43 protein-coding genes (1 of these 43 running past the window's edge) are annotated in these 57,671 nt (G+C 73.9%); 27 read left to right on the top strand and 16 right to left on the bottom strand.

Annotated features, from left to right (window positions below):
* Window positions 1-3,529, top strand: the 3' portion of a protein-coding gene (locus ACWD4P_RS21410) for a SpoIIE family protein phosphatase (RefSeq protein ID WP_449780626.1). The gene continues 179 nt to the left of window position 1, outside the view; only the last 3,529 of its 3,708 coding nucleotides appear in the window; its start codon lies off the left edge, out of view; the stop codon is at window positions 3,527-3,529.
* A gap of 181 nt (window positions 3,530-3,710) precedes the next feature.
* Here the strand turns inward: ACWD4P_RS21410 and ACWD4P_RS21405 are convergent, their stop codons facing one another.
* Together ACWD4P_RS21405 and ACWD4P_RS21400 are read right to left on the bottom strand one after the other, a co-directional pair.
* Entirely contained in the window at window positions 3,711-4,559 is an 849-nt protein-coding gene (locus ACWD4P_RS21405) for an SDR family NAD(P)-dependent oxidoreductase (protein ID WP_449780625.1), read from the bottom strand.
* 73 nt (window positions 4,560-4,632) lie between these two features.
* A complete protein-coding gene (locus ACWD4P_RS21400) occupies window positions 4,633-5,604 on the bottom strand; it encodes a pseudouridine synthase (protein WP_449780624.1) in 972 nt (323 codons plus the stop codon).
* A 275-nt stretch (window positions 5,605-5,879) separates the two neighbouring features.
* On the opposite strand from ACWD4P_RS21400, the gene ACWD4P_RS21395 reads away from it, so the two are divergent.
* The 3 genes from ACWD4P_RS21395 to ACWD4P_RS21385 all read left to right on the top strand — a co-directional run bounded on the left by ACWD4P_RS21395 (window position 5,880) and on the right by ACWD4P_RS21385 (window position 8,828).
* Window positions 5,880-6,971, top strand: a complete 1,092-nt coding sequence (locus ACWD4P_RS21395) for a PP2C family protein-serine/threonine phosphatase (RefSeq protein ID WP_449780623.1) — start codon at window positions 5,880-5,882, stop codon at window positions 6,969-6,971.
* A gap of 204 nt (window positions 6,972-7,175) precedes the next feature.
* Window positions 7,176-7,565 (top strand): DUF3224 domain-containing protein, encoded by a 390-nt coding sequence (locus ACWD4P_RS21390; RefSeq protein WP_359824698.1) that lies wholly within the window; start codon window positions 7,176-7,178, stop codon window positions 7,563-7,565.
* 159 nt (window positions 7,566-7,724) lie between these two features.
* Window positions 7,725-8,828 (top strand): DUF5995 family protein, encoded by a 1,104-nt coding sequence (locus tag ACWD4P_RS21385; RefSeq protein ID WP_449780622.1) that lies wholly within the window; start codon window positions 7,725-7,727, stop codon window positions 8,826-8,828.
* Here the strand turns inward: ACWD4P_RS21385 and ACWD4P_RS21380 are convergent.
* On the bottom strand, window positions 8,789-10,228 hold the full coding sequence (locus tag ACWD4P_RS21380) for a GuaB1 family IMP dehydrogenase-related protein (protein ID WP_359817350.1): 1,440 nt from the start codon (window positions 10,226-10,228) through the stop codon (window positions 8,789-8,791). The two genes, ACWD4P_RS21385 and ACWD4P_RS21380, sit on opposite strands and share 40 nt — an antisense overlap.
* A 359-nt stretch (window positions 10,229-10,587) precedes the next feature.
* On the opposite strand from ACWD4P_RS21380, the gene ACWD4P_RS21375 reads away from it, so the two are divergent.
* Both ACWD4P_RS21375 and ACWD4P_RS21370 read left to right on the top strand, forming a co-directional pair.
* Complete coding sequence (locus ACWD4P_RS21375) at window positions 10,588-12,063, top strand: SDR family NAD(P)-dependent oxidoreductase (protein ID WP_449780627.1); 1,476 nt, start codon at window positions 10,588-10,590, stop codon at window positions 12,061-12,063.
* A gap of 21 nt (window positions 12,064-12,084) precedes the next feature.
* On the top strand, window positions 12,085-12,564 hold the full coding sequence (locus ACWD4P_RS21370) for a nucleotide triphosphate diphosphatase NUDT15 (protein ID WP_449780621.1): 480 nt from the start codon (window positions 12,085-12,087) through the stop codon (window positions 12,562-12,564).
* An 88-nt stretch (window positions 12,565-12,652) separates the two neighbouring features.
* On the opposite strand, the gene ACWD4P_RS21365 is transcribed toward ACWD4P_RS21370, so the two are convergent.
* On the bottom strand, window positions 12,653-12,853 hold the full coding sequence (locus ACWD4P_RS21365) for a hypothetical protein (RefSeq protein WP_449780620.1): 201 nt from the start codon (window positions 12,851-12,853) through the stop codon (window positions 12,653-12,655).
* Between the two features lie 363 nt (window positions 12,854-13,216).
* Between ACWD4P_RS21365 and ACWD4P_RS21360 the strand changes: the two genes are divergently transcribed.
* Window positions 13,217-13,876: an Rv1733c family protein gene (locus ACWD4P_RS21360; protein ID WP_449780619.1), complete on the top strand. Its 660-nt coding sequence runs from the start codon at window positions 13,217-13,219 to the stop codon at window positions 13,874-13,876.
* A gap of 151 nt (window positions 13,877-14,027) precedes the next feature.
* Here ACWD4P_RS21360 and ACWD4P_RS21355 read toward each other — a convergent pair whose 3' ends face one another.
* Window positions 14,028-14,705 (bottom strand): YoaK family protein, encoded by a 678-nt coding sequence (locus ACWD4P_RS21355; RefSeq protein ID WP_449780618.1) that lies wholly within the window; start codon window positions 14,703-14,705, stop codon window positions 14,028-14,030.
* 113 nt (window positions 14,706-14,818) lie between these two features.
* Complete coding sequence (locus tag ACWD4P_RS21350) at window positions 14,819-15,553, bottom strand: MgtC/SapB family protein (RefSeq protein ID WP_359817363.1); 735 nt, start codon at window positions 15,551-15,553, stop codon at window positions 14,819-14,821.
* 518 nt (window positions 15,554-16,071) lie between these two features.
* On the opposite strand from ACWD4P_RS21350, the gene ACWD4P_RS21345 reads away from it, so the two are divergent.
* From ACWD4P_RS21345 to ACWD4P_RS21330, 4 genes are all read left to right on the top strand, one after another.
* Complete coding sequence (locus ACWD4P_RS21345) at window positions 16,072-16,890, top strand: ABC transporter ATP-binding protein (RefSeq protein WP_449780617.1); 819 nt, start codon at window positions 16,072-16,074, stop codon at window positions 16,888-16,890.
* The gene (locus ACWD4P_RS21340; protein WP_449780616.1) at window positions 16,887-19,628 is read left to right on the top strand and encodes an FtsX-like permease family protein; all 2,742 of its coding nucleotides are present in this window, start codon (window positions 16,887-16,889) and stop codon (window positions 19,626-19,628) included. The genes ACWD4P_RS21345 and ACWD4P_RS21340 overlap by 4 nt, the downstream gene beginning before the upstream one ends.
* Window positions 19,629-19,891: 263 nt before the next feature.
* Window positions 19,892-20,263, top strand: coding sequence for a BlaI/MecI/CopY family transcriptional regulator (locus ACWD4P_RS21335; RefSeq protein ID WP_449780615.1), 372 nt, complete (start codon window positions 19,892-19,894; stop codon window positions 20,261-20,263).
* On the top strand, window positions 20,260-21,177 hold the full coding sequence (locus tag ACWD4P_RS21330; protein WP_449780614.1) for a M56 family metallopeptidase: 918 nt from the start codon (window positions 20,260-20,262) through the stop codon (window positions 21,175-21,177). Before ACWD4P_RS21335 ends, ACWD4P_RS21330 begins: the two co-directional genes overlap by 4 nt.
* A 193-nt stretch (window positions 21,178-21,370) precedes the next feature.
* On the opposite strand, the gene ACWD4P_RS21325 is transcribed toward ACWD4P_RS21330, so the two are convergent.
* The 3 genes from ACWD4P_RS21325 to ACWD4P_RS21315 all read right to left on the bottom strand — a co-directional run bounded on the left by ACWD4P_RS21325 (window position 21,371) and on the right by ACWD4P_RS21315 (window position 25,169).
* Window positions 21,371-22,390 carry an acetamidase/formamidase family protein gene (locus tag ACWD4P_RS21325; protein WP_359817372.1) on the bottom strand — a complete coding sequence of 340 codons (1,020 nt, stop codon included), beginning with the start codon at window positions 22,388-22,390 and terminating at the stop codon, window positions 21,371-21,373.
* Window positions 22,387-23,931, bottom strand: a complete 1,545-nt coding sequence (locus ACWD4P_RS21320) for an APC family permease (protein ID WP_449780613.1) — start codon at window positions 23,929-23,931, stop codon at window positions 22,387-22,389. Before ACWD4P_RS21320 ends, ACWD4P_RS21325 begins: the two co-directional genes overlap by 4 nt.
* 161 nt (window positions 23,932-24,092) lie before the next feature.
* Window positions 24,093-25,169 (bottom strand): substrate-binding domain-containing protein, encoded by a 1,077-nt coding sequence (locus ACWD4P_RS21315; RefSeq protein WP_449780612.1) that lies wholly within the window; start codon window positions 25,167-25,169, stop codon window positions 24,093-24,095.
* Window positions 25,170-25,224: 55 nt separating this feature from the next.
* On the opposite strand from ACWD4P_RS21315, the gene ACWD4P_RS21310 reads away from it, so the two are divergent.
* Window positions 25,225-25,707, top strand: coding sequence for a MarR family winged helix-turn-helix transcriptional regulator (locus tag ACWD4P_RS21310; protein WP_449780611.1), 483 nt, complete (start codon window positions 25,225-25,227; stop codon window positions 25,705-25,707).
* Window positions 25,708-25,833: 126 nt separating this feature from the next.
* Here the strand turns inward: ACWD4P_RS21310 and ACWD4P_RS21305 are convergent, their stop codons facing one another.
* Complete coding sequence (locus tag ACWD4P_RS21305; RefSeq protein WP_449780610.1) at window positions 25,834-26,886, bottom strand: NlpC/P60 family protein; 1,053 nt, start codon at window positions 26,884-26,886, stop codon at window positions 25,834-25,836.
* A 405-nt stretch (window positions 26,887-27,291) separates the two neighbouring features.
* On the opposite strand from ACWD4P_RS21305, the gene mutA reads away from it, so the two are divergent.
* The 3 genes from mutA to meaB are packed head-to-tail and all read left to right on the top strand — an operon-like array spanning window position 27,292 to window position 32,402.
* Window positions 27,292-29,160 (top strand): methylmalonyl-CoA mutase small subunit, encoded by a 1,869-nt coding sequence (gene mutA / locus ACWD4P_RS21300; RefSeq protein WP_449780609.1) that lies wholly within the window; start codon window positions 27,292-27,294, stop codon window positions 29,158-29,160.
* The gene (gene scpA / locus ACWD4P_RS21295) at window positions 29,157-31,403 is read left to right on the top strand and encodes a methylmalonyl-CoA mutase (RefSeq protein WP_449780608.1); all 2,247 of its coding nucleotides are present in this window, start codon (window positions 29,157-29,159) and stop codon (window positions 31,401-31,403) included. Before mutA ends, scpA begins: the two co-directional genes overlap by 4 nt.
* A gap of 12 nt (window positions 31,404-31,415) precedes the next feature.
* On the top strand, window positions 31,416-32,402 hold the full coding sequence (gene meaB / locus ACWD4P_RS21290) for a methylmalonyl Co-A mutase-associated GTPase MeaB (protein ID WP_449780607.1): 987 nt from the start codon (window positions 31,416-31,418) through the stop codon (window positions 32,400-32,402).
* On the opposite strand, the gene ACWD4P_RS21285 is transcribed toward meaB, so the two are convergent.
* Window positions 32,333-32,794 (bottom strand): ATP-binding protein, encoded by a 462-nt coding sequence (locus tag ACWD4P_RS21285; protein ID WP_449780606.1) that lies wholly within the window; start codon window positions 32,792-32,794, stop codon window positions 32,333-32,335. The genes meaB and ACWD4P_RS21285 overlap by 70 nt on opposite strands.
* A gap of 110 nt (window positions 32,795-32,904) precedes the next feature.
* Here ACWD4P_RS21285 and ACWD4P_RS21280 point away from each other — a divergent pair, with 110 nt between their 5' ends.
* Both ACWD4P_RS21280 and ACWD4P_RS21275 read left to right on the top strand, forming a co-directional pair.
* A complete protein-coding gene (locus ACWD4P_RS21280) occupies window positions 32,905-33,231 on the top strand; it encodes a putative quinol monooxygenase (protein ID WP_449780605.1) in 327 nt (108 codons plus the stop codon).
* Window positions 33,228-34,466 carry a helix-turn-helix domain-containing protein gene (locus tag ACWD4P_RS21275; RefSeq protein ID WP_449780604.1) on the top strand — a complete coding sequence of 413 codons (1,239 nt, stop codon included), beginning with the start codon at window positions 33,228-33,230 and terminating at the stop codon, window positions 34,464-34,466. Before ACWD4P_RS21280 ends, ACWD4P_RS21275 begins: the two co-directional genes overlap by 4 nt.
* Window positions 34,467-34,714: 248 nt before the next feature.
* Here ACWD4P_RS21275 and ACWD4P_RS21270 read toward each other — a convergent pair whose 3' ends face one another.
* Together ACWD4P_RS21270 and ACWD4P_RS21265 are read right to left on the bottom strand one after the other, a co-directional pair.
* Window positions 34,715-35,746, bottom strand: a complete 1,032-nt coding sequence (locus tag ACWD4P_RS21270) for a glycosyltransferase family 2 protein (RefSeq protein ID WP_449780603.1) — start codon at window positions 35,744-35,746, stop codon at window positions 34,715-34,717.
* 249 nt (window positions 35,747-35,995) lie between these two features.
* On the bottom strand, window positions 35,996-36,598 hold the full coding sequence (locus ACWD4P_RS21265; protein WP_449780602.1) for a superoxide dismutase: 603 nt from the start codon (window positions 36,596-36,598) through the stop codon (window positions 35,996-35,998).
* 163 nt (window positions 36,599-36,761) lie between these two features.
* On the opposite strand from ACWD4P_RS21265, the gene tsaD reads away from it, so the two are divergent.
* From tsaD to ACWD4P_RS21245, 4 genes are all read left to right on the top strand, one after another.
* Complete coding sequence (gene tsaD / locus ACWD4P_RS21260) at window positions 36,762-37,814, top strand: tRNA (adenosine(37)-N6)-threonylcarbamoyltransferase complex transferase subunit TsaD (RefSeq protein WP_449780601.1); 1,053 nt, start codon at window positions 36,762-36,764, stop codon at window positions 37,812-37,814.
* A 388-nt stretch (window positions 37,815-38,202) separates the two neighbouring features.
* Window positions 38,203-40,452 carry a collagenase gene (locus ACWD4P_RS21255; protein WP_449780600.1) on the top strand — a complete coding sequence of 750 codons (2,250 nt, stop codon included), beginning with the start codon at window positions 38,203-38,205 and terminating at the stop codon, window positions 40,450-40,452.
* Between the two features lie 557 nt (window positions 40,453-41,009).
* Window positions 41,010-42,056 carry a cytochrome P450 gene (locus tag ACWD4P_RS21250; protein WP_449780599.1) on the top strand — a complete coding sequence of 349 codons (1,047 nt, stop codon included), beginning with the start codon at window positions 41,010-41,012 and terminating at the stop codon, window positions 42,054-42,056.
* A 69-nt stretch (window positions 42,057-42,125) separates the two neighbouring features.
* Window positions 42,126-43,196: a JmjC domain-containing protein gene (locus ACWD4P_RS21245; protein ID WP_449780598.1), complete on the top strand. Its 1,071-nt coding sequence runs from the start codon at window positions 42,126-42,128 to the stop codon at window positions 43,194-43,196.
* Window positions 43,197-43,208: 12 nt separating this feature from the next.
* Here the strand turns inward: ACWD4P_RS21245 and ACWD4P_RS21240 are convergent, their stop codons facing one another.
* The gene (locus tag ACWD4P_RS21240; RefSeq protein ID WP_449780597.1) at window positions 43,209-45,311 is read right to left on the bottom strand and encodes an ATP-binding cassette domain-containing protein; all 2,103 of its coding nucleotides are present in this window, start codon (window positions 45,309-45,311) and stop codon (window positions 43,209-43,211) included.
* Between the two features lie 484 nt (window positions 45,312-45,795).
* Here ACWD4P_RS21240 and ACWD4P_RS21235 point away from each other — a divergent pair, with 484 nt between their 5' ends.
* The gene (locus ACWD4P_RS21235; protein WP_449780596.1) at window positions 45,796-46,317 is read left to right on the top strand and encodes a histidine kinase; all 522 of its coding nucleotides are present in this window, start codon (window positions 45,796-45,798) and stop codon (window positions 46,315-46,317) included.
* A 179-nt stretch (window positions 46,318-46,496) separates the two neighbouring features.
* Here the strand turns inward: ACWD4P_RS21235 and katG are convergent, their stop codons facing one another.
* Complete coding sequence (gene katG / locus ACWD4P_RS21230) at window positions 46,497-48,713, bottom strand: catalase/peroxidase HPI (RefSeq protein ID WP_449780595.1); 2,217 nt, start codon at window positions 48,711-48,713, stop codon at window positions 46,497-46,499.
* A 289-nt stretch (window positions 48,714-49,002) separates the two neighbouring features.
* On the opposite strand from katG, the gene ACWD4P_RS21225 reads away from it, so the two are divergent.
* From ACWD4P_RS21225 to ACWD4P_RS21210, 4 genes are all read left to right on the top strand, one after another.
* Complete coding sequence (locus tag ACWD4P_RS21225; RefSeq protein ID WP_359817427.1) at window positions 49,003-49,419, top strand: Fur family transcriptional regulator; 417 nt, start codon at window positions 49,003-49,005, stop codon at window positions 49,417-49,419.
* A 130-nt stretch (window positions 49,420-49,549) separates the two neighbouring features.
* Window positions 49,550-50,029, top strand: coding sequence for an RrF2 family transcriptional regulator (locus ACWD4P_RS21220; RefSeq protein WP_449780594.1), 480 nt, complete (start codon window positions 49,550-49,552; stop codon window positions 50,027-50,029).
* A 91-nt stretch (window positions 50,030-50,120) separates the two neighbouring features.
* A complete protein-coding gene (locus ACWD4P_RS21215; RefSeq protein ID WP_449780593.1) occupies window positions 50,121-51,350 on the top strand; it encodes an MFS transporter in 1,230 nt (409 codons plus the stop codon).
* An 83-nt stretch (window positions 51,351-51,433) separates the two neighbouring features.
* Window positions 51,434-52,054 carry an L-threonylcarbamoyladenylate synthase gene (locus ACWD4P_RS21210; RefSeq protein WP_359817433.1) on the top strand — a complete coding sequence of 207 codons (621 nt, stop codon included), beginning with the start codon at window positions 51,434-51,436 and terminating at the stop codon, window positions 52,052-52,054.
* Between the two features lie 25 nt (window positions 52,055-52,079).
* On the opposite strand, the gene ACWD4P_RS21205 is transcribed toward ACWD4P_RS21210, so the two are convergent.
* Complete coding sequence (locus tag ACWD4P_RS21205) at window positions 52,080-53,381, bottom strand: cytochrome P450 (RefSeq protein WP_449780592.1); 1,302 nt, start codon at window positions 53,379-53,381, stop codon at window positions 52,080-52,082.
* A 332-nt stretch (window positions 53,382-53,713) separates the two neighbouring features.
* On the opposite strand from ACWD4P_RS21205, the gene ACWD4P_RS21200 reads away from it, so the two are divergent.
* On the top strand, window positions 53,714-57,601 hold the full coding sequence (locus ACWD4P_RS21200; protein WP_449780591.1) for a hypothetical protein: 3,888 nt from the start codon (window positions 53,714-53,716) through the stop codon (window positions 57,599-57,601).
* Window positions 57,602-57,671: the final 70 nt, after the last annotated feature.

The following is a 57,671-nucleotide window of genomic DNA, read 5'->3' as shown; positions in this document are numbered from 1 at the left end:
GGCCTCGGACGAGCAGCGGCCGGAGGTGCTCCGGCTGTTCCGGCAGATCCTGGCGGGCCGGTCGTGGTCGGGGGTGTATCCGGTCCGGCACCGGGACGGCCACCTGGTGAGCCTCCAGTTCCGCACCCATCCGATCCGTGGCCCGGGCGGCGCCCCCATGGTGCTGGCGGTGGCCTCCGAGGTGACCACGCTGCACCGGCTCCAGGCCGACCTGGCCCTCCTCGACGGGTTCTTCACACAGTCCCCGGTCGGCATGGCGGTGTTCGACACCGACCTGCGCTTCGTCCGGCTGAACGAGGCACTGGCGGACTCGAACGGCCTGGGCATCGCCGAGCCGCTGGGCCGGCGGCTCACCGAGGTGCTGCCCGGGATCAACGGCCCCGAGTCCGAGGAGGTGATGCGCCGGGTGCTGGAGAGCGGCGAGCCGGTGGTGGACGACCTCGCGCACGGCCGCACCCCGGGCGACCCGAACCACGACCACGCCTGGTCGGCGTCCTACTTCCGGTTGAAGGACCGCGCTGGCCGGGTGCTCGGGGTGTGCGCGACGGTCATCGACATCACCCAGCGGTTCCACGCCGACGCCCGGGCGGCCCGCGCCCAGGAGCGGCTGTCCCTGCTGGTCGACGCGACCGCCTCGATCGGCACCACGCTGGACCTGCGGCAGACCGCCCGGGAGCTGGTCGACGCGATGGTGCCCAGGGTCGCCGACATCAGCGCGGTGTTCGGCCTGGAGGAGCTGGTGGCCGGAGGGCGCGTCGAACCGCCCGCGCCGGACGCCCCGCTGCTGGTGCGCCGCCTGGCGATCTCCTCCGCCGACGCGCTCTACCCGGCCGAGGCGCTGCCGGTGGACGCCGTGTACGAGCTGCCGCCGGACTCCCCGTACGCCCGGGCGCTGACCAGTGGGCGGACGGTGGTGGTGCCGTCCTGGCAGCTGCCGATGCTGGGCGAGCGCCTCGACGAGAGCCACCGCCAGGCCTACCTCGGCGACCGGCCGCGCTCGGTGCGGATCACCCCGCTGGTGGCGCGCGGCACGACGCTCGGCATGGTGGTGTACTCGCGGCGCGGTACGCGGGAGTCCTTCGCGGCGGCCGACATCACGCTCGGCGACGAGCTGTCCTCGCGCGCGGCCGTCGCGCTCGACAACGCCCGGCTGTACCTGCGCCAGCACCGGACCGTGCTGGCGCGGCAGCAGGCGCTGCGCGAGGCCAGGGCGGCGCAGGAGCGTCTGGCGCTGGTCAACGCGGCCTCCACCCGGATCGGCACCACGCTCGATCTCGCCCAGACCGCCCAGGAGTTGGCCGAGGTGGCGACACCGAGGCTGGCCGACGCGGTGGTGGTGGAGGTGCTGGAGGAGCTGGTCCGGGGCGAGCGGGAGGCGACCGCCGCCGCGGACGAACCCGCGGACGGGTCGGCGGACGGATCGGCGCTGCTGCGGCGGATGGCCTTCCACGCGGTGCCCGGCTCGACGCTGTCGCCGATCGCCCGCACCGGCAACCTGCACCGCTTCCAGCCCGGTTCGCCGTACGCCTGGTGCCTGGCGCACCGCAAGCCGGTGCTGGTGCCGCGGATGGACGAGGAGGGCATGGCCTGGTTCGCCGAGGATCCGGTGCGCACGGCCGCCGTACGGGAGCAGAACGTGCTGTCGTTCATGGTGGTCCCGCTGATCGCGCGCGGCGCCGCGGTCGGCGTGGCCGGCTTCTACCGCACCCTGGCCGACCGCCCGTACGAGGAGGACGACCTGGCGCTGGCCGGGGAGTTGGCGGTGCGGGCGGCCGTCTCGATCGACAACGCGCTGCTGTTCACCCGCGAGCGCGACGCGGCCGCCGCCCGGCAGCGGGCGCTGGACGAGGCGTGGGCCGCCCAGCAGCGGCTGTCGCTGCTGAACGAGGCCAGCAACCGGATCGGCACCACGCTCGACCTGCACCGCACCGCGCGGGAGTTGGTGGAGGTGGTGATCCCGCGCTTCGCCGACTTCGTGACCGTGGACCTGCGCGAGGCGGTGCTCAGCGGCGAGGAACCCGGGGCGGTCCCGGCGGAGGGGCCGGTGCTGATGCGGGCGGTCGCGGTCGGCGACGCCGGCCCGGACGGCGGCATGAACGGGGCGGCCGACCAGGTGGGCGAGACCTCGCAGTCGGCCGAACTGTACGCGCAGAGCCTGCGCACCGGGCGCTCGATCCTGGTCGCCGAGGTGACCGAGGAGAAGCTGCGCCTGATCGTCGCCTCGCCGGACCGGGTGCAGCCGAGCCTGGACTCCGGGGTGCACTCGTACCTGATGGTGCCGCTGGTGGCGCGCGGGCACGTGCTGGGCGGCGCGGAGTTCGTCCGCGCCCGCAACCCGGTGCCGTTCGGCCCGGCGGACCGCTCGCTGGCCGAGGAACTGGCCGCCCGCACCGCGCTCGCGATCGACAACGGCCGGCTCTACCGCCGCGAGCGGGACACCGCGCTCACCCTCCAGCGCAGCCTGCTGCCGCAGGAGGTGCACCGCACGCTCGGGCTGGACCTCGCCTACCGCTACCTGCCGAGCAGCGTGGTCAGCGAGGTCGGCGGCGACTGGTTCGACGTGGTGCCGCTGTCCTCCGGGCGGGTCGCCCTGATCGTCGGCGACGTGATGGGCCACGGCATCCGGGCCGCCGCGACCATGGGCCAACTACGGACCGTAGCAAGGACGTTGATCACCCTGGACCTGGACCCGGCGCGGGTGCTGTACCGGCTGGACGAGGCGACCGCGACGGTCGGCGAGGGCCAGTTCGCCACCTGCGTCTGCGTGGTGTACGACCCGGTGGACCGCCGCTGCACCGCGGCCAGCGCCGGGCACCTGCCGCCCGTTGTCGCCGACGCCGAAGGGCGGACCCGCCTGATCGAACTGCCCTCCGGCGCCCCGCTGGGAGTGGGCGGAGTCGCCTTCGAGAGCGCCGAGTTCACCCTCCCCGAGGAGGGCATCCTGACCCTCTACACGGACGGGCTGATCGAGCGCCGGGGCCAGGACCTGGACGAGGGGCTGCAGTTGCTGCGCCGCACCGTCGCCGACCGGCGCGGCTCGCTGGAGCAGACCTGCGACGCCGTCCTGAACCGGCTCACCGAGACCACCGGCGAGGACGACATCGCCGTCATCATGGCGCAGGTCCGCCCCGAGGGAGCGGACCGGATCGCCACCCTGCCGCTCACCGGCGACCACGCGATGGTCGCCCACTCGCGCCGCTTCACCCGCGAGACGCTGGCCGCCTGGGGGCTCGAAGCACTCGCCGACTGGGCCGAGTTGCTCACCAGCGAACTGATCACCAACGCCCTGGTGCACGCCGGATCGCCCACCCAGCTGCGGCTGTACTGCAACCGGGTGCTCACGGTCGAGGTCGCCGACCGTGAGCCCGAGGTGCCGCGGATCCGCCGCGCCCGCAGCGAGGACGAGGGCGGCCGGGGCATTCACCTGGTCAACGAGCTCGCACACCGTTGGGGCAGCCGCCGGACCCAGGACGGCAAGGTGGTCTGGTTCGAGCTGGAACTGCCCCCGGGCGCCACGCCGTCCGCATGAGCGAACGGACGGTCGCCGGGACGGTGCCTCCTTCGCGGTTGCGGGCCGCCGCCTCCCCGGGCACCACCCGGCGCGACTCGACCAGGTAAGAACCCGATTCGTCCGGCCGGGTGGAGGAGGGGTGCGGTACGACCGGGGTGCCGTCGGACAGCCGGCCGGGCAGCGGGGACGGCGGATGCCGTCATCGCCCGCCCCGGTCCGCGGCCGGGGTGGCCAGGTCCTCGGCGCGGTAGCGGCCGGAGGGCCGGCGGTCGCGGAGCAGGCCGAGCAGGACCGGCGCCACCTGCTCGGGCAGCGGCTCGCCGGACATGTCCTCACCGGGGCCGGCCTCCTGGAGCATCCGGGTGAGCATGGTGCCCGGGTCCACCGCCCAAACCCGCAACTCCGGCTCCTCCCGGGCGAGTACGGCGCCGGCGAGGTCCAGGGCGGCCTTGCTGGCACCGTAGCCGCCCCAGCCTCGGTAGGGCTCGACGGCGGCCTCGGAGCTGATGTTGAGGACGGCGCCGCCGCGGGCGCGCAGTTGGGGCAGGACGAGCTGGGTGAGGGCGATCGGGGCGAGCGCGTTGACCTCGAAGGTCTCCAGGAGGTCCGGCAGCGGGAAGTCGGCCAGCCGGGGCAGCGGCTCACTGCCGGGGCCCGGGGCGCCGTTGAGCGTTCCGGCGTTGTTGACCAGCAGGCTCGCGCCGCCGAGGTCCTCCGCGGCCTCGGCCAGATGGGCGCGGTGGTCGTCGTCGACCACGGTGCCGGGCAGCGCGACGACCTCGGTGACGGCGGCCAGGTCGGCTGCGGCGGCGGCGAGTTCGGCCGCGCCGCGGGCCGTGATCACCAGCCGCCAGCCGTCGGCGGCGAGGGCGTGCGCGAGGGCCAGGCCGAGGCCTCGGGAGGCTCCGGTGACGACGGCGACGGGGGCGCCGTGCGGTGCGGTGGCGTGCCCGTCCACGGTGGCGCGCCGGGCCGGGGTGGCGCGCCGGGCCGGGGTGGTGTCCGCGGTGTTGCCCGCGTTGAAACCTGCGTCGATGCCTGCGTTCATGCCGCAAACGATCCCGCCACCGGGCCGGTCCGCGGATCGGCCGCCGGAACCGGGTCCGGTTCGGACCTTGGCCCTAGATCATCCGGTCGTCCCAGGGCCCTGCGTCGTCGGCCCAGCCCCGCGGGTCGGTCCAGGCGGCCAGCGTGCGGCGGGTCTCGAAGCGGCGCTCGCGGCCGGTCAGCGGGTCGGTGAACTCGACCGTCGAGGCGAGCAGCTGCAGCGGACGGCGGAAGTCGTCCGGGGCCGGTTCGGGCAGCACCTCCGGGTAGACCGGGTCGCCGAGGATCGGCAGCCCGAGGCCGCACATGTGCAGCCGCAGCTGGTGGGTGCGCCCGCTCAGCGGCCGCAGCCGGTAGCGGGCGAGGCCGTCGCGCCGCTCCAGCAGGTCGATCCGGCTCTCGCTGTTCGGCGGCGCGTCGACCTCCCGCGCGGCGATCACCCCGCGCTCCTTGACGATGTGGCTGCGCACGGTGCGCGGCAGGCCCAGCTCCGGGTCGTACCCGGCGACGGCCTGGTACTCCTTGCGCACCAGGCGGTCGCGGAACAGGGTCTGGTAGGCGCCGCGCTCCTCCGGGCGGACGACGAACATGGCCAGGCCGGCGGTGAGGCGGTCCAGGCGGTGCGCGGGGCTGAGCTCGGGCAGGTCGAGGGTGTGTCGCAGCCGGGACAGCGCCGTCTCGGTGACGTGCTTGCCGCGCGGCGTGGTGGCCAGGAAGTGCGGCTTGTCGACCACCACCAGATGCTCGTCGCGGTGCAGCACGACCAGCTCGAACGGGACGCGCACCTCCTCGGGGAGGTCCCGGTGGAACCACAGGTGCGCGCCGGGGTGAAACGGTTCCGCCGGGGCGATCGGGCCGTGCTCGCCGACGATCTCGCCGTCCCGGAGCGCCGCGTCGATCCGCCCGGCCGGGACGGCGGGCAGCCGGTCCACCAGGTGGTCGCGCACCGTCGGCCAGGGGCCTTCGAGCGGCAGCCGGAGGTGCACCGGGGCCACGCCGTGGCGCTGCGGGAGGGGGGAGGCTGGGCGGCGGCTCTTGCGTCTCATCTCCCGGCCCAGCGTAGTGCGCGCCGGCGCGCGACCCGCGGCCGAGGTGCTGACCCGGGGCCGGGCGGGGAGAGTGGACCGGAGGCCCTCGTTCCGCTGAGGGCCTCCGACCGTCCGCCGACGGCCGTCCGGCGACCGCTGTCCGGCGACGACCGTCCACCGGCGGCCGGGCGGCCCGGCAGCCGGGCACCCCGCGGACCTGTGACCAGCTCGACCGGCCCGCCGGCCGGACAACCGACCGACCCGCCGGACCGACCGGCACCACTGGAGGACGCGTGACCGCCGACGGCCCGGACGGGGTGCCGCCGCTGCACCTGCCGAGGCGGACCCGGCTGCTGCTGTACGGCGCGCTCCTGCTGCTGGTCGCCGCCGTGGTGGCGGCGCTGGCCATCGGGCCGGGCACCACCCTGGCGCCGCTGCTCGCGGTGGCCCCGGTGCTGGCCGGTGCGACCACCCGGCGGGCGCGGGTGCCGCTGCTGGTCGGCGCGGTGGCGCTGCTCTCCGTCGGGCTGCTGGAGTCGGCCAACCCGCAGCTGCCGGCGTCGGTCCGGATCAGCGTGCCGGTCACCGTCCTGGCCTCGACCCTGGCCAGCGCCGCCAGCGTCGTCGTGGTGGCGGCCCGCGAACGGGAGCTGTTCCAGGTCCGGACGGTGGCCGAGGCGGCCCAGCGGGCACTGCTGCGCCCGCCGCCGGAGCGGATCGGGCCGCTGCGCCTGGCGGTGCGGTACGTGGCGGCGGCCGCCGAGGCCCGGATCGGCGGGGACCTGTACGCCGTGGTGGAGACCCGCTTCGGGCTGCGCATCCTGCTCGGCGACGTCCAGGGGCACGGGCTCCCGGCGGTGGAGACGGCCGCGGACGTCCTGGGGGTGTTCCGGGAGGCCGCGCGGACCGAACCGGACCCCGGCCGACTCGCCGAGCGGCTGGACGCGGCGCTCGCCGCCCGGCAGTCGGAGGAGGGGCGGTTCGCCACCGCGCTGCTGCTCGACGTGGCGCCGGACCGGGGGCCGGTGCGGCTGGTGAACTGCGGCCACCCGCCGCCGCTGCTGCGCCGGGCGGGCCGGGTGAGCGAGCTGGAACCCCCCTTCCCGGCGCCGCCGCTGGGGCTGCTCGGGCTCACCGGCGACGCGTACCCGGACCGGCGCTTCGACCCGGAGCCGGGCGACCTGCTGCTCCTGCACACCGACGGGGTGTCGGAGGCCCGGGACGCCGGGGGCCGGTTCTACCCGATCGCGGAGCGGCTGCCCGGCCTGCACGGCGGCACCCCGGCGGACCTGCTGGACGCCGTGCTGGCGGACGTCGACGGCTGGGTCGGGGACACCGGGCTGGCCGACGACGCGGCGGTGCTGGCCATCCGCTGGGAGCCGTGACCGGGCCGCACCGGGCCGCTCGGGGCCGCTCGGGGCCGCGCCGGGCTCCGACGGACCGCTCGGGCGGGCTCCGCCGGGCCGCTCGGGCGGGCTCCGCCGGGCCGCTCGGGCGCGATTGTCAGTGGTGTGTGCAAGGCTCGGTTCACGGTCGGCGGAGAGCCCGCCACCGGGTGGTCAGGTGCGGATCGACGAGGGGACGGTGCCATGGGGAGCACGGCGAGCGGGTCGTTCGAACTCACCGCGTTCGAACCGGTGGAGACGGAGGAACGGGAGGGCGCGGCCTTCGGGCGGGTCCGGATCACGAAAGCCTTCACGGGCGGGCTGAGCGGGACGAGCGAGGTGCGGATGCTCTCCGTCGCGGGCCCTTCCGGCAGCCCGGCCTCGTACGTCGCGGTGGAGCACGTGACGGGTGAACTGGACGGACGCGCGGGCTCGTTCGTGCTCCAGCAGGCGGCGTGGGACACCACCGGTACGACGATACGCGTGGTGCCGGGCACGGGCGCGGGCGAGCTGGCCGGGATCACCGGGGAGTTCCACCTGACCGTCGACGAGTCCGGCACCCACACCTACGTCCTGGAGTACGAGCTGGGCTGACGGGCCGAGCGGGCGGCGAGCCCGTACGGGCCGGGGGCCGCACCGCGGCGCTCCCGCCGCCGCCGCGCTGGCCGCGGCCAGCGCGCCGCGCCCACCGAGCGCTCGACGGCGCTGTCACGATGATGCGATCAGTGCACGATCGACATCGGAGGGTGGCGCATGCCCGACACGGCGGTGGATCGTACGAGAGCGGTGGTCGCGAGCACGGCGAGGGTCGAGCGGGTGATCGGCCGGCTGCGGGAGACCGGGGCCGGGCTGCCCCCGACCGACGGGGTCGGGGTCTTCAACCGGCTCTACCTCACCGTGACGCGGGCGGTCCGCGACCGGCTGGGTGACGGGTGCTTCGCCGACCCGTCGGCGGTGGCCGAGCTGGACGCGGTGTTCGCCGGGCGGTACCTGCGGGCCGTGGCCACCGACGCGGCCGGGAAGGAGCCGCCCGCCTGCTGGCGGCCGCTCTTCGCGCTGCGCGCCCACCCGGGGGTGCACCCCCTGCAGTTCGCGATGGCCGGGATGGCCGCCCACATCCAGCACGACCTGCCGCTGGCGGTCGTGGACACCTGCCGCCGCCGGGGCTGCGAACCGGCCGACATCGAGGAGGACTACCACCGGATCAACCAGGTACTGGCCGAGGTGGAGACGGCCGTCCGGGAACAGCTGCTGCCCGGGCCCGACCTGCTGGAACGCGCCGAGCCGCTCACCCACCTGCTCGGCGTCTGGTCGGTCGGGGCCGCCCGCGAGGGCGCCTGGGGCGCCGTCGAGGCGCTGTGGGAGCTGCGACACCTGCCGGGCGCCGCCCGGGCGTTCGCCACCGCGCTGGACGGTTCGGTCGGGCTGCTCGGCCGCGCCCTGCTGCTCCCGCTCCGCTCCCTGCTCCCGCCCGCGCGGACCGACGGGCCGGACCGCGGGCCGAGCGGCGGACCGGGCTGCGGGCCGACGGACGGGCCGACGGACGGACCGGACAACGGGCCGGACAACAGGTCGGACGCGGGGCACCCCGGCCGCCCGGACGGCACGCGCGGCGGCGGACCGGGCTGCGCGCCGGGCGCCGAGCGGCCCGCCCCCGCGACGGCCGCGGCCGTCCGGCTCCCCGAGGCGAGGAGCCGGACGGCCGACGGTACGAGCGCGAGTCCGGGCACCGCCGGCACGACCACCGCCGCCACCGTCACGACCCCCGACGGCACGGACGCGCCCGCCGGCCCGGCTCCGGCGGGCGCCGGTGGCGGTCAGGCCCAGCTGGAGTGCAACGGCTTGCCCTCGGCGTAGCCGGCCGCGCTCTGGACGCCCACGATCGCCTTCTCGTGGAACTCCTCCAGGCTGCCGGCGCCCGCGTAGGTGCAGGAGCTGCGGACACCCGCGATGATCGAGTCGATCAGGTCCTCGACGCCCGGGCGGGCCGGGTCGAGGAACATCCGGGAGTGCGAGATGCCCTCCTCGAACAGCGCCTTGCGGGCACGGTCGTACGAGGAGTCCTGGGCGGTGCGGTTGCTGACCGCGCGGGCCGAGGCCATGCCGAAGCTCTCCTTGTACTGGCGGCCGTCGGCGGCGGTCTGGAGGTCGCCCGGGGACTCGTAGGTCCCGGCGAACCAAGAGCCGATCATCACGTTGGAGGCGCCGGCGGCCAGCGCCATGGCGACGTCGCGCGGGTGGCGCACGCCGCCGTCCGCCCAGACGTGCTTGCCGAGCCGGCGGGCCTCGGCGGCGCACTCCAGGACGGCGGAGAACTGGGGCCGGCCGACGCCGGTCATCATCCGGGTGGTGCACATGGCACCCGGGCCGACGCCGACCTTGAGGATGTCGGCGCCCGCCTCGACCAGGTCGCGGACACCGACGGCGGAGACCACGTTGCCGGCCACGATGGGGATCTTCGGGTCCAGGCCGCGCACCGCGCGCAGCGCGCTGATCATGGACTCCTGGTGGCCGTGCGCGGTGTCGACCACCAGCACGTCGGCACCGGCCTCGATCAGCGCCGAGGCCTTGCCCGCGACGTCGCCGTTGATGCCGACGGTGGCGGCGATCCGCAGCTTGCCCGCCGCGTCCACGGCCGGGCTGTAGAGGGTGGCGCGCAGCGCGCCCTTGCGGGTGAGGAGGCCGACCAGCCGGCCCTCGGCATCCACGACGGGGGCGAGCTTGCGGTGCGCCTCGGTGAGCTTGTCGAAGGCGGTCCGCGGGTCGATGCCCTCGTCCAGCACCAGCAGGTCGCGGGACATGACGTCGGCCAGGCTGGTGAAGCGGTCGACGCCCTGGCAGTCGGATTCGGCGACCACGCCGACCGGCTTGCCGTCCTCGACCACCACGAGGGCGCCGTGCGCGCGCTTGGGCAGCAGCGAGATCGCCTCGGCGACGGTGTCGCCGGGGGCGAGCGTGATGGGGGTGTCGAAGACGAGGTGGCGCTGCTTGACCCAGGAGACGACCTCGGCGATGACCTCGGTGGGGATGTCCTGCGGGATGGCGACCAGGCCGCCGCGGCGGGCGACGGTCTCGGCCATCCGGCGGCCGGCGATGGCGGTCATGTTGGCCACGACCAGCGGGATGGTGGTGCCGGTGCCGTCGTTCGAGGAGAGGTCCACGCCCTGCCGGGAGCCCACGGCGGAACGGCTGGGGACCATGAAGACGTCGTCGTACGTCAAGTCGTACGAGGGCTTGAGGTCGTTCAGGAAGCGCATGAAGAAGGGCTCTCTGGCTGGGGGGATACACCTCGGGTGCGGTTGCGGCGATGCCGCCGGGGCGCACTCGGGCGCCCGGCACCCAGCGTTCGATTCTCCGGGAGGGCGGGGGCAAAAGCCAGTTCGAAGAGCATTGCTGGGGCTGTACACAAACCGTGATCAATGCTCCGCGCGTAGACATGGAGGATCATCCAAAGACCCCCTCCGACGTCCGGTTTTCGCCCGGGCCGGGGCCGCTCCCGTAGCATTCACGCGGTAACGGGCATGACTTCACGCGTGTGGGCGTGGCGGAACGGGAAGCGGCAGCAGGCGTGAGCATCGGGCAGACCGACATCGAGCAGACGGACACCGGGCAGGACCTGGTCGAGGGCACCGAGGAGGACATCGACTACGGTCCCGGCCTCGACCCCGAGCGGCTGAGGCTCTGCCTGGAAGTGCTCGCCGAGCTCGACGAGCTGCACGTCGACCACCCGGACGCGATCACCGTCCGCCAGGCCGTCGGCGGCATATTCCGGACCCTCAAGCAGCGCCGCCGCCAGGAGACCCGGGCCCGCAAGACCGCCAACGACCGCGAGGTCACCGCCCGCACCGCCACCGGTGCGCCCTCCCGGATCGACGACGAGACGGCCGGCGCCTTCGGCCTGACCACCGTCACCACCACCGAGATCGCCGGCATCCTGGAGCGCCCGCGCTCCTGCTACACCTGCAAGCAGCGGTACGTCGAGGTCGACGCGTTCTACCACAACCTCTGCCAGAACTGCGCGGTCAAGAACCGCGCCCGCCGGGACGCCCGCGCCGACCTCACCGGCAAGCGCGCGCTGCTCACCGGCGGCCGCGCCAAGATCGGGATGTACATCGCGCTGATGCTGCTGCGCGACGGCGCCCACACCACCATCACCACCCGCTTCCCCAACGACGCGATCCGCCGCTTCAAGGCGATGCCGGACAGCGACGAGTGGATCCACCGCCTCAAGATCGTCGGCATCGACCTGCGCGATCCGGCCCAGGTGATGGCGCTGGCCGACGAGGTCGCCGCCGACGGCCCGCTGGACATCCTGATCAACAACGCCGCGCAAACCGTGCGCCGCCCGCCGGAGTCCTACCGCGAGCTGGTCAACGCCGAGTCCGCCCCGCTGCCGGCCGGCGAGCTCCCGCAGGCCACCACGATCGGCCGCTTCGGCAGCGGCAGCGTCGACCTGCCGGCCCTCCCCCACCAGGCGGACGGCGACGCGCAGCGGATCGCCGCCGAGGACGTCACCTCGCTCGCCCTGGTCACCGGCTCCGCGACGCCCGCCCGGATCGCGGCCGGCACCGCGATCGACGCCGGCGGCCTGGTGCCCGACCTCGCCGACACCAACAGCTGGGTGCAGACCGTCTCGGAGGTCGGCCCGATGGAGCTGCTGGAGGTCCAGCTCTGCAACTCCACCGCGCCGTTCATCCTGATCAGCCGGCTGCGCCCGGCGATGGCCGCCTCCGCCTCGCGCCGCAAGTACGTGGTCAACGTCTCCGCGATGGAGGGCGTGTTCTCCCGCGGCTACAAGGGCGCCGGCCACCCGCACACCAACATGGCCAAGGCCGCGCTCAACATGCTCACCCGCACCAGCGCGCAGGAGATGTTCCAGAGCGACGGCATCCTGATGACCGCCGTCGACACCGGCTGGATCACCGACGAGCGCCCGCACCCGGACAAGATGCGCCTCGCCGACGAGGGCTTCCACGCCCCGCTCGACCTGGTCGACGGCGCCGCCCGGGTGTACGACCCGATCGTGCGCGGCGAGGCGGGCGAGGACCTGTACGGCTGCTTCCTCAAGGACTACGAGCGCGCCAACTGGTAACCGGCTGAAGGAGATCGCGAGTTGAGCACCGCACCGACCGCACCGGCCCCGCCGAACGCACCGCTGCTCGGCGCCGGGGTCATCGTGCCCACCGGGGACGGCCGGGTGCTGGTCGGCCGCCGGATCACCGCCGGCGAGCCGCCCACCTGGAGCCTGCCCGGCGGCAAGGTCGACCTCGGCGAGTCCTTCGAGCAGACCGCGGCCCGCGAACTCGCCGAGGAGACGGGCATCGTGCTGCCCGCCGAGGAGATGCGGGTGCTCGCCGTGCACCTCGACCACGAGCTCGGCCGGCCCCGGCTGACCGCCGCCGTGCTGGCGCCGCCCAGCCTGGCCGAGGCCGTGGTCACCGAGCCGCACGCCTGCGCCGGCTGGGAGCGCTTCCCGGTGGACGCGCTGCCCGGGCCGATGTTCTACCCGTCCGCGTTGGTCCTCGGTAGCTGGCTGCCGGAGCTGGACGTGGTGCGGGCCGCCGGGACGCACGGCTACCCCGTCGGCCGCTGAGCACGGTGCGGCCCCCGTCGGCCGCCGGGCGCCGCACCGACCCCGTCGGCCGCCGGGCGCGGACCACGGGGCCGGCCCCGACGGGAGGTCAGCCGTTGCGGGCCGCCTCCGGCCCGGTGATCCGCTTCAGCAGCGGCAGCGTCGAGGCGATGATCCCGAGCGACGAGGCCGGCCCGAAGGCCGTCAGCCCGTAGTAGACCGCGCCCGGGGGCACCAGGTCGTACTGCATCTGCGATTTCAGGAACATCGCCGCCGCCGCGAAGCCCGTCCCGGTCGCGATCACCGACACCGCCAGCAGCGGCAGAAGAAGGCCCCGAGCTGGGGCGACGTCAGTTTCCGTGCGCGGAACGGGCAGGAGCCCGCCCGGAACAGGCAGGAGGTGACCCCCACGATCACCCCCTGCCCCGTTACCGCGACCCGGCGCCCCCACGGCCGATCCGGGTCTCGGCCGCGCCCAAGCACCGGGAGGGCGCCGCCGCTCCCCAGCTTGCCCGCCCCGGCGCGCGGATGCCGAGGGCCGAACGTCCCGGGCTCGGGGCCGAGCGGCCCTGGCGGTCCTACGGGCGCGCACGACTCTTGTGCGCGGGGGGCCGCCGGGTGGACATTGGGGCGGAACCGCCCCGCGTCCCCGCGCCCCTGAGGAGCCCTCACCGTGTCCAGCACTCCCCGTCCGACCCGGCCCGCGTCGCTCCCGCAGCGCACCGGCCGCCGGCTGCGGCGTGCCTTCGGTGCCCGGCACGAGCCGCTCGCCCGCCCCCTCGACCGCTCCCGGGCCCGCGCCTGGCTGTCCGCCCTGCTCGGCGCGGTGATCGCGCTGGCCCTCTGCGCGGGCGGCTCCCTCCTCCTCTACCGCTCCACCGCGCACCAGGCCGACCTCGACCGCGGACGGCTGCGGCAGGTCGACGCCGTGGTCCGCGACATCCCGGACCGCACCACCGCGGCCACCGGCAGCCGCTACTCCGGCGGCTACAGCAACCGGATCGACGTCACCGCCGTGTGGACCGCCCCGAACGGCATCCAGCGACTCGGCACCGTCCAGGCCCCGCACTCCGTTGTGCCCGGCAGCCGCCTCCCGATCTGGGTCGACCCGGTCGGCACCGTCTCCGCTCCCCCCGGCGACCGCGCGGCCCTCGCGGTCTCCGCCGCCTGCACCGGCGCCGGCGGCCTCCTCGCCCTGCTGGCGCTGCTCCTCCTCGCCCTCCGTGTGCGCCTCCACGCCCTCGACCGCCGGGCCGAGGCCGCCTGGGCCGCCGACTGGGCCCGCCTCGAACCGCTCTGGAGCGGGCGCGCCGGCCACTGCCGCGAGGACTGACCGGGCCGCCGTACCGTCAATCGCCGTTGGCCGCCCGGGAGCAGCGGCCGCCGGCACGCCCGGCCGACCCGTCCGCCCCCGGGGGCGATCCGCCGACCGCGCGGGGGCGGTCCGGGCGGGCACCGGGACGGGAGAGGGAGCGTCGGACCGCTCAGCGGGGGTGGGTCCAGGCGGGGGCCGGGGTGGGTTTGGCGGCGTGGTGGGTGAGGGCCGCGACGGCGAGGAGGAGCGCGAGGGCCAGTGCCAGGGCGAGCGGGATGTCGGCGTGGAGGACGAGGAGGGCGCCGAGGAGGGCGCCGGCGAACATCCAGACGGCGGAGGCGAGGCGGCGGGGGCCGGTGCGGTCGGCGGCGAGGGCCGTGATCGTCATGGTGAGCACGGTGGTGGTGAGGTCCGGGACCTTCAGGGCGCGGACCACCGCGTTCTGGCCGCCCATCGCGAAGCCGAGCAGCCCGATCAGGGTGTAGCGGGCGGGGTCGGAGGTGTGGCCGACCACGGCCGCCAGCACGGTGGCCGCCGCGACCAGTGCCGACTGTACGGCGACGGCGGCGGTCAGCAGGTGTCCGCGGTGGCCGGGCAGCCGGCGGGCGAGGTGGCCGCCGGCCAGGGCGCCGAGCAGGAAGGCGGCGAGGGCGGCCAGCGAGGCGGTGGCCGAGAGGTTGGCCGCGCCGGCCAGGGCGAATCCGAGGAACACCACGTTGCCGGTCATGTTGGCGACGAAGACGTGGCCGAGTTCGAGGTAGCTGATCGCGTCCACCACTCCGGTGACCACGGTCAGCACCAGCAGCATCGGCACCAGCGGCCCGTGGTCGGGATCGGGGGTGGGCATCGGACCTCCATGGGGATCGATCGGCGGGGTGGTGAAACGGCCCAGGCCAATGGCTCGGGCGAACGGCCAGGGTGAATGGCCCGGGCGAACGGCTCGGGTGACCGCCCGTCCGCTCAGGCGAGCGCCGGGTTGCCGGGCTCCTCGGACTCGTCGTCCAGGTGCCAGTGCAGGTCACGCACGCCGGGCTCCAACGACAGCCTGGTGACGACCTGTTCGAGCGCCGGCGTCACCCGGCCGGTGATCGCGACGGTGGCCCGCAGGCTGGTGGCGTCCCCGTTGTCGGTGCGGCGGGCGCGCAGGCCGGTCGGGGCGAGGCCGGAGGCGGCGAGGGCCTGGAGGAGCAGTGCCCGGATGTGGGTCTCGGACTTGCGGTCGCACTCCAGGTGGACGGTGGCGCGGCAGGTGGAGTCCGGGTCGTTGCCGGACTGTGGGGTCCGGTCGAGGAGCCGGCCGGCCGGGCGCAGCACGAGGTGGACGCCGAGCACGGCGAGGGTGCCGAGGACGGCGAACTGGAGTTCGCCGGAGGCGGCGAGCACCCCGACGGCGGCCGAACACCACAGTGTCGCCGCGGTGTTGAGGCCGCGGACGCCGGCGCCGTCGCGCAGGATGACGCCACCGCCGAGGAAGCCGATGCCGGAGACGACGTAGGAGGCGACCCGGGTGGGGCTGCCGGTGTCGCCGACGGCCTCGCTGTAGAGCACGAACAGGGTGGCGCCGGCGGCGACCAGGGCGTTGGTGCGCAGGCCGGCCATCCGGGCGCGCCACTGGCGTTCGACGCCGATCAGCGCGCCGCAGGCGACGCCGGTGGCGAGCCGGATCAGGAAGTCGACGGTGGTCAGGGTGTGCACGACGGCACCTCCTTCACGGGAGGAGGGGTACGGACGATGACGCGCGGCCGGGGCCCGGTGCGGCCCGGACGACCTCGATGATGGCGATCGCCGTCACGGCCGACAGGGAGGCGCGCAGGGCCCGGGACGGACCGTACGGGTGGTCGCACCGCGCGGTGGCGGCACGTCAGGGGGACGGGCGGAGAACGCCCGGTGAACGTCGGGGAAGGGTGCTACCGCACACCGCGGGGGCGGGGGCGACTGCGACCCGGACTACCGCAGTCCATGTCTCCCGCCTCCTTCCGGCCCGGGCGCATCGGGGTGCGCCGCTCCACGGCACGGCCCGGCGGAGAGGAAGTCCCGCCCGGGGCCGTGAACCTTCCCGAGCATAGACCGCCCCCGAACGATCGGTCCCGGTTTCCGTCGACATCCTCGACAGCTTTGTAGAAGTTTGACCGAACCCGATCACCCCGGCCATGGATTCCCGGGAACCACCCCGACTTGCCTCGCGTCCTCCGACATATATAGTTCACCGACATATGCAGTTGAGCAGCTCACAAGGGGGAAGAGTGTCCCACACCGATCCGACCCGGCCCGCACCCGTCCTGCGCCTGACCGACGTCACCCGGGTGCACGGCCGGGGTGCCGCCGAGGTGCACGCCCTGCGCGGCATCGACCTGGCCGTCCACCCCGGCGAGTTCGTCGCCGTCATGGGCCCGTCCGGCTCCGGGAAGTCCACCCTGCTGACCCTCGCCGGCGGGCTGGACCAGCCCAGCGGCGGCGAGGTGCTGGTGGAGGGGGTCGCGCTCGGCGGCCTCGGCCGCGGCAGGCTCGCCGACCTGCGGCGGCGGTCGATCGGCTACGTCTTCCAGGACTACAACCTGATCCCGGCGCTGACCGCCGCCGAGAACATCGCCCTGCCGCGCGAGCTCGACGGAGTCCCGGGACGCCGGGCCCGCCGGGAGGCGCTGGCCGCGCTGGAGGAGCTGGGCATCGGCGAGCTCGCCGACCGCTTCCCCGACGACATGTCCGGCGGCCAGCAGCAGCGCGTCGCCATCGCCCGCGCCCTGATCGGCGACCGCCGTCTGGTGCTCGCCGACGAGCCCACCGGCGCCCTCGACTCGGCCACCGGCGAGGCGGTGCTCGCCGTCCTGCGCGCCCGCTGCGACGCCGGCGCCGCCGCCATGATGGTCACCCACGAAGCGGCGCACGCCAGTTGGGCGGACCGGGTGGTCCACCTGCGGGACGGCGCGATCGCCTCGGAGGCCCCCGGCCGCCGCTCCTCCGCCCGCCTCGCCGCGGTCCCCCCGTCCGGCACCGGGCACCCGTACGGTGCGGTCGGCGAGGTGGCGCGGTGAGGATCGGAGCCTGGCGGGTCGCGCTGCGCATCGCCCGCCGCGACGCCCTGCGCGCCAAGGGCCGCAGCGCGCTGATCGCCGCCATGATCGCGCTGCCCGTGCTCGGCGTCACCGGCGCCGACGTGGTCCACCGCAGCGGCCAACTGACCCCGGCCGAACGGGTCGAGCGGGTGGTGGGCGGCGCGGACGCCCTGGTCACCTCGCTCAGTCCGGGCCAACTCGTCGAGCAGGCCCCGATCGCCGAGGACGGCGCCTTCGCCGTCCAGCCCCGACCGGGGGAGCAGCCGACGGCCGAGCAGGTGAAGGGCGCGGGCACCGACCCGGTCGCCCTGGTCGGCTCGCTGCTGCCGCCCGGCAGCGTGCTCACTCCGGCCCGGCCCGGGCCGGAGGCCGGGGCGACCTCGCCCGAGGGCATGGTCCGCACCCTCACCACCGAGGCCGACCTCGGCGACCCGCTCTGGCGCGGACGGCTCGACCTGGTCGACGGACGGGCGCCGGGCGCCCCGCACGAAGTGGCCGTCACCCGGGCCTTCCTGGACCGCACCGGACTCGCGCGCGGCGCCACCACCACCCTCCAGGGCCTGGAGGGCACCACGTACACCATCACCGGCGTGGTGGAGCACCCGGGCGAGCTGGGCCGGGTCGAACTCGTCGCCAGGCCGGGCGAGTTGATCGACCAGCTGAGCGGCGCGCTGGCCGCCGGCGGGCCCGCCGCGGAGAAGCCCTCCGACAGCCGGTCCGCCTGGCTGGTCCGACTGCCCGCCGGGGCCGCCCTCGACTGGGCCGCCGTCCAGCGGTTCAACGCCCACGGCTACACCCTGACGGCGCGCTCGGTGGCACTCGCCCCGCCGCCGGAGCAGGCCGTCCCCTACTACCGCGACGCCTACCGCTACAGCGACCCGACGGCCGCCAACAACACCAGGATGGTCGTCGCCACCGTCACCGGCATGGCGCTGCTGGAGGTCGCCCTGCTCGCCGGGCCCGCCTTCGCGGTCGGCGCCCGCCGCTCGCGCCGCCAGCTCGCCCTGCTCGGCGCGGCCGGCGGCAGCCGGGCCCACGTCGGCGCGGTGGTGCTCGGCGGCGGCCTGGTCCTCGGCGCGGCCGGGGCGGCGGTCGGCGTGGTGCTCGGCACCGCGGTGGTCGCCGTGCTGCGGACGCGGATCGAACAGTTCGGCGGCGCGCGCTTCGGGCACTTCGCCGTACCGCCGCTGGACCTGCTGGCGATCGCCGGCATCGGCCTGGTCACCGCGCTGCTCGCGGCCGCGCTGCCCGCCCTGCAGGCCGCCCGGCGCAGCGTCACCGCCGGCCTCACCGGCCGGGACACCGTCCGCGCCCCCAGCCGCCTGGTCACCTTCGCCGGTCTGGCGCTGGTCGTCCTCGGCGGGGTCCTCGCGATGTACGGCGCGGGCGTGGTGCAGCGCGACCGGCCCGGCATGGGCGGCTACGACACCCGCACGCTCACCGTGCTCGGCGGCTCGGTGGTCGCCGAACTCGGCCTGCTGCTCTGCACCCCGATGCTGGTCGCCCTGATCGGCCGGGCCGCCGGCCGGCTGCCGCTCGGGCCGCGGCTCGCGCTGCGCGACTCCGCCCGGCACCGCTCGCGCACCGCTCCGGCGGTGGCCGCGGTGATGGCCGCGGTGGCCGGCGCCGTCGCCATCGGCGTCTACACCACCAGCACCGACGCCGAGAACCGGCGCGACTACCAGCCCGAGGCCCCGTACGGCGCCGTCCAGCTGGTCAGCCACGTCGAGGGCCCCCGGCTCGCCGAGGAGCGCGCCGAGCTGGAGAAGCAGCTGAGCGGGCTCGGCCCGCGCGGCGACCTCGGCCAGGTGGAGTACCGCTTCTGCGACAACTGCTCCAGCGTCGTCACGCTCAGGGGCCCGGCGGAGCGGCGCGGCCTCGGCGCACCGCCGCACCTGGCCGCCGGTGACACCACCGTGCTGCACAACCTGTTCGACGTCCACGACCCGGCCGCCGAGCAGGCGTTGGCCGCCGGCAAGCTGCTGGTCTTCGACCGGGCCCTGGTGGGCGCCGACGGCAAGGCCGTGATGCTGCTGCGCGGCGGGGGCGGCGCGCCGCTCCAGCCGGGCGAGGTGCCCAAGCCGGACCTCCAGGAAGTCCCGGTCGACGCGGTGCTGGTGGACAACCCGGCCGCCGCCGGGTTCGCCCAGGGGCTGGTCTCGCCCGCCGCGCTGCCCGCGCTCGGGCTCGCCGCCCGGCCGACCGGCTCCGTCTGGCTCCCCGCCACCCCGCCCGACCGCAAGGCGCAGCAGCGCGCCGAGGCGGCCGCCGTCCGGCTGGACCGGCTCGCCCGGCTGACCGTGGAACGCGGCTACCAGCCGAAGAGCGACGCGCTCACCCTGGCGCTCACCGGCTTCGCCGGGCTGGTCGTGCTCGGCGCCGCCGGGATCGCCACCGGCCTGGCGGCGGCCGACTCCCGGCAGGACCAGGCCACCCTGGCCGCGGTCGGTGCCCCGCCGCGGATCCGGCGGAGCATGGCGGGCCTCCAGTGCACGCTGATCGCCCTGCTCGGAGCGCTGCTCGGGGCGGTCAACGGGTTCGTGCCGGCGGTGGGGCTGCTGAAGTCCCGGGCCGGCGGGCTCGGAGCCCCGCCGGCGCTGATCACCGCGCCCTGGGGCGAGCTGCTGCTGATCGTGCTGGCGCTGCCGGTGGTCGCGGGGCTGCTCGCGGCGCTGTTCACCCGCTCCCGCGTCCCGCTCGGGCGGCGGCTGTCCTGAGAAGGGGCGGCCGGCCCGGGGGCCGCACGTCCCCCGGGCCACGAGCGGCGGCCCCGGGACGCCGCCGTCCGTGTCCGAGGGGCAGCGGGCGTCCTCGGACACGGCTTGGACACCGGCCGACCACCGGCCGAACACCACCCGCGACGCGCCGGGCGTCCGCCCCCTCGATTCGAGGGCGGGCGCCCGGCGCTCTTCCGTACCATGGGCCGCGGTCCGGCGGGCGAAGGGCGCCGGCGGCCGGCTCGGCGAGGGAGAAGAGGGCGGTGCTACGGGGGTTCGGCGATCTGGAGGCCGAGATCATGGACCGGCTCTGGTCCTGGGCCCGGCCCGCCACGGTGCGCGAGGTGGTGGACGACCTCCAGAACGAGCGGGCCGTCGCGTACACCACCGTCACCACGGTCGCGGACATCCTGCACACCAAGGGCTGGCTGCGCCGCGCCAAGGTCGGCCGCGCCTGGGTGTACGAACCGACCTGCACCCGCGAGGAGTACACCGCCCGGCTGATGCACCAGGCGCTGGAGACCACCCACGACCGGACGGGCGCGCTGCTCCACTTCGTCGACCGGATCAGCGGCGACGAGGCCTCGGCCCTGCTCGCCGCCCTCGAACAGGTGAAGTCCCGGGGCCCCGAGTGACTCTCGCGCTGCTCTGCCTCCACCTGGTGGTGACCGGTGTCCTGCTGCCCCGCCGACTGGCCGGCTCCGCCCGGATCCAGGCCCGTCCGGTGGCGGGCGCCGCGCTCTGGCTGGCGCTGATGGCCTCGTTCACGGTGGGTCTGCTGCTCACCGCCCACCACGCGGCGGAGCCCTTCGCCCACCGGCCGGCCGGCCTCCTCGGACTGCTCCGCCTGTTCGGCCCGGTCCGGGGCCCCGGCCCGGGCGTTCCGGCGCTTCCGCACACCCACGACTGGTGGCTGCTCGCCGTCGGCGGGGCCCTGCTCGCCGCCCTGGTGACGGCCGTCGGCCTGCGCACCGGACGGGCCCGGCGGCGGCACCGGGCGATGCTGGACCTGGTCGCCGCACGGGACCGGCGCTGGGACGCGCTGGTGCTGGAGCACCCGCGTCCGGCCGTCTACTGCCTGCCCGGGCGCCGCGCCCGGGTCGTGCTGTCACGCGGGGCGCTGCGGCTGCTGGACGAGCGCCGGCTCGCGGCGGCCGTCGCCCACGAGCGCGGGCACATCCGCGGCCGCCACCATCTGTTCCGGCTGCCCGCCGACACCTTCGCGCTGCTGCTCGGGCCGCTGCCGCTGGCCCGGCTGGGGCGCTCCGAGGTGGCCCTGCTGCTGGAGATGGCGGCCGACGACGCGGCGCTGGCCCAGGTGTCGCGGAGTGAACTGGCCTCCGCTCTCTGCGCGTTGGCGACCGCCGGCGCTCCCGGCCGGGGAGCCCCGGCGGGCGGCGGAACGCTGGGCGCGGCGTCCACCGGGGTGCTCGCCCGGGTGCGAAGGCTGGCCCGGCCGTCGAGCGGACGGCGCCGGCCGGTGTGGGGGCTCGGGGCGGCGGCGCTGCCGCTGCTCCCCTACCTGCTGGTCTGCGCGCCGCACCCGTAGCCCCGCCGGACAACGGCGACACCCGCCGGGAACACCGCGCGGGCCCGTCGGCGTGGGGGTGCCGACGGGCCCGTGGTGGGGGCGGGGTGGGGGCTCTGGGTGGGGGCTCGGGGGTGGGGGCTCGGGGTGGGCTGCGGGATTTGCCGGGACCTTGACCCGCGGGGCTGAACCCGGCGCGCCCGGCCCCGCGTTGCTACCGGTGCCGCAGGTACGCCCCGGCGGTCGCGCGCAGCCGGTCGTGCAGCCCGTCGTAGGCGCGGGCCCGGCCGAGCAGGTTCTTCGGCAGCTTGGCGACCATCGTGTAGTTGGTGTCGCAGACGTTCGCCGCCGGGGCCAGCCCGGCCTGGCTGACCAGCTGGTAGGCGTCGAGCTGGTCCAGGCCGAGGAGGCCGGCGGTCCAGCCGACCAGGTCGTGCTGGCTGATCCGGAACGCGTCCTCCAGCGGTCGGGCGGAGCCGGTGCTGATCAGGAAGTCGTCGTTCTCCAGCCGGGGCCAGGCCGGGCCGCCGCCCTTGACCAGGTCGACGATCACGGTGGTGCGCATCGCGGCCTCCACCGCCGTGCCGCACACCTCGCCCTCGCCCTGACGGGCGTGGCCGTCACCGATGGCGAGCAGGCCTCCCTCGACGTTGACCCCGAAGTAGGCGGTGGTGCCGGCCCGCATCTCGGGGGTGTCCAGGTTGCCGCCGTGCGCACCCGGGGTGATCGAGGCCAGCACCTCGCCGGCCGCCGGGGCGACGCCGACCGTGCCGTGCATCGGGTCGAGCGGCAGCTCCACCGTGAACTCGCTCCTGCGGGCCCGGAACCGGCAGACGCCCGCCTTCACGTCCAGGTCGTAGACCCAGACCCGCTCCTCCAGGGCCGGGTGCAGCATCGCGGTGCTGTGGGTCGCGGTCAGCGCGCCGAAGTGCGGGAAGGTACTGGAGATGCCGTGGTCCCGGGCGGGGGTGATCTCCACGAAGTGCACCGCGAGGACGTCCCCGGGCTCGGCGCCCGCCACCGCGATCGGACCGGTGACCGGGTTGAGGTAGGGGAAGACGCAGACCTGGCTGGGCAGGTCGCCGGTGCCGCGCACCTTGCCGCCGAAGCAGTCCTCGGTGGTCAGCTCGATGACGGTGCCGGGCTGGACGGTGACCAGTGGGGCGCGGCCGCCGAAGGTGTACGCGTAGTCCTCCGGGGTGGGCTTGAGCGTGACGGTCTCGGGCAGGCTCACTGGTTCTCCTTGGGGGTGGTGCCGTTCGCGGTGGTGCCGGTGTTCGTGGTGGTGGCGCTCCCGGCGGTGGCGCTCCCGGTGGTGGCGCTCCCGGTGGTGGTGCTCCCGGCGGCGGAGTCCGCGGCGGCCGGGGCGGCGTCGGTGCCCGACCCGGCCTCGGCCTCGGCCACGGCCAGCCGGGGCTTGCGTCCGGTCGCGATCAGCCCGGCGAGCACGATCCCGCCGACGAGCAGCCAGACGAACCCGAGCCGCTGGGCCGCGATGTTGGCGTTGACCACCACGTACGCGAGGATCGCGAAGCCGAGCGCGGGGGCGATCAGGTGCCGCCAGTAGTCCTTGCTGCGCTGCCGGACCAGGTAGTGGACGACCACGGCGACGTGCAGGACCAGGAAGGTGGTCAGCGCGCCGAAGTTGACCAGGGTGCTCAGCAGGGTGATGCCGTCCTCGCGCGAGGCCATGTAGAGGCCGAGCACCAGCGAGATCCCGGCGGTCAGGAGCGTCGCGTTGACGGGCACCCGGCGGGTGGGGTGGATCCGGGCCAGGAAGGCGGGCAGCTGGCGGTCGCGGGCCATCGCGTACAGCAGTCGGGAGGTGGCGGCCTGGGCGACCAGCGAGTTGGCGAAGCCCCAGGCGACGGCGGTGGAGGCGGCGGTCAGCGTGGCGAGCCAGCCGCCGGCGGCGGTGCGGGCCGCGTCGTAGAAGGCGGTGCCGTTCGGGTCGCCGTCCCGGATCAGCGCGTCGGGGTCGGCGACCAGCAGCGAGGCCACCCAGGTCTGCACGATGAACAGTGTGCCCGCGAGCAGCAGCGCGGCGACCATGGACCGGCCGATGGCCTTGGCGGAGTCCCGGTTCTCCTCCGAGAGGGTGGAGATGCCGTCGAAGCCGAGGAAGCTGAGCACCGCGATCGAGACCGCCCCGAAGGCCAGGCTCCACGAGAAGGTGTGCGCGTTGTAGAGCGGGGTGAAGTCGAAGCCCCGGCCCTTGCCGTTGGCCAGGGCGATCACGCCGACCACCACGAACAGGGCCAGCACGACCAGTTCGCCGATCAGCATCGCCTTGTTGACCCGGTTGGTGGTCTCGATGCCGAGGTAGTTGACCACGGTGTTGAGCAGCACGAAGCCGATCAGCCAGAGCCAGACCGGGACGGACGGCACCAGCGAGTTCATCGCGACGCCGGCGATCAGGTACAGCAGTCCGGGCACCAGCACGTAGTCGAGCAGGATCATCCAGCCGGACAGGAAGCCGACCGGGGCGGCGATGCCCCGGCCCGCGTAGGTGTAGACCGAGCCGGCCATCGGGAAGGCCCGGGACATCTGGGCGTACGACAGGGCGGTGAACATCATCGCCACCATGCCGAGGACGTAGGCCAGGGCGACCATGCCGCCGGAGCCCTGGAAGACGCCGCCGAAGATGCCGAAGGGCGCGATCGGCACCATGAACACCAGCCCGTAGACGAGCAGGTCGGTGAAGCCGAGCGAACGGCGCAGTTCCTGCTGGTAGCCGTAGCTCTCGATGCCCTTGGGCGCGGGTGTGTCGGCCATGGTGCTCTCTCTCCGTGACGACCCTGCGGGGTGTGTGGAGAGACTGTAGGGGGAACTATTTCCAGATGGAAGGGTTTCGTTCCGACATTCCACCTGGCGAGAAACGGGGCGCCCGGGGCACGGGCGACGGGACCGGGGACGTGGCGCGCCGGAGGCGGGGCTCAGCGCGGCAGGACGGCGAAGCCGAGCCCCTCGGCCCGGGCGAGGTGGATCGACGCCCGGCCCGCGTCCTCACGGTGCAGCAGCTCGGCGGCGGCCGCCAGCAGTCCGTCCGGGGCCAGGGCCCGACGGGCCGCCAGGTCGGCGAGCAGGTGCAGGCCCTCGTACAGGCCCACCGCGTACGCGTCCAGGACCGGCGCCCACGGGCCGCACAGCGCCCGGTGCCGCTCGGCGAGGCTCTGCCGGCGCTCCTCGGGCAGCGTCGCGAAGGAGGGCATCGCGGCGTACAGCGTCCCGGTGTCGTCGCCGCCGAGCGCCAGCAGGCCGTTCTCCTCCAGGGCCCCGGACAGCCGCACCAGCGTGCGGTCCAGCCCGCTGCGCCGCAGCGCCCGGTTGAAGTGCACCAGGTCGCGCCCGATCAGACTGAGCAGCAGGGCGTCCGCACGGGCGTCGCGCAGCGCGTCCAGCAGCGGTTCGAGCCGCTCCTCGACCGCCCCGAAGGGCACCCTCCGCTCCAGCACCACCCTGGCGCCGGCCCGTGCCGCGAGCCCCTCGGCGGACCGGTGGACGGATCGCGGCCAGATGTAGTCGTTCCCGATCAGCGCCCAGCGCCGGAGGTGATGACTGGTCGTCAGCTCCCGCATGGCCGAGCCGAGTTGGCGGGCCGGGTCGATCCCCGTGCAGAGCACGCCCGGCAGCCGGGAGCCGCCCTCGTGCGGCGGGGTGAAGACGTAGGCGATCCGGCCCGCGGCGGCGGCCTCGACCGCCCGGTGCACATCGCTGGTGTGGCAGCCGGCGAGCGCGTCCAGCACCCCGGCGGCCAGCAGCCGCCGCACCTCTCCGGCCACCCGGCCCGGCGCACCGCCGCCGTCCACCAGGACCAGCTCCAGGGGGCGGCCGAGGACCCCGCCGCCCGCGTTGACCTCGTGCGCGGCGAGCAGGGCGCCGTCCAGCGCGGACGGGCCGGTGAGCCCGAGCGGACCGGACTGCGGCACGACGAGGCCCACCCGAAACGCCGTCCCCTCGTGGACCGAGTGCAGCGCGTCGAGCGGATCGATCAAGCCCACCTCGACGCTCACAGTGCGAGTATCGTCGTACCGCCGATATCGGGAAAGGCCGGAACGGGAGGGTCCGATGAGCTCAGTTGGTGCCGCACCGGAGGTCGAGGGCCGCTCCCCCGGCACCGCCGGGGACCAGGGCCTGCCCGAGCCGGCCCTGCCCGAGCCGCTCCTGGTCGAACTGGTCACGCTGGCCCACCGCCGGCTCTCCGGCGGCCTCGCCGCCGCCCTGGCGGAGGAGGACTGCACCGTCGACCAGTGGCGGCTGCTGCGCGTCCTCGCGGACGGCCGGGGGCACGCGATGGGCGAACTGGCCCAGGCCCTGCTGATCCCGCAGGCCAGCCTGAGCCGGCTGGTGGACTCGCTGGCCGACTCCGGCCTGGTCTACCGCCGCCAGGACGACCAGGACCGCCGCCGGATCACCGCCCACCTCTCCCGCCAGGGCCGCACCCGGCTGACCCGCCTCGACGCCCTCGCCGCCGCCCACGACGCCGCCGTCCGCCGGGCCTGCGGCCTCACCGATCCCGCCCACCTGCTGCGCCGGCTCGCCGCGCTCTGACCGGCCCGCCGGCGCCTCCGCCGGACGCTCCCCGACGGCACCGGCCCGCCGAGCGGCGCCACGCGGCCCCGAAACGCCGGCGGCCCGCCCCCGCCGGAGCGGGAACGGGCCACGGCGGGCGTACGGTCAGGCCGGGCGGACGGCGCCCATGTAGGGCATCGCGGAGATCGGCAGGACCTCGATGTTCTTGCCCGTGCGCGGGGCGTGGATCATCTTGCCGTCGCCGATGTACAGGCCGACGTGGTGCAGGTCGTTGTAGAAGAAGACCAGGTCACCGGGCTGCAGGCTGGCGCGGTCCACGTGCGGGCCGTCCTTCCACTGCTCCTCGGAGGTCCGGGAGATCGTGACGCCCGCCGCGCGGTAGGCCTGGCTGGTGAGGCCCGAGCAGTCGAAGGAGGCGGGGCCGTTCTTGCCCCAGCCGTACGGCTTGCCGAGCTGGGCCTGGGCGAACGCGATGATGGCGCCGGCCCGGCCGGAGGCCGACGGCACCGGGGCGTTCATGTCCGGGCGGTCGCTGGAGCGGGAGGCCCGGTCCTTGGCGGCGGCCGCGGCCGCGGCGGCCGCCTGCTGGGCCTCGGCCTTGGCCTTCTCGGCGCTCTGCTGGGCGTTGATCTTGGCCCGGTCCTCGGCGCTGAGCTTGTTCAGCATCTCCTGGGCCTGGGCCAGCTTGGTCTGGATGTCCTTCTTCTGCTCCGCCAGCTGGGTGCCCACCTGGTCGAGCGCGGCCAGGGTGGCGGTGGCCTCGGCGCGGTCCTGGTCGAGCTTGCGCTGCTCGTCCTGGGCCTGCTTGAGCAGGTTCGCCTGGGTGTCGGACACCTGGTTCTGCACCGAGGCGCGCTCCAGGTAGGCGGACGGGTCGGAGTCGAGCATCAGCTGGACCGAGGGGTCGATGCCGTTGGTGCGGTACTGGTCGGCGGCGACCGCGCCGAGCCGGGTCCGCAGCTCGTTCATCGCCTCCTGGCCGCGGGCGACCTTCTCCTGGATCTGGCCGGCCTCGGCCTGGAGCTTCTGCTGCTTGGCCTGGAAGCCGTTGTGCTTCTCGATCGCCTGCTCGGCATCCTCGTTGAGCTGGTCGACCTGCTCCTTGACGGAGGCGAGGCTCGGGGTCGGCTCGGCGTGGGCGGTACCCGACGCCAGGACGGCGCCGCCGGCCGCCATGGCCGTGGTGAGGACTGCCATGCGGGCCCGGCTCGGGGGGCTGGGCTTGCGGCGCTTTCCCATGGCGGTCGCTCTCCTTCGGGGGAATCTGGGGACGCTCCGGACGGGGCCGGGGGACGGCCCGACCGGGGCCGGGGACGGTGAAGGCGGGCAGGACGAGCAACGGGGGGTACTGCCCCACCCACCTTCTTCGAAGTAACTTAATAGATGAGGGGCCGGGTTCCGCAATCCCCCTGATCATGACGATTTGACGGCATGACGGGACATCGATCGCGTTCCGTGCCATCGGCGTTGACCTCGGACACCCCGCCCCGGCGTTCGTGGCACTCCAGGCCCCCCGAAGTGCTCCGATCCCGGCCGGACCGAGGGCAAGGTCACACGGATTCCCCCTCCTGCGGCCCTGCGAACGAGCGCTAACCTGCGGACATGAAGGTCCCGCCCGAAGGTCTCCCCCTCGCCGCCGAGTTCCCGGCCGCGCACCGAGAGCAGTGGCAGCAGCTCGTCCAGGGCGTGCTGCGCAAGTCCGGCGCCCAGCCCGAGGACGGCCCCGCCGCCGAGCAGGCGCTCACCACCCGGCTCCAGGACGGGCTGAGCGCCCGCCCGCTGTACACCGCCGAGGACACCGCCGTCGACCCGGGCTACCCGGGCTTCCCGCCCTTCGTGCGCGGCGGCCGGCCGCAGGGCTCCGCCGTGGCCGGGTGGGACGTCCGCCAGCGGCACGCCGACCCGGACCGCCGGCGCGCCAACGAGGCCGTGCTCGCCGACCTGGAGCACGGCGTGAGCTCGCTCTGGCTGGAGCTGGGCGACACCGGCCTCCCGGTGGACGCCCTCCCCGAGACGCTCTCCGGGGTGTACCTGGACCTGGCCGCCGTCGTACTCGACGCCGGCGCCGAATTCACCGCCGCCGCCGAGCAGTTGTTCGCACTGTACGAGGAGCGCGAGGTCTCCCCCGGCGCCGCCGCCGGGAACCTCGGCGCCGACCCGCTCGGCCTCCAGGCCCGCACCGGCCTCGCCGAGCGCACCGAGGGACTGCTCGCCGGGGCCACCGCGCTGGCCGCCCGCTGCGCCGCCGGGTACCCCGGCCTGCGGGCACTCACCGTCGACGCCCTCCCCTACCACGAGGCGGGAGCCTCCCCCGCCCAGGAGCTGGGCTGCTCGCTGGCCGCCGGCGTCGCCTACCTGCGCGCCCTGACCGCCGCCGGACTCCCGCTGGACGACGCGCTCGGCCAGCTGGAGTTCCGCTACGCCGCGGACGCCGACCAGTTCCTCACCATCGCCAAGTTCCGTGCCGCGCGCCGCCTCTGGGCCCGGGTCGCCGAGGCCTCGGGGGCCGGCCCGGCCGCCTCCGCGCAGCGCCAGCACGCCGTCACCTCCCGGGTGATGATGACCGCCCGCGACCCGTGGGTGAACATGCTGCGCACCACGGTCGCCTGCCTGGCCGCCGGGGTCGGCGGCGCCGACTCCGTCACCGTGCTGCCCTTCGACAGCGCGCTCGGCCTGCCCGACGCCTTCGCCCGCCGGATCGCCCGCAACACCCAGGCGATCCTGCTGGAGGAGTCCCACCTGGCCCGGGTGATCGACCCGGCCGGCGGCTCCTGGTACGTCGAGCAGCTGGGCGAGGAGCTGGCGCGGGCCGCCTGGGCCTGGTTCCAGGAGATCGAGCGGGCCGGCGGCCTGTCGGCCGCCCTCTCCACCGGACTGGTCGGGGACCGGATCGCCGCGACCTGGTCGGAGCGGTCCGTCCGCCTCGCCAAGCGGCGCGAACCCGTCACCGGCGTCAGCGAGTTCCCGCACCTGGACGAGCAGCCGCTGGTCCGTGAGCCGGCCCCGGCCGGGTTCGGCGGCGGGCTCCCGCGGGTGCGCCGCGCCGAGGCCTACGAGGCGCTGCGGGACCGCTCGGACGCCCACGCCGCCGCGCACGGCGCCCGCCCGGGCCTCTTCCTCGCCTCGATCGGCACCGCCTCCGCGCACACCGCGCGCACCACCTTCGCCGCCAACCTGTTCCAGGCCGGCGGCATCGCGACGGTGCCGGCCGAGTCCGTCGACCCGGCGGCCTTCGCCGAGGCCTTCCGGGCCTCCGGCGCCACCGTCGCCTGCCTGTGCTCCAGCGACGCCCTGTACGCCGAGCACGCCGCACCCGTCGCCGAGGCCCTCAAGGCGGCCGGCGCCGAGCGGGTTCTGCTGGCCGGGCGGCTCGGCGAACTGCCCGCCGGAGTGGACGAGTTCATCTACGCGGGAGTCGACGCGATCGCCGTCCTGACCTCCCTGCTGGACCAGATCGGAGCGGCTCGATGATCCCCGACTTCACCGGAATCGAGCTGGACGGCGGCGCCGGCGGCGCCACCGTCAACTCAGGCACCTCAGGCACCTCAGGCACCTCAGGCGTCACCGAGGACCAGTGGCAGGCCGCCTGGCGCCGGTCCACCGGCAAGGACGTCGACGAACTGCTCTGGGACACCCCCGAGGGCATCGGCGTCAAGCCGCTGTACACCGGCGGCGACCTGGCCGGGCTGGACTTCCTGGAGACCTACCCGGGCGTCGCCCCGTACCTGCGCGGGCCCTACCCGACCATGTACGTCAACCAGCCCTGGACCGTCCGCCAGTACGCGGGCTTCTCCACCGCCGAGGAGTCCAACGCCTTCTACCGCCGCAACCTCGCGGCGGGCCAGAAGGGCCTGTCCGTCGCCTTCGACCTGCCGACCCACCGCGGCTACGACAGCGACCACCCGAGGGTCACCGGCGACGTCGGCATGGCAGGCGTCGCCATCGACTCGATCTACGACATGCGCCAGCTGTTCGACGGCATCCCGCTGGACAAGATGTCGGTGTCGATGACCATGAACGGCGCCGTGCTGCCGGTCCTCGCGCTCTACATCGTCGCGGCCGAGGAACAGGGCGTACCGCCCGAGAAGCTCGCGGGGACCATCCAGAACGACATCCTCAAGGAGTTCATGGTCCGCAACACCTACATCTACCCGCCGCAGCCGTCGATGCGGATCATCTCGGACATCTTCGCGTACACCTCGCAGAAGATGCCCCGGTACAACTCGATCTCCATCTCCGGCTACCACATCCAGGAGGCCGGTGCGACGGCCGACCTGGAACTGGCCTACACCCTGGCCGACGGGGTGGAGTACCTGCGCGCGGGCCTCGACGTGGGACTGGACGTGGACGCCTTCGCGCCGCGGCTGTCGTTCTTCTGGGCGATCGGCATGAACTTCTTCATGGAGGTCGCCAAGCTGCGCGCCGCCCGGCTGCTGTGGGCCAAGCTGGTCAAGCAGTTCGACCCGAAGAACCCCAAGTCCCTCTCGCTGCGCACCCATTCGCAGACCTCCGGCTGGTCGCTCACCGCCCAGGACGTGTTCAACAACGTCACCCGCACCTGTGTGGAGGCGATGGCCGCGACCCAGGGCCACACCCAGTCGCTGCACACCAACGCCCTGGACGAAGCGCTCGCCCTGCCCACCGACTTCTCCGCCCGGATCGCCCGCAACACCCAGCTGCTGCTCCAGCAGGAGTCGGGCACCTGCCGGGTCATCGACCCGTGGGGCGGCTCGGCGTACGTCGAGAAGCTGACGCACGACCTGGCCCGCCGCGCCTGGGAGCACATCCAGGAGGTCGAGGCGGCCGGCGGCATGGCCAAGGCCATCGACGCGGGCATCCCCAAGCTGCGCGTCGAGGAGGCCGCCGCCCGCACCCAGGCGCGAATCGACTCCGGCCGCCAGCCGGTGATCGGCGTCAACAAGTACCGGGTGGACAGCGACGAGCAGATCGACGTGCTCAAGGTCGACAACACCTCCGTGCGGGCACGGCAGATCGAGAAGCTGCGCCGACTGCGCGAGGAGCGCGACGAGACCGCGTGCCGGGACGCCCTGAACGCGCTGACCCGGGCCGCCGAGGCCGGCCCGCAGCGCGGCGGCTCGCTGGACGGCAACCTGCTGCACCTGGCCGTCAACGCGGCCCGGGCCAAGGCCACCGTCGGCGAGATCTCCGACGCCCTGGAGAAGGTGTACGGCCGCCACTCCGGCCAGATCCGTACCATCTCGGGTGTGTACCGAGACGAAGCGGGCCCGTCGGCCCCCCTCCAGCGCACCCGCGACCTGGTCGAGCGGTTCGAGCGGGCCGAGGGCCGCCGGCCGCGCATCCTGGTCGCCAAGATGGGCCAGGACGGCCACGACCGCGGCCAGAAGGTCATCGCCACCGCCTTCGCCGACCTCGGCTTCACGGTGGACGTCGGCCCGCTGTTCCAGACCCCGGCTGAGGTCGCCCGCCAGGCCGTCGAGGCGGACGTGCACATCGTCGGCGTCTCCTCGCTGGCCGCCGGCCACCTGACGCTGGTGCCCGCGCTGCGCGCCGAACTCGCCGAGGCCGGGCGGGAGGACATCACCATCGTGGTCGGCGGCGTCATCCCGCCGCAGGACTTCGACGCCCTGTACGAGGCCGGCGCGGCGGCGGTCTTCCCGCCCGGCACGGTCATCCCGGACGCGGCGTACGACCTGCTGAAGTCCCTGGCGGCCGATCTCGGCCACGAGCTGTGATCGACTGATCGCATGCCTCCGCGGACGATCGACCTCGACAGCTATGTGACGGGCGTACTGGACGGCTCGCGCGCCTGGATCGCGCGCGCCGTCACCCTCGTCGAGTCCACCCGGCCCGACCACCGCGCGCTCGCGCAGCAGCTGCTCCAGCGGCTGCTGCCGCACGCGGGCGGGGCCGTCCGGGTCGGCATCACGGGGGTGCCCGGCGTCGGCAAGTCGACCTTCATCGACACCTTCGGGACGATGCTCACCGGCCAGGGCCACCGGGTCGCGGTCCTCGCCGTCGACCCGACGTCGAGCCGCACGGGCGGCTCCATCCTGGGCGACAAGACCCGGATGGAGCGCCTGGCGGTGGACCCTGCGGCGTTCGTCCGGCCGTCCCCGACCTCGGGGACGCTCGGCGGGGTCGCCAAGGCCACCCGCGAGTCCATGGTGGTGATGGAGGCGGCGGGCTACGACGTCGTCCTCATCGAGACGGTCGGCGTCGGCCAGTCGGAGACGACGGTGGCCGGGATGGTCGACACCTTCCTGCTACTCAGCCTGGCACGGACCGGCGACCAGCTCCAGGGCATCAAGAAGGGCGTCCTGGAGCTGGCGGACGTCATCGCCGTCAACAAGGCGGACGGCCCACACGAGACCGACGCCAAGGCCGCCGCTCGCGAACTCGCGGGCGCACTGCGACTGTTGCAGGCACCCGACGCGGCCTGGACCCCGCCGGTGCTGACCTGCAGCGGGCGCGACGGGGCGGGCTTGGACGTGCTGTGGGAGCGGCTGCAGCAGCACCGCAAGGTCCTCGACGCCACGGGCGCGCTGGCGGCGAAGCGCCGCGACCAGCAGGTCGAGTGGACCTGGTCCATGGTCCACGACCAGCTCTACGCCCGCCTCCACGAGAACCCCGAAGTACAGCGCCTGGCCCCCGAGTTGGAAGCTCAGCTCCGCGCCGGAACGCTCCCGGCGGGGTTGGCGGCCCAGCGGATCCTGGACGCATTCTTCGGCTGACCCACAGCACGAAGGTCGAGCGCCGTGCCCCACCCCTGCGTGGGGCACGGCGCTTCGCAGGTTTCGAGGTACTCGAACCACACCACCTTGCCCACCTCCACCGGGTACCACCCCCACGCATCCGCCAGCGCCTCCACGAGCAGCAAGCCGCGCCCGCTGGTCGCCTCCTCGTCGCAGTCCTTGACCTGCGGCTCCGCCCCTCGGTCAGCCACCTCCACCCGCACCCGCCCGCTGCGCCAGCGAACGGAGACGACGCATCGCTCCCCCGTGTGCACCAGCGCGTTGGCGATCACCTCGCTCGCACACAACTCCAGCTCCTCCATCGCGCCAGATGGACAGTGGCTACCGGCAGGCGGCAGCGAAAGGAACGCCGATCCATGACTCTTCGCCACTGCGAGAACACAGAACGTAGTCGCAGAAAAACTGCGAGTCAGGAATTTCTGCTACTGACAACTCTTTCGCTGCGCCGTGCGAGACTCATGCGATCCAGGAAGGGAGACCCATGGGATTCGGCCTTGTTGTGCGCTTCGTTGCCCGAGACGCTGCGGCGGCCCACGCCTTCGACGAGCTGGCAGACCAAGCGCTGGACGGCATCCGAGCCAAGGAGCCCGGCACTCTCGCCTACGTCAACCACGCCGTACCGAACGAGCCCCACGTTCGGATCTTCTACGAGCTGTACGCGGACCGTGAGGCCTTCGAAGAGCACGAGCGCCAGCCTCACATCCGCCGATTCCTGGCCGAACGCGCCCAGTACCTTGAATCGTTCGAGGTCACGTTCCTGAACGAGATCGCCGGCAAGGGCGCGTCCACCGACAGGGCCGCCCGTTGAGTCCGGAAGAACGGCGCGCCTTCGGAGCTCGGGTCGCCCAGCTCCGCAAGAGCCGCGGAATGAGGCAGGACCAGCTTGCCGCCGCCATCAATCGGACGGCCAGTTGGGTATCGCAGGTCGAACGAGGCGTCCAACCAGTGGTCCGCCTCGACGTACTTCAGATGCTGGCGGACGGCCTCGGCGTGTCCGTCCAAGCCCTGCGCCCTGATGCTCCGGCGGCGTCCACCAGCTCTTCATCCACAGCCCCGGATCAGTCCAACGACCTTGACCTGGCCCGGCTTTCGCTCTCAGGACACCCCGCTCTCGACGCTCTGCTCGCCGAGCAACCTCGATCCGGCGCACCCGACATGGCCGAGTTGACCGCCGACGTCGAGCGACTCTGGCAGCTGACGCACAGTGCTCGGTTCGCCGAGCTGAGCGCAGCCATCACAGAAGTGCTACCGCGCCTGGAAGGGGCGGCACGTGTCGCTGATGGCGGGAGCGTCGAGATCCATCTGCTACTCAGCCAGGCATACCAGGCGGTCGCAGCAGCCTTCGTCCGCCAGGACGAGGCCGATGCGGCATGGGTCGCCGCCGATCGGGCGATCCGATCTGCCGAGCAATCCGGGCAACCACTGCACGTCTTCGCAGGCATCTACCGACTGGCCCATGTCTTCGTCCGGCTACGGCGGCTGGACCAGGCGGACCACACAGCCGGGAACGCCGTAGCCGCCCTTCGGGCACACCTCCCAGTGACCGACCCGCCGCCGGAAGCACTTTCGGTTCTCGGGTCGCTGCATCTGATCCTCGCGTTGGCCACCGCCCGCAGCGGCCAACGCGAGCAGGCACGGAAGGAGATCGGCAACGCCCGAGAGGTCGCCGGGCAACTCGGCGAGGACCGGAACGACTTCAACCTCGAATTCGGCCCGACGAACGTCGAGATCCAGGCCGTCTCAACGGCGGTCGATCTCGGCGACGCAGGCGAGGCACTGGATGTGGGCCTGCGAATCGACCCCGGGCGCCTCTCTCCCGAGCGGAGGTCCAGACTCCTGATCGACCTCGGACGAGCACACGCTCAGCGACGCCACCTCGGCGACGCCATCGACTGCCTCCTCCGCGCCGAGGAACTGGCACCCGAAAGCATCCGAACCCACGGAGCGGCCCGAGCAACGATCCGTGAACTCATCCTCATCGCCGGCCGGAGCGCGCCATCGGAACTGGTGAAACTGGCCAAGCGGGCGAACGCCACGGCATGACGGGGCGCGCATCGGCAGCGCGGGGCCGCTGAGGGGTTGACGATCGGACCTCGGATCGCCTTCTCGCCGAGGGCGACCCGCAACCGGTCGAGGGGTGGCCGAGCCAGGCGGTGTGCCCCTCGGGCGTGGCAGGCCCGGAGGGCGATGGACCGGACGGACGGAGGACGCCGGCAGCCCCGTGCGTCCTGCGCCTCAGAACCTCGTGGACCGCCCCGGGCAGGGACCGCGATGTCGCAGGGAGTCCCCGGTCAGCCGCGGCGGAGGGCCTGGCGGGTGCGGCGGGCGAGGCGGTGGGCGCGCTGGACGGCGACGAAGCCGGGCATGGAGTCGGCGAGGGTGAGACGGTACTTGAGCCGGAGCTGGGGGTTCAGGGCGGCCAGGTGCTCGGGGCCGATGGCCCGCAGGAGCCGGGCGACGTGCTGCTGGTAGGCGGCGCGGTAGGCGCGGTCGCCGTCGGGGACGGTCCAGAAGAACATCGGGATCTCCTCGACCAGGCAGTTGCGGTCGTAGGCGCGCAGGTGGTCGGCGAAGGCGGGTTCGGGGCGGGCGAGCAGCCACTCGCGGACGAGTTCCATCGAGCGGACCCGGTCGACCAGGCCCCGCGGGTCGGTCTTCTTCTGGGTGATGGAGAGGTCGCCGTCCTCGCGGACGCGCCAGTGGTAGATCGGGTCGGCGAGCACGTCGACGCGGTCGGCGAGGAAGTGGTGGGGCACGCTGACCGGGGCGTCCTCGTAGAGGATGCCCTCGGGGTAGAGCAGGCCGGCGCCGTCGAAGAAGGAGCGCCGGTAGACCTTGTTCCAGGCGGTGCGGTCGGTGACCAGGGCGGGCAGTTCGCCGATGTGGGTGCGCAGCCGGGTCTCGCGGAACGGGCGGCGGTGGGCGTGGGAGGGGCTGAGGCCGGTGGTGCGCAGCCGCATGGCGTTGCCGGCGGCGAAGTCGGAGCCGGTCCCGTCCAGGGTGTCGATCATCAGCTGGTAGGCGTGCGGCGGGAGGGTGTCGTCGCTGTCGACGAAGGCCAGGTACTCGGTGCCGGGGGTGAGGTGGCGCCAGCCGGTGTTGCGGGCGGCGCCGAGGCCCTGGTTGTCCTGGCGGACCAGCCGGAAGCGCGGGTCCCGGTCGGCGTGGGCCCGGGCGACGGCCGGGCCGTCGTCGGTTGAGCCGTCGTCGACCATGACGCACTCGAAGTCCCCGAAGGTCTGCGCCGCGATGGAGTCCAGGCATTCCTGGAGGTAGCGCTCGACGTTGTAGATCGGGACGACGAGGGAGAGTCGCGGGGCCATCGGGCGCCCTTTCGCTCAGCGGCGGCAGCAGCAGCGGACGGGCCGGACGGCCGTCGCCGGCCGGTCACCGGCAGTGGTCCGAGCGAGCGTAGGGAGCGCGCGCGACCGGCAGGCGAACGGCGGGTGGCGTCCAGCCTGCGGCGGAGTGTAGCAGCGCCGCAGACGTCAACTCCCGCCTCAGGAGCACCCGTTCAGGGGAAGGCCCCGGACCGCCCGACCGGTCCGGGGCCCTGTGTCACCCGATGCGGGTCAGGCGCTCTTGACGGCCGCGAAGCGGTCCGAGACGTCCTGCCAGTTGACGACGTCCCACAGGCGGGTGACGTAGTCCGGGCGGACGTTGCGGTACTGCAGGTAGTAGGCGTGCTCCCAGGCGTCGAAGGCGAGGAGCGGGGTGGTGCCCTGGCCGACGTTGCCGTGGTGGTCGTAGACCTGCTCGACGATCAGGCGCTTGCCGAGCGGCTCCCAGGAGAGGATGCCCCAGCCGGAGCCCTGCACGCCGGTGGTGGCGTTGGTGAGCTGCTTCTTGAAGGCCTCGAAGCTGCCGAAGTGCTCGGTGATGGCCTCGGCCAGCTCGCCCTCGGGGCGGTCGCCGCCCTCGGGCGAGAGGTTCTGCCAGAACAGCGAGTGCAGGACGTGGCCCGACAGGTGGAAGGCGAAGGTCTTCTGCAGGCCGACCAGGCCGCCGAACTGCTCCTTGTCGCGGGCCTCGGCCAGCTGCTCCAGGGTGTCGTTGGCGCCCTTGACGTACGCGGCGTGGTGCTTGGAGTGGTGCAGCTCCAGGATCTCGGCCGACATCGCCCGCTCCAGCGCGGAGTAGTCGTACGGCAGGTCGGGAAGCGAGTAGGTGCCCATCAGGACACGGCCCCTTTCGGCGGGTTGAACGGTGGTGATCGTGCCGGGACAACACTATTGCGTATCAGTTGCAAGAACGAAGCATGGGCTCCTGCTTATTCCTCACGTCTCGTCGGGCACAATGGTCGTCGTTCCGCGTAATGACCGACAAGGGTGAGTGACTGTGACAGGGTCGCCGGTGGTGCTGGGCATCGAGTCCTCCTGCGACGAGACGGGCGCGGGCCTGGTGCGCGACGGCGTGCTGCTCGGGCAGGCGGTCGCCTCCTCGATGGACGAGCACGCCCGCTACGGCGGGGTGGTGCCCGAGATCGCCGCCCGGGCGCACGTGCACGCGATGGCGCCCGTGGTCCAGGAGGCGCTGGACCGGGCCGGGCTCACCCTGGAGGACGTCGGCGCCGTCGCGGTGACCACCGGTCCGGGCCTGGCCGGGGCGCTCCAGGTGGGCGTGGCCGCCGCCAAGGGGTACGCCTTCTCGCTGGGCGTCCCGCTGTACGGCGTGCACCACCTCGCCGGGCACGTCGCCGCGGCCACCCTGGACGGCGGGCCGCTGCCCGATCCCTGCGTGGTGCTCATCGTCTCCGGCGGCCACACCTCGCTGCTGCTGGTCCGCGACCTGGCCCGGGACCCGATCGTCCACCTCGGCGACACCCTGGACGACGCGGCCGGAGAGTGCTTCGACAAGGTCGCCCGGATCCTGGGACTCCCCTACCCCGGCGGCCCGGCGATCGACCGCGCCGCGCGCACGGGCGACCCGTCGGCCGTCCGGCTGCCGCGTCCGCTGACGGGGCCGCGGGACGACCCGTACGCGTTCTCCTTCTCCGGCCTGAAGACCGCCGCCGCCCGCTGGGTCGAGGCCCGGCGGGAGCCGAACGTGCCGGACGCGGCGGCCGCGTTGCAGGAGGCGATCGCGGACGTGCTGACCCGCAAGGCGGTCCGGGCCTGCGCGGACCACGGGATCGGCACCCTGGTCGTGGTCGGCGGGGTCGCGGCCAACTCCCGGGTGCGGGAACTGGCCGAACAGCGGTGCGCGGCGGCCGGGATCGCTCTGCGGGTGCCGCCGCTGCGGCTGTGCACCGACAACGGCGCGATGGTGGCCGCGGTCGGGGACCTGCTGGTGCGCGCGGGCGCGGAGCCCGCCCCGGCCGACCTCTCGGTGGACCCGTCGGCGCCGCTGGAGTTCGCGGCGCTCACCCCGCGGCCGCTCGTCCGGGCCTGACGCGCCGACCGCTGACGCGCCGGCCGCTCCCGAACCGGCCCGAGCGGGGCCCGGCAGCAGGCGGGCGCGGACGAGGGCCCGGGAGGAGGCCGACTCGGCAGCGGGCCGGGGGCGAGCCCGGGGCCGGACCGGGGACGAGTCGGGTGAACAGACCCGGCGGACAGGCCCGGTGAACAGGCCCACGAGCCGATCCCGGGCGCCGTTCTGACAACGTTTCGGTCTCGCCGACCGGCAATCCGTTCTCGGGGGCTTCCCTCCGCGTTCAGCGTTGTGCCATTTTACATGTCACACAGCAAGGCCCGTGCGCCCCACGCCGCACGGCCACCCCCACCCTCAACGGTCCCGGAGGCCCCCACAGATGCGTTCCTCCTCGATAGCGAAGGACGGCGTGCGCAGACTCCCCGCGCTCGGCACCGCCCTCCTCCTCTCACTCGGCCTGTTCGCACCGGCGGCACACGCCACCGAGACCCCCTCGGCCACCCCGGCCGGCAAGCCCGCCACCTCGGCCGGGAAGGCCTCGCCGCGCACGATCCCCGTGCCCAAGTCGCCCGACACCCCCAAGGACGACCGCCCGCTCGTCTCGGACCCGCAGGCCAAGGCCACCGCCCCGACGGCGGGCAGCTCCGTCGGCGCCGCCGCGTCGGCGCGGTCGCTCACCGCCGCGGCCTGCGACGTCTCCGCCTTCACCGGCAAGTCCGGTGCCGCGCTGGTCCAGCAGGTCAAGACCGCCGGGCTGGACTGCGTCAACACGCTGTTCCAGGTCACCGGCAACGACGCCAAGGCCGCCTTCAACGAGGCCCAGATGGTCACCGTCGCCAACGCCCTGCGCGACACCGCCGCCACCTACCCCGGCGACAACTCCACCTCCGCCGGGCAGCTGGTGCTCTTCCTGCGGGCCGGCTACTACGTGCAGTGGTACAACAAGGACGTCGTGGGCCCGTACGGCGACAGCCTCAAGGCCGCCATCCGCGGCGCGCTGGACGCCTTCTACGCCGCCCCGCACAGCAAGGACGCCACCGACGCCAACGGCGCCACCCTCGCCGAGGCCGTCACCCTGATCGACAGCGCCCAGGAGAACGCCCGCTACACCGGCGTCGTCAAGCGGCTGCTGAACGACTACACCGGCAGCTGGCCCGCCGCGATGACCAGCGCCGTCGCCAACACCGAGACCGTCATCGAGCGCGGCTTCGACCTGCCGGAGTTCGTCTCCGCCCTCCAGGCCGACCCGTCCTTCGCCACCACGGTGTCCTCCTTCGTCACCCGCAACAGCAGTCTGATCAACGGCAACGACGTGGTCACCAAGGTCGGCATCCAGCTCGGCAACCTGGTCGCCAACGACACGCTGCGCGCCCAGGGCCGGCCGATCCTCAAGGACCTGATCAACCGCTACCCGCTGGTCGGCAACACCGGTCCGCTCACCATGAACCTGCTCTGGTTCACGGAGAAGAAGGACGCCGGCAACTGCTCCTACTACGGCACCTGTGACGTGCCCGCCAAGCTCGTCCCGCTGGTGCTGCCCGTCGACCACACCTGCAACGCCAACCTGCGGATCCGCGCGCAGGAGATGACCGCGCAGCAGCTCGCCGACACCTGTACCAGCCTGGTCAACCAGGACGCGTTCTTCCACAAGGTCGTCAAGGACAACGGTCCGGTCCCGAACGACAACAACACCAACCTCGAGGTGGTCGTCTTCGACGACTACTACAACTACAGCCTGTACGCCTGGGAGATGTACAAGATCGCGGTCGACAACGGCGGCATGTACGAGGAGGGCGACCCGGCCAAGGCCGGCAACCAGGCCCGCTTCATCGCCCACGAGGCCTCCTGGCTGCGCCCCCAGTTCCAGATCTGGAACCTCAACCACGAGTACACCCACTACCTCGACGGCCGCTACGACATGTACGGCGACTTCGAGGCCGGCATGACCACCCCGACCATCTGGTGGGTCGAGGGCCTCGCCGAGTACGTGTCCTACAGCTACCGCGGCGCCCACTACGACGACGCCGTCGCCCAGGCCGGCAAGGGCACCTACGCCCTGAGCACCCTGTTCGACACCACCTACGACAACGCGGACTCCACCCGCGTCTACAACTGGGGCTACCTGGCCGTCCGTTACATGCTCCAGTCGCACCCGCAGGACGTCGACGCGCTGCTCGCCAAGTACCGCGCGGGTGACTGGAACGGCGCCCGCACCCTGCTGAAGACCACCATCGGCACCACGTACGACGCCGACTTCGCCACCTGGCTGAAGGCCTGCGCCGCCGACAACTGCGGCTCGCTGCCCACCACCGAGCAGCCCAAGGCCCCGCTCTGCACCGCCACCGACGCCCGGCAGTACGACAAGAACTGCCGCCGCGACAACGTGGCCGCCACCACCGGCAACTACAGCTACAGCTTCCTGAACCTGCCGGCCGGCGTGAAGCAGCTGACCATCACCACCAGCGGGGGCACCGGCAACGCCGACCTCTACTACAACGCCGGCTCCTGGGCCACCACCGGCTCGTACACGGCCAAGTCCGCCCACGCCGACAACGGCGAGACCCTGACCATCACCAACCCGCCGGCCGGGTACGTCTTCTTCAGCCTCTACGGTCAGCAGGGCTTCGGCGGCGTGACCGTCACCACGACCTACAACTGACCGACCGTACGGGCGCCGCACGCGCCACGACGTTCCCGCTCACGCAGCAGGGCCCCGCGACCTCCGCGGGGCCCTGCCCGCGTTCACGGCCCCGGCATACTCCCCCACCTCGGGGTTCAAAGGGGTTATAACGATTGGCAACCGAATAGCGGTGTTAACGCGGTGCAGAGATCGCATAATTCTCTGCCGGAGGGGTGTCCGGGCATCGAACTTTCGGTTAGGGTCCGAGACAGCTGAACCCGTTCGGCTTCTGGCGCCGGAATGCCGAATACCACCGATGGCTCGGACTGCGGCGGTTTCGCCGCAGCCGTAATCCCCGGAATGGAGAACAGTCATGAAGATGATCAAGGCCCTCGTCAAGAAGTTCAAGAAGGAGCAGGACCTCGCGAACTACTCGTGGGTCCCGCACGTCATCTGACGTGGCAGTTCACCGGCGGGGGCAAGGGTCGGCCGCGCCCCCGCCGGTCCCGTTCCGCACCCTCGGCACAATCTCCCCCCTCCCCGCAGCCGCCGCTCCCCGGACATTTCGAAATGGAGGCAGGATTCCCGTGGAAGAAATGTCGACGGCAGTCGCCCCCAGCCATTCCCTCGCGTTCGCCCAGCGAATCCAGGAGCTGCTGGACCGGGACGAGAAGGTCTTCCGCATCGACCCGGACAAGGTCGGCGTATCGGACTCCCGGCTGCTTGCCGAAATCGTCGCGGCACGCCCGGTGCATTCCACCGAGCGCTCGGTCTACAAACCCGCCGCCGGCGCCGACATCCCCCACGACAGCGCGACCCGGACGATCCGGGCCCTCGGGCAGGACGCCATGGCGGGCATCCGCAAACCGCCGCCCCCGGCCCGCGGAATGTCCGGCACCTGGCCCTACGCGGGCACCTCCCACCTGCGCCGCTGGCTCTTCTCCGACGACGCGCTGCCCGTCGCCCTGCTGTCGAAGCGCGGCGTCTCCCGCTCCGACTCCCTCTCCCTGCTCGTCGACCGCGCCGTCACCCGCTGGCCCGGCCGGCCGGGCCGGGCCGGCTCGACCGAACTGGCCGGGCTGATCCGCGACGCCGAGGACCCGCTGGAGCGCAGGCAGGCCGCCGCGATGTACCGGCGGGCGACGGCCACCCTGTGCGACGGCGTCGCCGGCCTCACCGGCAACGCCCTGTGGCTGATGGGCCCGCAGCGGCGCCAGGAGTGGCACCGCGGCGACCTCACCGCGATCCTCTGGGAGACGCTGCGCCTGCTCCCGCCCGCCTGGATGCTGTACCGCAAGGGCGGTGAGGCGTACACCGGGCTGCACCCCGAGATCCGCCCCGGGGACGACATCGCGCTCTTCCCGCTTCTGATGCACCGTCACGCCGACTACTGGTCCGAGCCCTTGGAGTTCCGACCGGAGCGCTGGGACGGCGTCGCGGACCCGGAGAAGGCGCCCGCCTTCATGCCGTTCGGCTTCGACGGCGCCCGCTGCTGGGCCAAGCACCTGGTGGTGCCGCTGGCCGAACGGCTGCTGACCACCGCCCTGGAGAACGGGATCCTCGTCCGCAGCCCCCGGCCGGAGGCGGAGGTGCCGCTGCGCTCCCTGCTCTCCGTCCGCTTCGAGGCGCGGCTCGCGGTCTGACCCCCCATCCCGACGCCCCGACGCCCCGACGCCCCACTGATTCGCCGCCTCGACACCACGGGACACACCATGGAATCGCCCACACTGGCCGACTGGGTCGGCGACGTCGACGGCTTCACCGGCCGGCTGTGGCAGCGCGAACCCGCGCTCTTCCCCCGGAACGGCCCGCAGGCCGCCCCCGCCCCGCCGTTCGACCTCGACGAACTGGACGCCGCCTTCGACAGCGGGCTGCTGCGCACGCCGTACCTGGAGATGGTCCGCTCCGACAAGGTCACCATCCCGCCCGAGGCCTACACCACCCCGCGCGTCGTCAACGGCGTCACGCACCACGGCTTCGCCGACCGGGCGAAGGTCCTCGCCCTGCTCCGCCGCGGGGCCACGCTGCTGCTGCGCCGCGTCGACCAGTGGCACCCGGCGACCGGCGAGCTGGTGGCCCGGCTCTCCGAGGAGCTCGACCGGCGGGTGGAGGCCTTCTTCTTCGTCACCCCGGCCGGCGGCCAGGGCCTCGCCGTGCACCGCGACGACGCCGACGTGTTCGTGCTCCAGGCCGCCGGGCGCAAGACCTGGTACGTCCACGACGCGCCGACCACCGCGCACTGGCGGCTCGGCGAACTCCCGGACGACGAGCGCTCCCCGCTGCGCCTGCACGGCGTGCTCGAACCCGGCGGCGTGCTCTACGTCCCGCGCGGCTTCGCGCACCGGGCGGTCGGCGCCGGAGGCCTTTCCGCCCACCTGTCGCTGACCGTCCGCGACCTCTCCGTCCAGGATCTGCGCACCGCCCTGGAGGGGCAGTTGACGGCAGGCCTCGTCCTGCCCGCCCGCCCGCTCGGCGAGGCCGCGATCACCGAGGCCTGCGCCGCGCTGCTCGACCACGCCCGGGCGCGGCTCGACGCGCTCGGGCCGGCGGAGCTGCTGCGCGCCGCCCGGGCCCGCGCGGCGGACCCGGCTGATTCAGCGAACCCGGCGGGCCCGACGGCTCCGGCAGGCCAGACGGCTCCGGCGGGCCCGGCGCCACGGGAGACCCTCGCCGGGGCGGCCCGGGCCTGGGAGCCCGGTGCGCCCGTCGCCGGACGCACCGGGCCGGCCTCCGTCAGCCGCGCCTGGCGCAGGCTGCGCGGTGCGGCCCGCGCCGGAGCCTGACGGCCGTACCGGTCAGCGCTCCTCCTCCCCCGTGCCCGTCCGCTGGGCGGGGACCGCACGGTCCCGCTGGAGGTCCAGCAGTTCGCGGAACAGCCCGTCCGGGCGCGCGGCCAGCTCGGACCAAGTGCCGGACTGGACGATCCGGCCCCGGTCCATCACCAGCACCCGGTCCGCGACCGCCGCGTTGGCGATGTTGTGGGTGACCAGCAGGGTGATCCGGCCCGGAGCGAGGTCGCGCAGGGCGTGCAGAATGCGGTGCTCGGCGCGCGGGTCCAGGTCGGAGGTCGGCTCGTCCAGGATCAGCAGGCCGGGGCTGCGCACCGTGCGGTAGAGCGCCCGGGCCACCGCCGCGCGCTGCCAGCCACCTCCCGACAACTCGGCGCCGCCCCACCAGCCCTGGGCCAGCAGGGTGCGCCAGCCGGAGCGCAGCCGGGCGACCACCTCGTCGAAGCCGGTGCGCGCCGCCGCGTCCTCGACGTCCGCCATCGGCCGCTCGGTGAGGTGCCCCAGGTGGACGTTCTCGGCGGCGCCCAGCGGCCAGCGGGCGAACTCCTGCGGCACCCGCGCCACCCGGGCCCACATGGCGTCGGCGTCCAGTTCCTCCACCGGAACGCCGTCCCAGGTGATCCGGCCCGACTGCGGCAGGTAGAGGCCGGAGAGCAGCTTCAGCAGGGTCGACTTGCCGCTGCCGTTCTGCCCGATGACGGCGACCACCTCGCCGGCCCGCAGCGTCATGCTGACCCCGCGCAGGGCCGGCTCCTGCTGCTCGCCCGGGTAGCGGTGGACCAGGTCGGTCACCTCGACCGACCGCGGTGCGGCGGGCACCCGGTGGCCGCGCCGGATGCGGTGGCCGCCGGCCTCGTCCAGGAAGGTGAAGTAGTCGTCCAGGTACAGGCCCATCCGGTACAGCCGGGCGCCGTTGCCGACCAGGCCGTGCAGGCCGGTGGCGGCGGTGCGCAGCGCGAAGGTGGCGGTGCCGGCCGCCGCCAGGTCGATCCGGCCGCTGCCCACCAGGAAGAGCAGGGTGCCCCAGATCAGCGCGCTGCCCGCCCCGGTGCCGAGCGCGGCCAGCAGCGAGACCTTGGCGGCCTCCTTGGTCGCCCGGTCGGTGGCCGCGACGATCTTCCCCTCGGCTCGGCGGTACTTGGCCATCAGGAAGGGCGTGACCTGGTCCGAACGGACCTGGTCCGCACGGGTCTTGTCGATCAGGAACCACCGGTAGACGCGCAGCGCCCCGCGGTCCTCGTTGGTGGTCACCGCCGCCAGGTAGTGGATCCGGGCGGTGCGCACGGCGCCGACCCCGGTCGGCACCGAGCCGAGCAGCAGCAGCGGCACCAGCCAGGGGTGGAGGGTGGCCAGGACGCCCGCGGCGGCGGCCAGCGAGACCGTGGAGGCGATCACGTCCTGGGCGTTGGAGAGCAGGTCGGGCGTGGTCGAGGCGCCCCGGTCGGCGGCCTCCCACTGCTCGTTGTAGGCGGGCTCGTCGTACGCCTTCAGCTCGGCGGCGCACCCGGCCGCGATCAGCGCCAGCTCCGCCTCCCGGGTGATCCGCGGCGAGACCCGCCCGGACAGGCCGACCACGGTGATGCCCAGCACGGCGCGCAGCGCGGCCGAGACGGTGAGGAGCAGCAGTGAGGGCGCGGCGGTGCGCAGGTGCTCGGTGACCGGGCCAGGCACCAGCAGGGCGCCGAGGGTGCCGGTGGTGGCGTACAGCGCGAGCGCCCCGAACACGCCGGCCAGCACCTGGCAGACCAGCAGCAGCACGGTGGACGTCCGGTCCGCCGCCCAGGCCAGCGTCGTCGCGCGGCGCACCAGGTGGGGCAGGCGGCGCAGCATGGCGCTCGCCGACATCGAGGCGCCGGCCCGGGCGCGGCGGTCGCCGGGGAAGCGCAGGCGCAGTTCCTCGTCGTGCTCGGCCTCCTCCCGCTCGGCCTCGCCGCGGTCGCGGCCCTCGTCGCGGTCCTGGTCGCGGTCCTCGTCGCGGTCCTGCTCGCGACCGAGGTGCTCACGACCGAGGTGCTCACGGCCCTCGCGCCGGGCCTCGGCGGGCTCGCGGCCGTCCGGCTCGGCCTGGGGCTTCTCGGGGTTCCCGGGTTTGTCGACCTGCTGGGACACGGTGGTCCTCCCTGGTACGGCGGCCGGTGGCCGCGGCGGGTCCGCACGCGGGCAGCCCTCACCGCCGGGTGGGCGCGGTGGGTCGGCAGCGGTGCCGGTGGCACTCTGCGAGGGGCGGTCCGCCGGTGCGGACCCCGATCCTGGCAGCGGTCCCCGGGGTGCTCGGGCGTGTCCCGGCCGCACTCACTCGATCCGGGCAATTCCGTGTCGGCGACGGCGAGTTGGTGGCAATCGATCACCGGAGAGGTCCGCCGTGTTCGATTCGGAGGGGACGGCGCACCCGGTCCGCCGATCGGCACCGCCGACACCCCGGAGGAGGGCGTCGCCCTGCTGGTCGAGCGCCTCCCGCCGGACCTCGGACCGGTGCTCGACCACCCGCCGGAGGCCACCCGCCGGAGGCCACCCGGTAAGCGCTCCTGTGGCCGGGGCGGCCATGGGAGGCCACGATGGAAGACCCGAGCAACCCCGTCCCGATCGGAGTGCGATGAGCGACCGGCACAACGTCGTCCTGCTGACCTTCCCCGACGCCGGCTCGTGGCGCCCGGCCTTCGACGAGGCGCAGCACCTGCCGGGCCTGCGGATGGCGGCGGCGATGGAGCGCAGCACCGACGGCCTGCTGGAGATCGAGGACACCTTCACCCGGGGCGCGGGTCTGGCCACCGTCGGCTCCAGCGTGCTGGGCGGCCTGATCGGGCTGCTCGGCGGACCGGTCGGTGTGCTGCTGGGCTTCGCCGCGGGCGCGGCGCTCGGCAACGCCGCCGAGGAGCACCAGGCGAGCGAGGGCGGCGCGGGGCTGATCCTGCTCTCGCCCCGGGTGCCGGACGGCGGGGCGCTGCTCGCCCTGGAGATCAAGGAGTCCGCCCCGGGACCGGCCGACGAGCTGGCCGCCCGGCACGGGGCCGCGGTCGAGCGGATCGACGCGCACGCGTTCGCGGAGCAGGTCCGGGCGGCCGAGAAGCGGGCGGAGGAGCAACAGCCGGACGGAGGTGCCGGCGAGGCCGGGTGAAGCCCGCCCGGCACCGCGAACGCGCCCGCCGTCCGGGCCCGCCATCCGGTCGGCGTGGACTCGCCGGGGGCCCGGTAGAACGCGACGGCGGGAGTCCGGGGTCGGCGCCCCGGGCTCCCGCCGTCAGCCGTCAGCCGTCAGCCGTCAGCCGTCAGCCGTCAGCCGTCAGCCGTCGAGTGTCACGCGAGGTCGAAGCGGTCCGCGTTCATGACCTTGACCCAGGCCGCGACGAAGTCCTCCACGAACTTCTCCTTGGCGTCGTCGGCCGCGTACACCTCGGCGACGGCCCGCAGTTCGGCGTTCGAGCCGAAGACCAGGTCGGCACGGGTGCCGGTCCACCGCACCCGGCCGGACTCGTCCCGGGCCTCGAAGGTGTGGGCGTCCTCCGAGGTGGCCGTCCAACTGGTGCCCAGGTCCAGCAGGTTGACGAAGAAGTCGTTCGTCAGCACACCGGGGGTCTCGGTGAGCACGCCGTGCGCGGACCTGCCGTGGTTGGCGCCCAGCACGCGCAGGCCGCCGACCAGCACGGTCAGCTCGGGCGCGCTGACGCCCAGCAGGTTGGCCTTGTCGAGCAGCAGGTACTCGGCCGGCAGCCGGTTGCCCTTGCCGACCCAGTTGCGGAAGCCGTCCGCCTTGGGCTCCAGCGCGGCGAAGGACTCGGTGTCGGTCAGCTCCTGCGGGGCGTCCACCCGGCCGGGCGCGAACGGCACCTCGACGGCCAGACCGGCCGCCTTGGCGGCCTGCTCGACGCCGACGCCGCCGGCCAGCACCACCAGGTCCGCGAGCGAGACCTGCTTGTCGCCGGCCTGGGCGTTGAACTCCTGCCGCACGCCTTCGAGGGCGCGCAGCACGGTGGCCAGCCGGTCGGGCTCGTTGACCTCCCAGCCGATCTGCGGCTGGAGCCGGATGCGGCCGCCGTTGGCGCCGCCCCGCTTGTCGCTGGAGCGGAAGGAGGAGGCGGCCGCCCAGGCGGTGGAGACCAGTTCGGACACCGACAGGCCGGTGGCGGTGATCCGCCGCTTGAGGTCGGCGACGTCGGCCGCGCCGATCTGCTGGTAGGTGACCTCCGGCAGCGGGTCCTGCCAGAGCAGGTGCTCGCCGGGGACCTCCGGGCCGAGGTAGCGGACGACCGGGCCCATGTCGCGGTGGGTCAGCTTGAACCAGGCGCGGGCGAAGGCGTCGGCGAACTCCTCCGGGTTCTCCAGGAAGCGCCGGGAGATCGGCTCGTAGACCGGGTCGAAGCGCAGCGACAGGTCGGTGGTGAGCATGATCGGCACGTGCCGCTTGCCCGGGTCGTGCGCGTCCGGCACGGTGCCCTCGCCGCCGCCGTCCTTGGGCTTGTACTGCCACGCGCCGGCCGGGCTCTTGGTGAGCTCCCACTCGTAGCCGAACAGCGTCTCGAAGAAGCTGTTGTCCCAGGTGATCGGGGTGGGCGTCCAGGTGCCCTCCAGACCGCTGGTGATCGCGTCGCCGCCGACGCCGGTGCCGAAGCGGCTCTTCCAGCCGAGGCCCTGCTGCTCGATCGGGGCGTCCTCGGGGGCCGGGCCGACGTTGTCGGCCGGGCCGGCGCCGTGGGTCTTGCCGAAGGTGTGGCCGCCGGCGATCAGCGCGACGGTCTCCTCGTCGTTCATCGCCATCCGGTAGAAGGTCTCGCGGATGTCGCGGGCGGCGGCGATCGGGTCCGGGTTGCCGTTGGGGCCCTCGGGGTTGACGTAGATCAGGCCCATCTGGACGGCGGCCAGCGGGTTCTCCAGCTCGCGGTCGCCGGTGTAGCGCTCGTCGCCGAGCCAGGTGGTCTCGGGGCCCCAGTAGACGTCCTCGTCGGGCTCCCACTCGTCGACCCGGCCGCCGCCGAAGCCGAAGGTGCGGAAGCCCATGCCCTCCAGGGCCACGTTGCCGGACAGGACGATCAGGTCGGCCCAGGACAGCGCGCGGCCGTACTTCTTCTTGACCGGCCACAGCAGGCGGCGGGCCTTGTCCAGGCTGGCGTTGTCGGGCCAGCTGTTCAGCGGGGCGAAGCGCTGCTGGCCGCCGCCGGCGCCGCCGCGGCCGTCGCTGATCCGGTAGGTGCCGGCGCTGTGCCAGGCCATCCGGATGATGAACGGACCGTAGTAACCGAAGTCGGCCGGCCACCAGTCCCTCGAAGTGGTGAGGGCCTCCTGGATGTCCCGCTTGACGGCCGGGAGGTCGAGGGTCTTGAAGGCCTCGGCGTAGTCGAAGTCCGCACCGAGCGGATTGGCCACGGCCGGGTTCTTCGCGAGGATCTTGAGATTGAGCCGTTCCGGCCACCACTGGCGGTTCCCGCCGCCCTGGGTGGGATGCGGCGCCCGCCCGTGGATCACCGGGCAGCCCTCCGCGTTCGCCTCTACGCCGGTTGCATCGTGGTTGTCAGACATGGGAATCCTTCCCTCACAAGGCGGATCACGGTGTCTTCTCTGCTACCTACGGCACCTACTGCTGCTGCCTGGTCCTGGCGCGTCACGTGTGGCCGCTGCTCGCCGTTGCGCACGGCGGCGACGGAAGTCACGTGCTGCTGCTACCCAGGCTAGCGCCGGAGCCGATCCTACGATGGACGGAATCCAAGTCAAGAAAGACACCAAAGCCATATCCGATCGGGAACCGGAAGGCACCGGATGTGCATTGGTAAACTCCGGTCCTCCCCTTGACCTGAATAGGTGAACCGATATGAGTGACCTGCTGGAGCGGCTGCGCGGGCGCGGCTGGCGCCTCACCTCCCAGCGGCGTGTCGTGGCCGAGGTCCTGGACGGCGAGCACGTGCACCTGACCGCCGACGAGGTCCACGCCCGGGCCGCCGAGCGCCTCCCGGAGATCTCCCGGGCCACGGTCTACAACACCCTCGGCGAGCTGGTCACGCTGGGCGAGGTCGTCGAGGTGGCCACCGACGGGCGCGCCAAGCGGTACGACCCCAACGCGCACCATCCGCACCAGCACCTGATCTGCACCGGCTGCGGCGCCATCCGCGACGTCCACCCGCGGGGCAATCCGCTAGCCGACCTGCCGGCCGAACAGCGCTTCGGATTCGCCGTGGCGCAGGCGGAGGTCACCTACCGGGGGCTGTGCCCGGACTGCTGCGCGAACTGACCACCGGCGCACCGTCGGCCGGTGCGCCGCCCCGCACTACCACGCGCCGTCCCGCACGCCGTCCTGCTCGCCTTCCACCTTCCGTCGTCACGTCTTCCGCGAGGAAACCAGGACATGTAGTGTCCCGGTTATGCGCATGGGCGAGGGAGTCGAGTGGGGCCTGCACTGCTGCCTCACGCTGGCCTGGCTGGACGACGGCCGACCGGTGCCGACCGCCCGGCTGGCGGCCTGGTTCGACCTCCCGCCCGCCTACCTGACCAAGCGCCTACAGGCGCTGGTCCGGGCCGACGTCCTCAGCTCCGTCCCCGGCGCCCGGGGCGGCTTCCGGCTGGCCCGTCCCCCGGAGCGGATCACGCTCATGGACGTGGTCGCGGCCATCGAGGGCCCCGACGACCTCTTCCGCTGCACCGAGATCCGGCAGCGCACGGAGGGGGCGGCCGCCGCCGGCGACGACTTCCGGCTCCCGTGCGGGGTGGCCACCGCGATGCGCCGGGCCGAACTGGCCTGGCGGCGCGAGCTGGCCGGACAGACGGTGGCCGACCTGATGGCCGCCGCACCCGCCGGCGCGGCCGAGCGCACCCGGCGGCACTACGCCCGTCTGACGGTCTGAACGCTCCCCTTCCCCGGCGCTCCTCCCCTCCCTTCCGCCCCCCGCTCCCGTACCCCCGCGGGCCCCGCACCGACTCCCGAGGTGAACCCGGATGTCCGATGTCCTGATTACCCCCGCCCCGCCGTCCCCACCCGGGCCGACCAGCGGATTACCCTCCACCCTGGTCCTGGCACTGGGCACCTTCGCCGTCGGCACGGACGCCTTCGTGGTCGCCGGATTCCTCCCCGCCATGGCCGCAGACCTGCGCGTCACCCCCGCCACCGCCGGCCAGTCGATCACCGTCTTCGCCGCCGCCTACGCCGTCCTCTCCCCCGTGCTCGCCACCCTGCTGGCCCGCCTGCCCCGACGGACGCTTCTGGTCGCCGCGCTCACCACCCTCGGGGTGGCCAACCTCGGCTCGGCGCTCGCACCGGACACCGCCGTCCTGCTCGCCACCCGCGTCCTCGCCGCGGCCGGCGCGGCCGCGTACACCCCCAACGCGGGAGCGGTCGGCGCCTCGCTGGTCCGCCCCGAACTGCGGGCCCGCGCGCTCGCGGTGGTGATCGGCGGCCTGACCGTCGCGACCGCGCTCGGCGTGCCGCTCGGGAACGCCGCGAGCCACTGGTTCGGCTGGCGCACCGCGCTCGGCCTGGTCGCCGGACTCTGCCTGCTGGTCGCCGCCGCCCTGCGCGCGAGCATGCCGCCGCTGCCGGGCAACGCCCGGGTCCCGCTGCGCACCCGGCTCGCCGTCCTGCGCCGCCCGGCCGTCCTCACCGTGCTGCCGCTCACCGTCCTCGGCATGGCGGCGAGCTACACCGCCTACGCGTACAGCGTGCCGGTGCTGGGCGCCGTCGGGGTCCCGGAGGGCTCGGCGCTCTGGATGCTCCTCCTCTACGGCCTCGGAGCGGTGGCCGGCAACCTCGCCGCCGGCTGGGCCACCGACCGCTGGAGCTCCACGACGGTCCTGACCGCCGGGTACGCCACGATGGCGGCGGCGCTCGCGGTACTGGCCGGGCTGGCGGCGTCCCGCACCGGGGCCGTCCCACTGACCGGACTGCTGGTGCTGCTGTGGGGGGCGAGCAGCTGGTGCCAGACGCCGCCGCAGCAGCACCGGCTGATCGGCGTCGCTCCGCAGGAGGCACCGCTGGTGGTCTCGCTCAACTCCTCGGCCATCTACGCCGGGATCGGCCTGGGAACGGTGCTCGGCGGCGCGACCCTCGGGTCCGGGGCGGCCGTGGTGTACGGGCTCGGCGCGGGGATCGCGGCGCTCGCGCTGCTGTTCCTGCGCGGCTCCCTGCGCGTCCCCCCGCGCTCGTCCCCGCGCCAGACCCCGCGGGAATGACCGGCAGGACGCCGCTGGGGGCGGACGCACCGGCACGGAGGCCGCTGCACCGAACGGGGGCCGGGATCCCTTAGGGTCGGCCAATGGCGAAGTACTTCGACGTGCACCCGGAATCCCCCCAGCCCCGCACCATCGGCACCGTGGCCGACGGCCTACGGTCCGGGGACCTCATCGCGTACCCGACCGACTCCTGTTTCGCCCTGGGCTGCCGCTTGGACAACCGCGACGGCCTCGAACGGATCCGGTCGATCCGGCGTCTCGACGACCGCCACCACTTCACGCTGATGTGCATGGACTTCGCCCAGCTCGGCCAGTTCGTCCACATCGACAACAACGTCTTCCGCGCCGTCAAGGCCGCGACGCCGGGCAGCTACACCTTCATCCTGCCCGCCACCAAGGAGGTCCCGCGCCGCCTGATGCACCCGAAGAAGAAGACCGTCGGCGTCCGGATCCCCGACCACACCGTCACCAGGGCCCTGCTCGCCGAACTCGGCGAGCCGCTGCTCTCCAGCACGCTGCTCCTGCCCGGCGAGGACGAACCGATGACCCAGGGCTGGGAGATCAAGGAACGGCTCGACCACCAGCTGGACGCCGTGCTGGACTCGGGCGACTGCGGCACGGTGCCGACGACCGTCGTGGACTTCTCCAGCGGCGAGGCGGAGATCGTCCGTCGCGGGGCCGGCGACCCGGCACGCTTCGAGTAGCCGTCGGCCCACCCGGGCGGCCGCCTCAACCCCACTGGACCGGCAGCGACTTGAGGCCGTTCTGGAAGTTGGACACCAGGTGCTGCGGCGGCCGCCCCGGCACCAGGGCGAGCCCGGGGAGGCCTGCGAGCAGCTCGCGCAGCGCCGATCGCAGCTGGATCCGGGCGAGTTGGGCGCCGAGGCAGAAGTGCGGCCCGTGGCCGAAGCTCACGTGGTCGTTCGGACTGCGGGTGATGTCGAAGCGGTCCGGGTCGGGGAACACCGCCCCGTCCCGGTTGGCGGAGGCGTGGTAGACCACCACCTTGTCGCCCCGCCGGACCGCGCGTCCGCCCAGCTCCACGTCCCGCGTCGCGGTGCGGCGGAAGTCCGTCACCGGCGGCCAGTACCGCAGCATCTCCTCCACCGCCGAGGGAACCAACTCCGGGTTGGAACGCAGGAGTTCGTACTGCTCCGGATGGCCGAGCAGGGTGTAGAGGCCACCGGGGAGGCCGTTGCGGACGGTCTCGTTCCCGGCGACGGCGAAGAGGAAGAACATCGTCTCGAACTCCTCGACCGTCAGCCCCGCCCCGAGCGTCCGGGCGAGCAGGCCGCCCGGGGCGGGCCGCCGGGCCAGGCCGTGGGCGTAGGCGAACATGTCCGCCAGCGCGGCGCGGGAGCGGGGGTTGACCGGCTGCCCGTCCGGGCCGGTCCGGACGGTGGGGCGGTGGGCGAGCGCGGCGCGGCCGAGATCGGTCAGCAGGGCGGGCTCGACGGTGCTGGAGTGGGCGTAGTCGGCGTCCTGGTAGCCGATCACCCGGTTCGCCCAGTCCAGCAGCAGCCCCCGGTCCTGCTCCGGCACACCCATCACCCGGGCCAGCGTCCACACCGGCAGGTCCGCAGCGAGCCGGACGAAGTCCGCGCCGCCCGCGGGCCGCACCTCCTCGACCAGCTCCCGCACCCGGCCGTCGACCGCCTCCGCCAACTCCGCCAGGGCCCGCGGAGTGAAGGCCGCGGCGACGATCCGGCGCAGCCGCGAGTGGTCCGGCGGATCCTGGTTGAGCATCATCGCCCGGGCGAACTCCAGGTCCGCCGGGGTGTCGGGGTCGCGGATCTGGGTGGCGCCCAGGTGCGAGGAGAACAGCTCGGGGCTGCGCAGCACGTGCTTCACGTCCGCGTGCCGCAGCACCGCCCAGTACCCCGGCCCGCCCGGCCAGCCGCCGACCGGCGGCTCCTCGACCCGGCAGACGGGCGCGGATTCGCGCAGTTCCCGCAGGAGTTCGTACGGAACGCCGCGGGCGTAGGTGTCCGGAAGGAAGATCTGGTTCACGCGCGCCTGATCGGGGGTCACGTGGAGGGACGGTACGGCAGGGCCGTCCCGGTGTCATGGACGGTGACGAGTCGTCCGGTTCCGGCGGTGACGTCGGTCCGCCCGGTCACCGCCTCGGCCCGGGGCCCCGAACGGGCTGGTCAGCGCCCTGTTATGGGATGGCACGGCCCGTGGGCGTCCCGCTAGACTCCGCCCGCTCGACCACATGTGTGGTTTCCGTGAGCACGACCTGCCCGAACCGGGGGGAATGGATGAACGTGCTGCCGATCGGCAGACGAGTACGTCGGAAACGAGGCCGGGGCGCAGCCGCAGCCGCCTCCGGAGCCCTCCTGCTGGCCGTTCTGGCCTCGCTGGTGGGCCAGACCGCGCCGGCCGGGGCGGTGGAGGCCGCGCCGACGCCGGCCCCCTCGCCGCGGGCGGGCGCACCGGCGGACCCGAGCCCGACCGCGAACCCGACCGCGAACCCGAGCCCGGCCCCGAGCGCGGCGCCGGACCGGAAGACCGACCAGGACGCCCTCGCCCGCGAGCTGCGCGAGGCCGCCACGAACGACCCGTGCCCGGCGGCGCTCCAGCCCGGCACGGTGACGAACTGCGCCGTCGGCCAGGGCGTGGCCGCCGCCTTCAGCCTGACGCTCCCGCAGCAGAAGGACCTGCTGCTCCTGCAGATCGTCCCCACCCAGGGATCGATCAACCCGACCGTGACCGCACCCGACGGCACCACGCTGACCTGCGACGACCCGATCGGCCCGAGCTGGGACGGCAACCGGACCCTGCGGTGTGCCACCACCCAGGCGGGCACCTACACGCTGAAGGTCGGCAACGGCGGCGGTTCGCCGACCGGCCTGGCGCTCTCGTACCTGCCGCTGCAGTCCACCACGGCCTGCCGCACGGTCGGCGCCGCCGACCTCGCCCTCGGCGCGCCGACCGTCTTCCACGGCTCCCTGGCGCTCGGCTCGGCCGGCGACTGCTACCGGGTGAACGACCTCGTCGCCGGTGACGTGCTGCGCACCGAGGCCACCCAGCCGGGCGTCACCCCCGTCGTCTACGACGGCACGGGCGCCCAGGTCTGCGGCAAGGCGACCTACCCCGACTGCCGGCTGACCGGCTCGGCGCCGTTCCGGATCACCGTCCAGCGCTACAACGGCTCGGCCCTGGAGTACGACCTCTCCGCGGCCCGGCTCTCCCGCCCGGACGGGTGCGCGACCGTCGAGCCCCAGGCCTTCGGCGTCTCCCCGGACCTGGCCTCCACCGCGCGATGCCGGACGCTGCGCGTCCCGGAGGCCGCGCGGTACGTCTTCGGCCCGGTCAAGGGCGACGGCTCGGGCGTCCCCGGACGGCTGTTCGCGGCCGACGGCACCGAGCGGGGCGGTCCCTGCGCGCCGTCCTCCTGCGACCTGACGGCGGGTGACTACACCTGGACCGTCGACGCGTACACGGCCCCGGCCGGCGCGTTCGGCATGGCCTTCCACTCGGCCAAGGAGACCCGGGGCTGCGTCGCGGCCAACGACACCGGTCTGACAGCCGGTCCGGCCACCGGCACCTTCGCCGGGCCCGGCCAGCAGCTCTGCCTGACCTTGCCGACCGCCTCCGGCAAGGGTGTCTACCTGCTCAACCGGCCGCCCGCCGACGGCGTGCCGGTCACCGGCCAGATCGCCGACGCCTCGGGCGCCAAGCAGTGCGACTTCGGTGACTCGACCGGCATCTGCCGGCTGAGCGGCACCGCCCCGTTCCGCGTGCTGCTGACCGGCAGCCCGTCCAAGGCGTACGGGCTGGTGGTCCACCGGACCGAGGAGACCGCCGGCTGCACCGCCTGGCCGCAGAGCGGGTTCGACGGCACCTGGGGCGTCGAGGTCCCGATGCCGCAGGGCTCGCAGGAGGCCGTGTGCCTGAGCCTGCCGGCCGACCGGCACTCCACGTCCGAGGTGATCGACTTCGGCAACCTCAAGAACCAGCTGAACGCCGAACTGAAGGTGCTGGACGGCACGGGCGGCGAGGTCTGCTCGTTCATCGCGTACGGCTACTCGGTCAAGACCTGCTCCCTGACCGCCGGTGTCGCGTACACCGCGCTGCTGGTCCCGATCCGGACCTGGGAGACGGACAGCTACAAGCTCGTCCGGCGTGACGTCACGGCGGCCGCGCAGTGCCTCACCCCGTCCTCCACCGCAGTCGGCGGCCCGTCGCTCCGGTTCGACCTGACCTCTGCCCTGGACGCCCGGTGCGTCCGGGTCGAGGGTGCGGCGACGGACAAGTTCTGGCTCGGCTCGCGGCCGGGCAGGAACCTGTACGGCCCGGGTGTGCTCGCCGCCGTGCTCGACCCCGCCGGGAAGAACATCTGCACCCAGTGGGGCACCAGCTGCCTGAACACCGGCTCGACCTCGTACACCATGGTCCTGTTCGCGGCCGGGTACAAGGACGAGCCCCTGCACACCAGCGTGGACACCTGGAAGGTCGGCACCGCCGACGGCTGGGCACCGGAGTGCACCGCCCACCCGATCTCGATCGACGGCTTCCCGCAGCGCAGCGGAGTGCTCACCGAGGACGCGACCGGCTACTGCGCGGTGGTCGACATGAAGCCCTCGCAGTCGTTCAAGCTCGTCGGCAACGTCAGCACCACCGTCGGCGCGCAGCCCTACTTCGACCTGCTGAGCGGCGCCCACTGGGACCGCGGCTACTACAGCCACCAGTGCTCGAACTCCGGCTCGTTCGGCGTGTGCCAGGCGACGAACAACGCCGACACCGGCCAGGCCGCGCTGATCATGAGCGCCGTCACGACGGCCCTTCCGATCGAGTACAGCCTGCAGGGCCTGTGCGACTCCTCCTGCCCCCGACCGCGGCCGCAGCCGGCCCTGTTCTCGGTCAGCCCCTCCACCGGCGCCGCCGGCACCAGGGTCCAGGCCGTGGTCCGCGGCACCGGGCTGAACCTGGGCAGCAAGGCCAAGCTGGTGGGCAGCGGCACCTCCGGCACGCAGTGGCCGCGGACGCTCTCGGTGAACGCCGACGGCACCGCGATCGACGTGTTGCTCGACACCAACGGCCTGGCGCCGGGCAGTTACAACCTCGAACTCGACGGCGTCTACGGAGTCTCGCTCCCCAACGCCTTCACCGTGACCGCCCCCACCACGGCCACCCGGAGCCGGTTCGTCCCGATCGACCCGGCCCGCTTCCTGGACACCCGGGACGGCACCGGCGCCCCCGCCCAGAAGGTCGGCCCCGGCGGCGTCGTCGGCCTCCAGGTGGCCGGCGTGAAGGGCGTCCCGGCCACCGGCGTCACCGCCGTCGTCATGAACGTCACCGCCGTCAACCCCACCGGGTCCGGCCACGTCACGGTCTACCCCGACGGCCGGCCGCTGCCCGACGTCTCCAACCTCAACTACGAGGCGGGGAAGATCGTCCCGAACCTGGTGACGGTCCCCGTGGTGAACGGCAAGGTCGACCTGCGCAACAGCGCGGGCGAGGTCGACCTGATCGCCGACGTCACCGGCTACTACACGGACGGGGACACCGGCTCGGCGTTCTCCCCGATCACCCCGGCCCGCTTCCTGGACACCCGGGACGGCACCGGCGCCCCCGCCCAGCGGGTCGGCCCCGGCGGCGTCGTCGGCCTCCAGGTGGCCGGCGTGAAGGGCGTCCCGGCCACCGGCGTCACCGCCGTCGTCATGAACGTCACCGCCGTCAACCCCACCGGGTCCGGCCACGTCACGGTCTACCCCGACGGTCGGCCGCTGCCCGACGTCTCCAACCTCAACTACGCGGCCGGACAGATCGTCGCCAACCTGGTGACGGTGCCCGTGGTGAACGGCAAGGTCGACCTGCGCAACAGCGCGGGCGAGGTCGACCTGATCGCCGACGTCACCGGCTACTACGGCGGCTCCGGCTCGGCGTTCTCCCCGACCACCCCGGTCCGGCTGCTGGACACCCGTGGCGGTGTCGGCGCGCGGGCCGGGACGGTGGGCGGCGGCGGCATCGTCAGCGTGCCGGTCACCGCGCTCGAAGGCGTGCCGGCCACCGGTGTCACCGCGGTCGTCCTGAACGTCACGGTCACCGAGCCGACGGCCGACAGCCACCTGATCGTCCACCCGCACGGCACCGCCCGCCCGGCCGTGTCGAACATCAACTTCACCGCCGGCCAGACCAGGGCCAACATGGTCGTCGTCCCGGTGGTGGACGGCCGGGTGACGTTCTTCAACAACTGGGGGGACACCCACGTGATCGCCGACCTGAACGGCTACTTCGCGTCCTGACCCGCGCGGTTGTCCCACCGCCGTGCCGCCCACCGACGAGGACTGGGGCGCCGAGTACCTCTCGCTGGAC

The sequence above is a fragment of the Kitasatospora sp. NPDC002543 genome (assembly GCF_053594915.1).
Note: the sequence above shows the minus strand (reverse complement) of the source record. Positions and strands in the feature narration are given on the sequence as shown.

Coding starts and splice junctions, on each gene's coding strand:
- ACWD4P_RS21405 (WP_449780625.1), bottom strand. CDS start 4,559: ATGAACGCAGGCATCGACGCAGGTTTCAACGCGGGCAACACCGCGGAC.
- ACWD4P_RS21400 (WP_449780624.1), bottom strand. CDS start 5,604: ATGAGACGCAAGAGCCGCCGCCCAGCCTCCCCCCTCCCGCAGCGCCAC.
- ACWD4P_RS21390 (WP_359824698.1), top strand. CDS start 7,176: ATGGGGAGCACGGCGAGCGGGTCGTTCGAACTCACCGCGTTCGAACCG.
- ACWD4P_RS21385 (WP_449780622.1), top strand. CDS start 7,725: ATGCCCGACACGGCGGTGGATCGTACGAGAGCGGTGGTCGCGAGCACG.
- ACWD4P_RS21380 (WP_359817350.1), bottom strand. CDS start 10,228: ATGCGCTTCCTGAACGACCTCAAGCCCTCGTACGACTTGACGTACGAC.
- ACWD4P_RS21355 (WP_449780618.1), bottom strand. CDS start 14,705: ATGCCCACCCCCGATCCCGACCACGGGCCGCTGGTGCCGATGCTGCTG.
- ACWD4P_RS21345 (WP_449780617.1), top strand. CDS start 16,072: ATGCAGTTGAGCAGCTCACAAGGGGGAAGAGTGTCCCACACCGATCCG.
- ACWD4P_RS21320 (WP_449780613.1), bottom strand. CDS start 23,931: ATGGCCGACACACCCGCGCCCAAGGGCATCGAGAGCTACGGCTACCAG.
- ACWD4P_RS21310 (WP_449780611.1), top strand. CDS start 25,225: ATGAGCTCAGTTGGTGCCGCACCGGAGGTCGAGGGCCGCTCCCCCGGC.
- ACWD4P_RS21305 (WP_449780610.1), bottom strand. CDS start 26,886: ATGGCAGTCCTCACCACGGCCATGGCGGCCGGCGGCGCCGTCCTGGCG.
- mutA (WP_449780609.1), top strand. CDS start 27,292: ATGAAGGTCCCGCCCGAAGGTCTCCCCCTCGCCGCCGAGTTCCCGGCC.
- scpA (WP_449780608.1), top strand. CDS start 29,157: ATGATCCCCGACTTCACCGGAATCGAGCTGGACGGCGGCGCCGGCGGC.
- meaB (WP_449780607.1), top strand. CDS start 31,416: ATGCCTCCGCGGACGATCGACCTCGACAGCTATGTGACGGGCGTACTG.
- ACWD4P_RS21280 (WP_449780605.1), top strand. CDS start 32,905: ATGGGATTCGGCCTTGTTGTGCGCTTCGTTGCCCGAGACGCTGCGGCG.
- ACWD4P_RS21270 (WP_449780603.1), bottom strand. CDS start 35,746: ATGGCCCCGCGACTCTCCCTCGTCGTCCCGATCTACAACGTCGAGCGC.
- ACWD4P_RS21265 (WP_449780602.1), bottom strand. CDS start 36,598: ATGGGCACCTACTCGCTTCCCGACCTGCCGTACGACTACTCCGCGCTG.
- ACWD4P_RS21250 (WP_449780599.1), top strand. CDS start 41,010: ATGTCGACGGCAGTCGCCCCCAGCCATTCCCTCGCGTTCGCCCAGCGA.
- ACWD4P_RS21245 (WP_449780598.1), top strand. CDS start 42,126: ATGGAATCGCCCACACTGGCCGACTGGGTCGGCGACGTCGACGGCTTC.
- ACWD4P_RS21235 (WP_449780596.1), top strand. CDS start 45,796: ATGAGCGACCGGCACAACGTCGTCCTGCTGACCTTCCCCGACGCCGGC.
- katG (WP_449780595.1), bottom strand. CDS start 48,713: ATGTCTGACAACCACGATGCAACCGGCGTAGAGGCGAACGCGGAGGGC.
- ACWD4P_RS21225 (WP_359817427.1), top strand. CDS start 49,003: ATGAGTGACCTGCTGGAGCGGCTGCGCGGGCGCGGCTGGCGCCTCACC.
- ACWD4P_RS21220 (WP_449780594.1), top strand. CDS start 49,550: ATGCGCATGGGCGAGGGAGTCGAGTGGGGCCTGCACTGCTGCCTCACG.
- ACWD4P_RS21215 (WP_449780593.1), top strand. CDS start 50,121: ATGTCCGATGTCCTGATTACCCCCGCCCCGCCGTCCCCACCCGGGCCG.
- ACWD4P_RS21210 (WP_359817433.1), top strand. CDS start 51,434: ATGGCGAAGTACTTCGACGTGCACCCGGAATCCCCCCAGCCCCGCACC.